49 protein-coding genes, 1 tRNA gene and 1 pseudogene (1 of these 51 running past the window's edge) are annotated in these 57671 nt (G+C 71.9%); 14 read left to right on the plus strand and 37 right to left on the minus strand.

The window, feature by feature from the left end:
* The 3 genes from ACNAW0_RS18375 to ACNAW0_RS18385 all read right to left on the minus strand — a co-directional run.
* On the minus strand, positions 1 to 377 hold a 377-nt coding region (locus tag ACNAW0_RS18375; RefSeq protein WP_416289175.1), incomplete at its 3' end, for a DUF742 domain-containing protein.
* A 100-nt stretch (positions 378 to 477) separates the two neighbouring features.
* On the minus strand, positions 478 to 882 hold the full coding sequence (locus ACNAW0_RS18380) for a roadblock/LC7 domain-containing protein (RefSeq protein WP_416289127.1): 405 nt from the start codon (positions 880 to 882) through the stop codon (positions 478 to 480).
* Positions 879 to 4310: a nitrate- and nitrite sensing domain-containing protein gene (locus ACNAW0_RS18385; RefSeq protein ID WP_416289128.1), complete on the minus strand. Its 3432-nt coding sequence runs from the start codon at positions 4308 to 4310 to the stop codon at positions 879 to 881. The genes ACNAW0_RS18380 and ACNAW0_RS18385 overlap by 4 nt, the downstream gene beginning before the upstream one ends.
* A 193-nt stretch (positions 4311 to 4503) precedes the next feature.
* Between ACNAW0_RS18385 and ACNAW0_RS18390 the strand changes: the two genes are divergently transcribed.
* Positions 4504 to 5112, plus strand: a complete 609-nt coding sequence (locus ACNAW0_RS18390) for a uridine kinase family protein (protein ID WP_416289129.1) — start codon at positions 4504 to 4506, stop codon at positions 5110 to 5112.
* Here the strand turns inward: ACNAW0_RS18390 and ACNAW0_RS18395 are convergent, their stop codons facing one another.
* The gene (locus tag ACNAW0_RS18395) at positions 5113 to 6189 is read right to left on the minus strand and encodes an adenosine deaminase (protein WP_416289130.1); all 1077 of its coding nucleotides are present in this window, start codon (positions 6187 to 6189) and stop codon (positions 5113 to 5115) included.
* A 118-nt stretch (positions 6190 to 6307) separates the two neighbouring features.
* Here ACNAW0_RS18395 and ACNAW0_RS18400 point away from each other — a divergent pair, with 118 nt between their 5' ends.
* Positions 6308 to 7222 carry a putative RNA methyltransferase gene (locus ACNAW0_RS18400; protein ID WP_416289131.1) on the plus strand — a complete coding sequence of 305 codons (915 nt, stop codon included), beginning with the start codon at positions 6308 to 6310 and terminating at the stop codon, positions 7220 to 7222.
* 28 nt (positions 7223 to 7250) lie between these two features.
* Here the strand turns inward: ACNAW0_RS18400 and ACNAW0_RS18405 are convergent, their stop codons facing one another.
* The 12 genes from ACNAW0_RS18405 to ACNAW0_RS18460 form a co-directional block, all read right to left on the minus strand.
* Complete coding sequence (locus ACNAW0_RS18405) at positions 7251 to 7931, minus strand: DUF4272 domain-containing protein (protein WP_416289132.1); 681 nt, start codon at positions 7929 to 7931, stop codon at positions 7251 to 7253.
* 110 nt (positions 7932 to 8041) lie between these two features.
* Positions 8042 to 9322 carry a thymidine phosphorylase gene (locus ACNAW0_RS18410; RefSeq protein WP_416289133.1) on the minus strand — a complete coding sequence of 427 codons (1281 nt, stop codon included), beginning with the start codon at positions 9320 to 9322 and terminating at the stop codon, positions 8042 to 8044.
* A gap of 20 nt (positions 9323 to 9342) precedes the next feature.
* A complete protein-coding gene (locus tag ACNAW0_RS18415; protein WP_416289134.1) occupies positions 9343 to 10050 on the minus strand; it encodes a cytidine deaminase in 708 nt (235 codons plus the stop codon).
* Positions 10051 to 10183: 133 nt separating this feature from the next.
* A complete protein-coding gene (locus tag ACNAW0_RS18420) occupies positions 10184 to 11464 on the minus strand; it encodes an ABC transporter permease (protein WP_416289135.1) in 1281 nt (426 codons plus the stop codon).
* Between the two features lie 3 nt (positions 11465 to 11467).
* Positions 11468 to 12811 carry an ABC transporter permease gene (locus ACNAW0_RS18425; RefSeq protein ID WP_416289136.1) on the minus strand — a complete coding sequence of 448 codons (1344 nt, stop codon included), beginning with the start codon at positions 12809 to 12811 and terminating at the stop codon, positions 11468 to 11470.
* Entirely contained in the window at positions 12808 to 14565 is a 1758-nt protein-coding gene (locus ACNAW0_RS18430; RefSeq protein WP_416289137.1) for an ABC transporter ATP-binding protein, read from the minus strand. The genes ACNAW0_RS18425 and ACNAW0_RS18430 overlap by 4 nt, the downstream gene beginning before the upstream one ends.
* The gene (locus ACNAW0_RS18435) at positions 14562 to 15635 is read right to left on the minus strand and encodes a BMP family lipoprotein (protein ID WP_416289176.1); all 1074 of its coding nucleotides are present in this window, start codon (positions 15633 to 15635) and stop codon (positions 14562 to 14564) included. The genes ACNAW0_RS18430 and ACNAW0_RS18435 overlap by 4 nt, the downstream gene beginning before the upstream one ends.
* A 275-nt stretch (positions 15636 to 15910) precedes the next feature.
* On the minus strand, positions 15911 to 16252 hold the full coding sequence (locus tag ACNAW0_RS18440; protein ID WP_416289139.1) for a hypothetical protein: 342 nt from the start codon (positions 16250 to 16252) through the stop codon (positions 15911 to 15913).
* Between the two features lie 161 nt (positions 16253 to 16413).
* Positions 16414 to 18222: a glycoside hydrolase family 13 protein gene (locus ACNAW0_RS18445; RefSeq protein ID WP_416289140.1), complete on the minus strand. Its 1809-nt coding sequence runs from the start codon at positions 18220 to 18222 to the stop codon at positions 16414 to 16416.
* Positions 18223 to 18224: 2 nt separating this feature from the next.
* Positions 18225 to 19136, minus strand: a complete 912-nt coding sequence (locus ACNAW0_RS18450) for a sugar ABC transporter permease (RefSeq protein WP_416289141.1) — start codon at positions 19134 to 19136, stop codon at positions 18225 to 18227.
* Positions 19133 to 20770, minus strand: a complete 1638-nt coding sequence (locus tag ACNAW0_RS18455; RefSeq protein ID WP_416289142.1) for an ABC transporter permease subunit — start codon at positions 20768 to 20770, stop codon at positions 19133 to 19135. The genes ACNAW0_RS18450 and ACNAW0_RS18455 overlap by 4 nt, the downstream gene beginning before the upstream one ends.
* Positions 20770 to 22020: a sugar ABC transporter substrate-binding protein gene (locus tag ACNAW0_RS18460; RefSeq protein WP_416289143.1), complete on the minus strand. Its 1251-nt coding sequence runs from the start codon at positions 22018 to 22020 to the stop codon at positions 20770 to 20772. Before ACNAW0_RS18460 ends, ACNAW0_RS18455 begins: the two co-directional genes overlap by 1 nt.
* 198 nt (positions 22021 to 22218) lie before the next feature.
* On the opposite strand from ACNAW0_RS18460, the gene ACNAW0_RS18465 reads away from it, so the two are divergent.
* Positions 22219 to 23274 (plus strand): LacI family DNA-binding transcriptional regulator, encoded by a 1056-nt coding sequence (locus ACNAW0_RS18465; protein WP_416289144.1) that lies wholly within the window; start codon positions 22219 to 22221, stop codon positions 23272 to 23274.
* Between the two features lie 100 nt (positions 23275 to 23374).
* Positions 23375 to 25009, plus strand: coding sequence for a glycoside hydrolase family 13 protein (locus ACNAW0_RS18470; RefSeq protein ID WP_416289145.1), 1635 nt, complete (start codon positions 23375 to 23377; stop codon positions 25007 to 25009).
* Between the two features lie 152 nt (positions 25010 to 25161).
* Here the strand turns inward: ACNAW0_RS18470 and ACNAW0_RS18475 are convergent, their stop codons facing one another.
* Genes ACNAW0_RS18475 through ACNAW0_RS18495 form a run of 5 tightly spaced genes read right to left on the minus strand, consistent with a single transcriptional unit; the run spans position 25162 to position 29338 of the window.
* The gene (locus tag ACNAW0_RS18475; protein WP_416289146.1) at positions 25162 to 25605 is read right to left on the minus strand and encodes a hypothetical protein; all 444 of its coding nucleotides are present in this window, start codon (positions 25603 to 25605) and stop codon (positions 25162 to 25164) included.
* A gap of 47 nt (positions 25606 to 25652) precedes the next feature.
* Positions 25653 to 26588 (minus strand): YhjD/YihY/BrkB family envelope integrity protein, encoded by a 936-nt coding sequence (locus ACNAW0_RS18480; protein WP_416289147.1) that lies wholly within the window; start codon positions 26586 to 26588, stop codon positions 25653 to 25655.
* Positions 26589 to 26645: 57 nt separating this feature from the next.
* Complete coding sequence (locus ACNAW0_RS18485; RefSeq protein WP_416289148.1) at positions 26646 to 27215, minus strand: 2'-5' RNA ligase family protein; 570 nt, start codon at positions 27213 to 27215, stop codon at positions 26646 to 26648.
* 38 nt (positions 27216 to 27253) lie between these two features.
* The gene (trpS, locus tag ACNAW0_RS18490) at positions 27254 to 28279 is read right to left on the minus strand and encodes a tryptophan--tRNA ligase (RefSeq protein ID WP_416289149.1); all 1026 of its coding nucleotides are present in this window, start codon (positions 28277 to 28279) and stop codon (positions 27254 to 27256) included.
* A gap of 33 nt (positions 28280 to 28312) precedes the next feature.
* Positions 28313 to 29338, minus strand: a complete 1026-nt coding sequence (locus tag ACNAW0_RS18495; RefSeq protein ID WP_416289150.1) for a hemolysin family protein — start codon at positions 29336 to 29338, stop codon at positions 28313 to 28315.
* A gap of 175 nt (positions 29339 to 29513) precedes the next feature.
* On the opposite strand from ACNAW0_RS18495, the gene galE reads away from it, so the two are divergent.
* Both galE and galK read left to right on the plus strand, forming a co-directional pair.
* Positions 29514 to 30497 carry a UDP-glucose 4-epimerase GalE gene (gene galE, locus ACNAW0_RS18500; protein ID WP_416289151.1) on the plus strand — a complete coding sequence of 328 codons (984 nt, stop codon included), beginning with the start codon at positions 29514 to 29516 and terminating at the stop codon, positions 30495 to 30497.
* Positions 30494 to 31687: a galactokinase gene (galK, locus tag ACNAW0_RS18505; protein WP_416289152.1), complete on the plus strand. Its 1194-nt coding sequence runs from the start codon at positions 30494 to 30496 to the stop codon at positions 31685 to 31687. The genes galE and galK overlap by 4 nt, the downstream gene beginning before the upstream one ends.
* A gap of 89 nt (positions 31688 to 31776) precedes the next feature.
* Here the strand turns inward: galK and cysN are convergent, their stop codons facing one another.
* From cysN to ACNAW0_RS18545, 8 genes and pseudogenes are all read right to left on the minus strand, one after another.
* Positions 31777 to 33087, minus strand: a complete 1311-nt coding sequence (gene cysN, locus ACNAW0_RS18510) for a sulfate adenylyltransferase subunit CysN (protein WP_416289153.1) — start codon at positions 33085 to 33087, stop codon at positions 31777 to 31779.
* Positions 33087 to 33998 carry a sulfate adenylyltransferase subunit CysD gene (cysD, locus tag ACNAW0_RS18515; protein ID WP_416289154.1) on the minus strand — a complete coding sequence of 304 codons (912 nt, stop codon included), beginning with the start codon at positions 33996 to 33998 and terminating at the stop codon, positions 33087 to 33089. Before cysD ends, cysN begins: the two co-directional genes overlap by 1 nt.
* Positions 33999 to 34074: 76 nt before the next feature.
* Positions 34075 to 34908 carry a 3'(2'),5'-bisphosphate nucleotidase CysQ gene (locus ACNAW0_RS18520; protein ID WP_416289155.1) on the minus strand — a complete coding sequence of 278 codons (834 nt, stop codon included), beginning with the start codon at positions 34906 to 34908 and terminating at the stop codon, positions 34075 to 34077.
* 96 nt (positions 34909 to 35004) lie between these two features.
* A complete protein-coding gene (gene pth / locus ACNAW0_RS18525) occupies positions 35005 to 35595 on the minus strand; it encodes an aminoacyl-tRNA hydrolase (protein ID WP_416289156.1) in 591 nt (196 codons plus the stop codon).
* A gap of 137 nt (positions 35596 to 35732) precedes the next feature.
* Entirely contained in the window at positions 35733 to 36437 is a 705-nt protein-coding gene (locus tag ACNAW0_RS18530) for a 50S ribosomal protein L25/general stress protein Ctc (protein WP_416289157.1), read from the minus strand.
* A 281-nt stretch (positions 36438 to 36718) separates the two neighbouring features.
* Positions 36719 to 37699: a ribose-phosphate diphosphokinase gene (locus ACNAW0_RS18535; RefSeq protein ID WP_416289158.1), complete on the minus strand. Its 981-nt coding sequence runs from the start codon at positions 37697 to 37699 to the stop codon at positions 36719 to 36721.
* A gap of 52 nt (positions 37700 to 37751) precedes the next feature.
* Positions 37752 to 39290, minus strand: a pseudogene (gene glmU / locus ACNAW0_RS18540) (bifunctional UDP-N-acetylglucosamine diphosphorylase/glucosamine-1-phosphate N-acetyltransferase GlmU).
* 101 nt (positions 39291 to 39391) lie between these two features.
* Positions 39392 to 39463 (minus strand) — tRNA-Gln (locus ACNAW0_RS18545).
* A gap of 159 nt (positions 39464 to 39622) precedes the next feature.
* On the opposite strand from ACNAW0_RS18545, the gene ACNAW0_RS18550 reads away from it, so the two are divergent.
* Together ACNAW0_RS18550 and ACNAW0_RS18555 are read left to right on the plus strand one after the other, a co-directional pair.
* Positions 39623 to 40603, plus strand: a complete 981-nt coding sequence (locus ACNAW0_RS18550) for an acyl-CoA desaturase (RefSeq protein WP_416289159.1) — start codon at positions 39623 to 39625, stop codon at positions 40601 to 40603.
* A gap of 186 nt (positions 40604 to 40789) precedes the next feature.
* Entirely contained in the window at positions 40790 to 41476 is a 687-nt protein-coding gene (locus ACNAW0_RS18555) for a TetR family transcriptional regulator (RefSeq protein WP_416289177.1), read from the plus strand.
* Between the two features lie 63 nt (positions 41477 to 41539).
* Here ACNAW0_RS18555 and ACNAW0_RS18560 read toward each other — a convergent pair whose 3' ends face one another.
* The 6 genes from ACNAW0_RS18560 to ACNAW0_RS18585 all read right to left on the minus strand — a co-directional run bounded on the left by ACNAW0_RS18560 (position 41540) and on the right by ACNAW0_RS18585 (position 47646).
* Positions 41540 to 42010, minus strand: coding sequence for a DUF4383 domain-containing protein (locus tag ACNAW0_RS18560; RefSeq protein ID WP_416289160.1), 471 nt, complete (start codon positions 42008 to 42010; stop codon positions 41540 to 41542).
* A gap of 114 nt (positions 42011 to 42124) precedes the next feature.
* Positions 42125 to 42583, minus strand: coding sequence for a DUF4383 domain-containing protein (locus tag ACNAW0_RS18565; protein WP_416289161.1), 459 nt, complete (start codon positions 42581 to 42583; stop codon positions 42125 to 42127).
* Positions 42584 to 42677: 94 nt separating this feature from the next.
* Positions 42678 to 44483 carry an ABC-F family ATP-binding cassette domain-containing protein gene (locus ACNAW0_RS18570; protein ID WP_416289162.1) on the minus strand — a complete coding sequence of 602 codons (1806 nt, stop codon included), beginning with the start codon at positions 44481 to 44483 and terminating at the stop codon, positions 42678 to 42680.
* A gap of 268 nt (positions 44484 to 44751) precedes the next feature.
* The gene (locus ACNAW0_RS18575; protein WP_416289163.1) at positions 44752 to 45705 is read right to left on the minus strand and encodes a 4-(cytidine 5'-diphospho)-2-C-methyl-D-erythritol kinase; all 954 of its coding nucleotides are present in this window, start codon (positions 45703 to 45705) and stop codon (positions 44752 to 44754) included.
* Positions 45706 to 45790: 85 nt separating this feature from the next.
* The gene (gene rsmA / locus ACNAW0_RS18580) at positions 45791 to 46660 is read right to left on the minus strand and encodes a 16S rRNA (adenine(1518)-N(6)/adenine(1519)-N(6))-dimethyltransferase RsmA (RefSeq protein WP_416289164.1); all 870 of its coding nucleotides are present in this window, start codon (positions 46658 to 46660) and stop codon (positions 45791 to 45793) included.
* Between the two features lie 38 nt (positions 46661 to 46698).
* On the minus strand, positions 46699 to 47646 hold the full coding sequence (locus ACNAW0_RS18585) for a TatD family hydrolase (RefSeq protein ID WP_416289165.1): 948 nt from the start codon (positions 47644 to 47646) through the stop codon (positions 46699 to 46701).
* Between the two features lie 82 nt (positions 47647 to 47728).
* On the opposite strand from ACNAW0_RS18585, the gene ACNAW0_RS18590 reads away from it, so the two are divergent.
* Positions 47729 to 48952 (plus strand): hypothetical protein, encoded by a 1224-nt coding sequence (locus tag ACNAW0_RS18590; protein WP_416289166.1) that lies wholly within the window; start codon positions 47729 to 47731, stop codon positions 48950 to 48952.
* 63 nt (positions 48953 to 49015) lie between these two features.
* Positions 49016 to 49867: an alpha/beta fold hydrolase gene (locus ACNAW0_RS18595; protein WP_416289167.1), complete on the plus strand. Its 852-nt coding sequence runs from the start codon at positions 49016 to 49018 to the stop codon at positions 49865 to 49867.
* 66 nt (positions 49868 to 49933) lie between these two features.
* On the opposite strand, the gene metG is transcribed toward ACNAW0_RS18595, so the two are convergent.
* Entirely contained in the window at positions 49934 to 51736 is a 1803-nt protein-coding gene (metG, locus tag ACNAW0_RS18600; RefSeq protein WP_416289168.1) for a methionine--tRNA ligase, read from the minus strand.
* 147 nt (positions 51737 to 51883) lie between these two features.
* On the opposite strand from metG, the gene ACNAW0_RS18605 reads away from it, so the two are divergent.
* Complete coding sequence (locus ACNAW0_RS18605) at positions 51884 to 52651, plus strand: hypothetical protein (protein ID WP_416289169.1); 768 nt, start codon at positions 51884 to 51886, stop codon at positions 52649 to 52651.
* 64 nt (positions 52652 to 52715) lie between these two features.
* On the opposite strand, the gene rsmI is transcribed toward ACNAW0_RS18605, so the two are convergent.
* Entirely contained in the window at positions 52716 to 53582 is an 867-nt protein-coding gene (gene rsmI, locus ACNAW0_RS18610) for a 16S rRNA (cytidine(1402)-2'-O)-methyltransferase (protein ID WP_416289170.1), read from the minus strand.
* Between the two features lie 66 nt (positions 53583 to 53648).
* On the opposite strand from rsmI, the gene ACNAW0_RS18615 reads away from it, so the two are divergent.
* From ACNAW0_RS18615 to ACNAW0_RS18625, 3 genes are all read left to right on the plus strand, one after another.
* Positions 53649 to 55340, plus strand: coding sequence for a dolichyl-phosphate-mannose--protein mannosyltransferase (locus ACNAW0_RS18615; RefSeq protein WP_416289171.1), 1692 nt, complete (start codon positions 53649 to 53651; stop codon positions 55338 to 55340).
* A 486-nt stretch (positions 55341 to 55826) separates the two neighbouring features.
* The gene (locus tag ACNAW0_RS18620) at positions 55827 to 57101 is read left to right on the plus strand and encodes a VWA domain-containing protein (protein WP_416289172.1); all 1275 of its coding nucleotides are present in this window, start codon (positions 55827 to 55829) and stop codon (positions 57099 to 57101) included.
* A gap of 2 nt (positions 57102 to 57103) precedes the next feature.
* Positions 57104 to 57671 carry the 5' portion of a peptidase gene (locus ACNAW0_RS18625; protein ID WP_416289173.1) on the plus strand. The gene runs 206 nt beyond the window's last position, so the window shows 568 of its 774 coding nt (coding positions 1–568); its start codon is at positions 57104 to 57106; its stop codon lies off the right edge, out of view.

Raw genomic sequence — 57671 nt, forward strand, 5'->3', positions numbered from 1 at the left:
CAGAGCCTGCGAAGTCCACTCAGCACCCTCTCCAGCAGTTCAGTGCCCACCGCGTCGTCGGAGTCGTCCAAAATGGTTGGCTCGTGGACCGCGACCAGGCCGTCCGTCGCCATGTCGGCGATGAGCACCCGGGCCACGCCGAGCGGCAGCTGCATCCGCGCCGCGATCTCGGCGAGCGACTGCACACGTCCGTCACACAGCGCGGCGATGTACTGGTGCTCGCGGCTCTGGCCGCCATTGCCACTGGCAATGGCCCGGCCGCGCACCGTCGTCTCGACGAGCGCCTCCAGGGCGATCTCGAGCCGGGGGCGGGTACGACCGCGGGTCACGGCGTATGGCCGGACCAACGCGCCAGTCGGCTCGTCACGATCGACCATGTCGCCGCTCACCTCCTTCGTACCCGGTACCGGCTCTTCCCGGTGACACCCATCGTTGTCTTAGTTGTTGCCGCTCCTGACCCACCGGTCAGCGCGTCGATCAGCCCATCATCCCGGCAGTCGTACGCGGCTGCGGCGTCAGGGCGTCGCCCACCCGGTCGACGAGCAACGCCATCTCGTAACCGACCTGGCCGACATCGCAGCTGCGCGCGGCGAGGACCGCGAACGACGAACCGTCCGAAATGGACATCAGGAAAAGGAAACCGTTGTCCATCTCGACCACGGTCTGCAGCACCGCCCCGCCCTCGAAGCAACGGGCCGCGCCCTGGGTCAGGCTGACCAGGCCGGACGCGATTGCCGCGAGCTGGTCCGCGCGGTCCCGCGGAAGGTCACGGGACGAAGCGAGGAGCAGGCCGTCGGCGGAGACCGCGACCGCGTGCGCCACACCGGGTACCCGGTCGGCGAAGTTGGCTAGCAGCCATCCGAGATCCTGCGTAGTAGTCATCCTTGTTGCTCCTTCTGCCCGCTCCCGGTCACCGGGCCCGAGCCAGACTGCGAGGACTGCGGCCCACCCGGAGTGTCCTCCGGGCCGGCCGGGTTGCTGTCGGACGGGAGGTCACGGCCCCGCTGCACTCCCCGATGGTAGGCCGAGAGCAGACCCCGTACGCCTTCCGGCGTCCGGCGCTGCACCGACGTACTCGGCTTCTCGACGCCACCTGGGACGAGCTGCGCCATCGGTACCCGCTTGGGCAGACCCTTCTGGGTGGTCTCGGCAACCGGCACCTCGGTGGCCGCCGAGGCGGCCCGCCAGCCGTCGTCGGCTGCGGTCTGCCAGCCCGGGGACTGCTGCGGCACCTGCCGACTCGGCAGTGCCTCGGCGAAACCGGGGCGGGCGCCCCCGGTGGCCGGTCCGTTGTCGTGCGGCGCTCCGTCGGCCGTTGGAGTGTTTGCCATCGGCGTGTTACCTGTCGTCCCGGGTGTTCTCTGCTGGACGGCCCGGCCAGCGACGTCGACCTTGGCGAACTGCTGGGTCGGCGCACTGTTCGCCGCCGTGGCCGCCGCTCCGGCCGTCTCCTCCGGCCCCGGCCGCCGGGTGCGGAACCAGGCCGACTCGAGCTCGCGGAAGATCGGCAGCTCCATCGTCTCGTCCGCGTACCGCTGGCGGTTGGCCGCCTGCTGCGCGGGCGCCGGCCGGGGTACCGGCCGGCTGACGGCCGGCGGCATCTGCGGACGGGGGACCTGGGGTAGCTCGGTGGTCATGTCGAGGCCGGCGGCGAGTCGCTCCGGCACCGGCGGGGCAGCGGCCGGGTCGGACGCGGCGACCGGCGGCCAGGCCGGCGGCGCGCCGACGGTCGGCGTGGGGGTCGGCGGGGCCGGACGCGGCGACACCTGGCTGATCGGCGGCACGGAGACCGGCTGGCCCGAGACCGGCGAGGCCGAGACGGGCACGCCGGAGATCGGCGGCAGCGGCGGCCCGGAGACCGGCGGCAGCGGCGGGGCGGACGCTGGCGGCGGGCTGTACGGCCATGCCTCGGGGCTGCTCGGCAACTGCCGCGGGATGGGCGGCTGCTGACCGGTGTGGGTCGGGTCGCCCTCGGCCGGGCTGCGCCGGTGCGGCAGCGGATCGACCGGCTGGCCGTTGGGGGTCCGCGGGGTGAAGGCCTCGCCGCCGGCGAGCCCGGTGGCACCGGTGAGGTCGGACCATGCCGGCATCGACCGAGTCCCGCCGGGCATGGCCGGGGCGCCGGAGCCGTTGGGCGGCGCCGGATCGAAGGGCCGGCCGCCGAGCGTCACCTGGTTGCCGGATGCGCCGGGGCGCGGGGCCGGCGGGGTGCTCGGCCCGCTGCCGAAGGCGGCCAGGGCACCGAACGCGGGGGCCGGAGCGCCCTGCTGCGGACCGCTCGGCTGCGGGCCGGCCGGGAGCGCCGGCTGGCCCCGGCCGGAGAGGGCACGCGGCACCAGGACCGTGGTGGGCAGGGTGACGTCCGCGACCATGCCCCGGTCGGCACCGGGCCGGAGCTCGACCTTGACGCCGTGCCGGGACGCCAGTCGTGCCACCACGACCAGGCCCATCATCCGGGATACCGCGACGTCCACCTGCGGCGGAGTGGCGAGTCGCTCGTTCAGCTCCTGCAACTGCTCGGGGCCGATGCCGATGCCCCGGTCCTCGACGTAGAGCGAGGCGCGGTCGCCCACCCGCCGAGCCTCCACCATGACGTGCGAGTCGGGCGGGGAGAAGGCCGTGGCGTTGTCGAACAGCTCGGCGACCAGGTGCACCATGTCGTTGACCGCGTGCGATGCGACCTCGATGTCCCGGTCGATCACGCCGAACTCGATCCGCGTGTAGTGCTCGACCTCGGACTGGGCGGCGCGGAGCACGTCGATGAGGGCGGCCGGCTCGCGCTGCACGCGGGTGGAGTCCGCGCCGGCGAGGACCAGCAGGTTCTCGTCGTTGCGGCGCATCCGGGTGGCCAGGTGGTCGAGCTGGAACAGCTCGGCCAGCCGGTCCGGGTCCTCCTCGCCGCGCTCCAGCCGGTCGAGGTGGCCGATCAACCGGTCGACCAGGATCTGGGACCGGCGGGCCAGGTTGACGAACATCGTCGCGACGGACGCCCGGAGGGCGGCCTGCTCGGCGGCGGTCCGGACGGCCTCCAGGTGGACGGCGTTGAACGCCTCGGTCACCTGGCCGAACTCGTCCTTGCTTCGGACCGGCAGCGGCTCGGCGATCTGGTTGGCCAGCTGCACCGGGGAGAGCTGGCCGGTGACCTGCGGGTCCCGCAGGCGGGCCACCGCATGCGGGAGGCCGTACTGGGCCACCGACAGGGCGCCCTGCCGCAGCTCGCGCAGCGATCGCGCCATCGAGCGGGCGACCAGGTACGCGAAGACGATGGCCAGCACCAGCATGACGAGCAGCAGGCCGGTCTCCAGGAGCACCTGGCGCTGCGTGTCCGAGCGGAGCTGCTCGGCCTGCCGGACCACGTTGTCGTCGAGCTTCACCTCGACCGTCCGGATCAGCCGGCCGTTGGCCACCATGGCGGCGTCCCACTGGTCCGGCCCGAACGGCACGACCAGTTTGTCGTCGCGGCTGTGGCTGTCGTTGACGAGGGAAATGTACTTGGTCGCCTCGCGCAGGTCGGACCCGGAGACGGTCTGGTCGTAGAACTCGGAATCGTCCTGGGTGGCGACCGCCCTGAAGTTCTGCAACGCCTGCGCCTGACCGGTGCCGCTGGCGATGAACTGCTCCCGCAGCATCGGGGGGAGGCTCTTGTTCACCAGGGCCTGGTGGACGACCACCCGGCGCTGGGACAGGTATTCCCGCTGCCGGGCGACCGCGGCGGCGGCGCGCATGTGGTCGCTCAGGTCGTTGTCACCGGCCAACTGGGTGGCCGAGTCACGGATCGCGAGCAGGTCGTTGATCAGGACCTCGTACGACTTCTCCGCGGCGTCGATGGTCAGCTTGCCGTTGTAGACCTGGCTGCGGGTGGCCGGAAGGTCGGCGAGGCTCCCGTCGATCCGGACGAGCAGTGCCTCGAAGGTCTTCGGCAGGTTGTCGATCGCGCCCCGCTGCCGGGAGTAGGGCCCCTTGCGTTGGTCGACCCGGGAGTTGGCCCGGTTGTAGGCCTCCTGGTACTGGGCCCTGGTCTGAACCTGGTTCGAGCCGAGGAAGAGCACGGCGGAGACCCGCTCGTCCTGCAGGGTGTCGACCAGGTCACCCGAGTAGCCGATCAGGTTGGCCAGGTCACCGGCCCGGTTGGCAGCATTGAGCGTGCCCAGGTGGCCGACCAGGCTGTTGGTGCCCACCAGGATCGTGGCGATAGTCGGCACGATCATGATCAGACCGAGCTTGGACCAGATCGGCATGTCGCGGAGCCGGCTCGCCGGCCGGCGTAGACGCGACAGGAAGGAGCCCGCCGTCTTTGGTCGTTTGCTCACGTCACCGCCCTCGCATTACCGCGTCCGAACGTCACCCGTGGGCAACGCCGAGCGACCGACCCGGCGGGTCGGACCTCCGAGATTCCATCACGCCGCTCCCCAAAGAGAAAGCCCAGGTTGTCCCTCGCCGGAGGTGTGATGAGATGTTGATGCAATTTGATAGCAATCCGTCTGGCCGGAGTTACTCACAGTAATGGAATACCCTCACCGCGTCGTCCTCCTCGCCGGCCCCTCCGGCTCAGGAAAGTCGTACATCGCGCAGCGAACCGGACTTCCCGTGCTCTGCTTGGACGACTTCTACAAGGACGGCGACGACCCTACGTTGCCGCGCCCGAACGGACAGGTGGACTGGGAGTCGCCGTCGTCCTGGGATGCGGGCGCGGCGGTGGACACCATTGCCCGACTGGCCCAGGACGGCAAGGCCGAAGTGCCGGTTTATGCGATCGGCGCGGACCGGAAGGTGACGACCCGGCCATTCGACGTCGCCGGATCGCCACTGTTCGTCGCCGAAGGGATCTTTGCCGCCGAGATCGTCGAGGAGTGCCGCCGCCGCGGCCTGCTCGCCGGGGCGTACGCGTTGCGCCGGCCGCGCGGGGCGACCTTCGTCCGCCGGCTCGCCCGCGACCTGTCCGAGCAGCGCAAGGCGCCCCGGGTGCTGATCCGGCGCGGGATCACGCTGCTGCGCACCGAGCCGGCAGTGCTGCGCCGGCAGACCGGGCTCGGCGCAGAGGCGGCGCGGGCCCGGGAGGTGCTGCGCCGGGTGGCCGGCCTGCTCGCCGGCCACCCGCACGCGCACCCGTGATCAGCCGATCAGCTTGGCGTACGCCGGCTTGATCACCTCGTCGATGATCTTCAGTCGTTCGTCGAACGGGATGAACGCGCTCTTCATCGCGTTGATGGTGAACCACTGGAGTTCCTTCCAGCCGTAGCCGAAGGCCTCCACCAGCAGCGCCATCTCCCGCGACATCGAGGTGCCGCTCATCAGCCGGTTGTCGGTGTTGACGGTCACCCGGAAGCGCAGATCGCGCAGCAGCCCGATGGGGTGCTCGGCGATCGACGGCGCCGCCCCGGTCTGCACGTTCGACGACGGGCACAGCTCCAGCGGGATCCGCTTGTCCCGGACGTACGCGGCCAGCCGGCCCAGCACCGGCGGCGGACCCGGGGTGATGTCGTCGACGATCCGCACGCCGTGGCCGAGCCGGTCCGCGCCGCACCACTGGATGGCCTGCCAGATCGACGGCAACCCGAACGCCTCGCCGGCATGGATGGTGAAGTGGAAATTCTCCCGCTGGAGGTACTCGAAGGCGTCCAGGTGCCGGGTCGGCGGGAAGCCCGCCTCGGCGCCGGCGATGTCGAAGCCGACCACCCCGGTGTCCCGGTGCCGGACGGCCAGCTCGGCGATCTCCTGCGAGCGGGCCGCGTGCCGCATCGCGGTGAGCAGCGTGCCGACCCGGATCGGGGTGCCCGCCTCGGCGGCCAGGGCGCTGCCCTCCGCGAAGCCGGCCACCACGGACTCGACCACCTCGTCGAGGGTCAGATTCTGCTCCAGGTGCTGCTCGGGGGCGAACCGGACCTCCGCGTAGACCACGCCGTCGGCGGCCAGGTCGAGGGCGCACTCGCGGGCGACCCGGCGCAGCGCGGGTGCGGTCTGCATGACCGCCACGGTGTGCGCGAACGTCTCCAGGTAGCGCTCCAGCGAGCCCGAGTTCGCCGACTCGACGAACCAGCGGCCGAGCGACTCCGGGTCGGTGGCGGGCAGCTCGTGGCCGACCTCGGCGGCCAGCTCGACGATCGTCGCAGGCCGCAGACCCCCGTCGAGGTGATCGTGCAGCAGCGCCTTCGGGACCTTGACGATGTCCTCGTACCGGATTGCGACCATGCTCAGACACTATCCACCGGCGACCCCGACACGGGACCGGCCCCGAGCAGGGGTCGGACCACCCGAGCCGGCAAACTGATGGCCATGCCATCGACCGTAGGGCCGCCGGAGGTCTGACGTGGACGCCCGGATCCTCGACCGGCTGCGCTGCCCGGTCTGCGCCGAGCCGCTGGCCGAGACCACCGCCGGCACCGCCCGCGCGCTGCGCTGCCCGCGCCGGCACAGCTTCGACATCGCCCGCCAGGGCTACGTCAACCTGCTCGCCGGCCGCGCCCCGCACACCGGGGACAGCGCCGAGATGGTCGCCGCCCGCGCCGACTTCCTCGCCGCCGGCCACTACGACACCGTCGCCGGCGCGCTCACCGCCACCGCCACCGAGGTGGTCGACCGGGTACGCGGCACCGCACACCCCGCCCGCCCGGCGGCCACGGACGCGACGCAGGGGAGGGCAGCGGCTGCGTACCCCCTGGTGGTGGACGCCGGGGCCGGGACCGGCTGGTACCTCGCGGCGGTGCTGGCGGCGCTGCCGGACGCCGTCGGCCTGGCCCTGGACGTGGCCAAGCCGGCGCTGCGCCGGGCGGCCCGGGCGCACCCGCGCGCGGCGGCGGCGCTCGCCGACACCTGGCAGCGGCTGCCGCTGGCCGACCGCTCCGCCGCCCTGCTGCTGAACGTCTTCGCGCCGCGCAACGGGCCGGAGTTCCACCGGGTGCTCGACCCGACCGGCGCGTTGCTGGTGGTCACCCCGGCCGCGGACCACCTCGCCGAGCTGATCGACGCGCTCGACCTGCTAAGGGTGGATCCGGCCAAGGCGGACCGGGTCGCCGGCAGCCTGGGCGCGCACTTCACGGAGGAGTCGGCCACCGAGCACCGGGCCCGGCTGGCCCTGCGCCGCGCCGAGGTGGCCACCCTGGTCGGGATGGGGCCGAGCGCCTGGCACACCGACCCGGCCCGGCTCGCCGAGCGGATCGCCGCGCTGCCCGAGCCGGTGTCGGTGACCCTCGCCGTCCGGCTCGGCGTACACCGGCCGCGGTGACGCGCCCCGGACGCCGGCGGCGACCCTCTCAGGTGGAGAGGTCGACCTCTTCCCAGCCCGGCGGCTCGTCGTGGTACGGCCCGCGCAGCACCACCGCCCACTCCAGCGCCCACCGGCGCTGCCCGATCGCGTTGGCGTCCACCAGCCCGGGCAGCGCCCGGCCGGTGTGCTCCGACTCCAGATAGGCCCAGTCCAGGCAGTAGTGCAGGTCGAGCAGGGCGGCCGTGTCGGCCGGATGCTGCGGCGCGGCCAGGATCCGGGCCCGCCACTGCGGAAAGGTCTCCCCGCCGACGAGGTTCGGCATCCGCTCGACCAGCCGCGGGTCGACCGGCACCGTCGGGTCCAGTTCCTTGGCCAGCCCCAGTACCCAGGCCAGCGAGAAGAGCGCGTCGTGGTGCAGCACGAACGAGCGGTGGTCGCCCTTGCCGCCCACGACGAACTGCCACTCCGGCGGGGTCACCGTGTCGACCAGGTGCGAATCCTGCAGCCAGCCCATCGCCGCCTGCGCGGGCATCCCGAAGCAACGGGCCAGGATCACGTGCAGCACCGCGATCCGCGCCTCGATCTCGGCGGTGGGACGCAGCTCGAGCTCGTCCCCCGGCTCCCACACCAGCGGGAACTGCGGCGGCGGCTGTGGAAGGCCCAGCCGGGACAGCTCGTCGAGGCTCGCCTCACGGACGGCCCGCGGATCGGGGGCGGGTACACGCACTGCTCAGTTCCCTGTCTGCTCGCATCGGCTCATCGCCGATCAAATCCCCTGGCCAGGCAGGATAGCGACTGGACGGTGCCCGCACCACGGCCCAAGCGGCGACCGACCGATCAGCCGATCCGGTCGATCACCAGCGGCGCCGCGGCCGGCGCGGCCGGCGCGATCCGGACCGCCCGCTGCGCCTCGGCCAGCGCGGCCGGGATCCGCTCCGCGTGCTCGGCGCGCAGTTCGTACAGGGGCTCGCCGGCGCGTACCGGATCGCCGGGGCGCTTGTGCAGCACCACGCCGGCCGGAATGCTCACCGGGTCCTCCTTGCGCGCCCGGCCGGCACCGAGCCGCCAGGCGGCCACCCCCATGGCGTACGCGTCGATCCCGGCGACGTAGCCGTCCTCGTCGGCGCGAACCACCTCGACCTCGTCGGCCGTCGGCATCGGCGCGTCCGGGTCGCCGCCCTGCGCCCGGATCATCGTCCGCCAGGCGTCCATCGCCCGGCCGTCGCGCAGCGCCGCCTCCGGGTCGGCGTCCGGCAGGCCGGCCGCGTCGAGCATCTCCCGGGCCAGCGCCAGGGTCAGCTCCACCACGTCGGCCGGACCGCCGGCGGCGAGCACCTCGACCGACTCGGTCACCTCGACGGCGTTGCCGATCGCCAGGCCGAGCGGGGTGGACATGTCGGTGAGCAGGGCGACCGTCCGCACCCCGTGCGCCTTGCCCAGCTCGACCATGGTCCGGGCCAGCTCGCGGGCGTCGTCGGCGGTCTTCATGAACGCGCCCGAGCCCACCTTCACGTCGAGCACCAGCGCGCCGGTCCCCTCGGCGATCTTCTTGCTCATGATCGAGCTGGCGATCAGCGGGATCGCCTCCACCGTGGCGGTGACGTCGCGCAGCGCGTACAGCTTGCGGTCGGCCGGGGCCAGCCCGTCGCCGGCCGCGCAGATCACGGCGCCGACGTCGCGGAGCTGGGTGATGAACTCCGCGTTGGTCAGCGCGGCCCGCCAGCCGGGGATCGACTCCAGCTTGTCCAGCGTGCCGCCGGTGTGGCCGAGTCCCCGGCCGCTCAGCTGCGGCACCGCCGCACCGCAGGCGGCGACGAGCGGGGTGAGTGGCAGGGTGATCTTGTCGCCGACGCCGCCGGTGGAGTGCTTGTCCGCGGTCGGCCGGGTCACCGGCGAGAGGTCCAACCGCTCGCCACTGGCGATCATCGCGGCGGTCCACCGGGCGATCTCCGGCCCGGTCATGCCACGCAGCAGGATCGCCATGGCCAGCGCCGACATCTGCTCGTCGGCCACCAGCCCCTTGGTGTACGCGTCGACGACCCAGTCGATCTGCCCGTCGCTCAGCACACCCCCGTCCCGCTTGGCCCGGATGACATCAACCGCCGTAAAAGCACTCATCAGTTGTTCCTTCTCCAAACTCAAGCGCCGGCCCAGCGAACCGGGATTTCCAGAGGCGGCTCGCCCTCGCCGGCCCAGAAGATCGTGCCCGACGCGTCCACCACGACGACGCGCGGCGTCCGGGCCAGCCCCCAGGTGATCGCCTCGGCCGGGTCGTCCCAGGTCGGGCCCTCCTCCAGCACGCCGGTCTCGGCGCCCTCGGTGTCCCCGGCCGACCGCTCCCAGTACGCCGTCCAGACCTGCTGCCCGGCGGAGAGGTCCGGGTGCACGAAGACGGTGCCCCGCCCCCGCCAGGCGGCGAGCCGGTCCGGCACCACCGGCACCGGGTGCTCGCCGATCACCGCGTCGAGGTCGGCCACGTCGAAGGCGTGCGGCAGCAGCTCGGCCATCCGCAGCGGGCCGCCGCTGGCCTCGATCAGGCACTCCGGGCCGCCCTGCTCCCACAGCAGCTGGCGGCACCGGCCGCAGGGCATCAGCGGCTCACCGGTGGCGTCGACGCAGGAGAGGGCGACGATCCGGCCACCGCCGGTGGCGTGCAGCGAGGAGACCACCCCGCACTCGGCGCAGAGGACCACGCCGTACGCGGCGTTCTCCACGTTGCAGCCGACCACCACCCGGCCGTCGTCGACCAGGGCTGCCGCCCCGACCGGGAACTTCGAGTACGGCACGTACGCGTGCCGCATCACCTCGGTGGCGGCGGCCCGCAGCCGCTCCCAGTCGATCTCCATCACATCTCCCATTCTGCCCAAATCCCGCTGGTCAGGCCCGGCGCGGGGCGCGCACGGTGGTCGCGGCCACCCGAGCCCGGAGACGGGCGTGCCCGGCGGGGCGCCCCGCCGGGCACGCTGCGTCGCGGAACGGTCAGCCCTTGACGTACGGCTTGCCGTCGGCCGCCGGGGCCCGGACCCTGCCGACCAGCCCGGCCACGGCCAGGATCGTCGCCAGGTACGGCAGCATCGCCAGGAACTGGCTGGGGATGCTGCTGCCGATCGCGCCCAGGTACGTGGCGAGCTGGTCGGCGAAGCCGAAGAAGAGCGCCGCGAGCAGCGCCCCGGTGGGGCTCCACCGGCCGAAGATCAGCGCGGCGAGGGCGATGAAGCCCTTACCGCCGATCATGTTCTTGGTGAACGAGTACAGCGCCAGGGTGTACGAGGCACCGCCCACGCCGGCCACCAGCCCCGCCATGATCACGTTGCGGTAGCGCAGCCGCAGCACCTTCACGCCCAGGGTGTCCGCGGCGGTGGGGTGCTCCCCGACCGAGCGGGTCCGCAGCCCCCACCGGGTACGGAACAGCGCGATGTGGATCACCAGCACCAGCAGCAGCCCGAGGTAGAGGAAGATGTTGCCCCGGAACAGCGCCGGACCGATCAGCGGGATGTCCTTGAGCAGCGGGATCTCCCAGTTGCTGAACCGGGGGGCGCTGTTGTACTTCGTCGCGTCCGTCTGCATCAGCCGCTCGTAGAGGAAGCCGGTGACGCCGACCGCCAGCAGGTTGAGCACGATGCCCATGACCACCTGGTCAACCAGGTAGCGGATGGCGAACACGGCGAGCAGGAGCGAGATGAACGCACCGCCGATCGCGGCGGCGACCAGTCCCACCCAGACGTTGCCGGAGATGCTGCCGAACAGCGCGCCGGAGAACGCCCCCATCAGCAGTTGGCCCTCGATCGCCACGTTGACGACGCCGGACCGCTCGCAGAGCACGCCGGCCAGCGCGCCGAAGATCAGCGGCAGGGCCAGCAGGAAGGTGCCTCGGACGACGTTGACCAGCGGCATGAAGTTGCGACCGTCGGGTGCGGCGGAGACCTGCCAACAGAGGAAGCTCACCACGAAGGCGACCAGCCCGACGCCGAGCACCAGGGTGAACCAGCGCTTCGGCACCCCGGCGAGCAGGGCTGCGCCGGCCGCGGCGGCGATGATCCCGAACAGGATCGCACCGGTCGTGCCCTGGATCGCCAGGGCGGCACCACCCTCGGTCTCGCTGAGCGTGAACCGGGCCTCCTGGCCGGTGGCGAGCGCCCCGAAGAGCACCGCCGCGAGCGCGCCGAGCGCGAGCAGGACCAGTCCGATCTTGCGGGTACGCGTCCAGAAACCCTCGTCGACCGTGGTGACGGCGACCTCGGGAACAGTCATGGTGGACATGCCTCACCAGCCCTTCGCGAGGCTCGTCTGCAGCCGGGCCGCGCGGGCCGCCCGAAGCTGGAAGATCGCCTTCACCAGGGCCGGCGCGGCGATGAAGATGACGATGAGCGCCTGGAGCACGGTGACCAGCTCCAGGGAGATCCCTGAGTACGACTGCATCCGGTTGCCGCCGGCCTGCAGCGCGCCGAAGAGCAGCGCGGCCATCAGCACGCCCCACGGCTTCACCCGGCCGAGCAGCGCGACCAGGATGCCGTCGAAGCCGATCTGCGCGACCACCTGCGGGGTGAGCGCGTCCGCGGTCGAGCCGAGCACCATGTTCGAGCCACCGAGGCCGGACAGCACGCCGGCGATCACCATGACCAGCACGTACGTCTTCGTGACGCTGATGCCCGCGGTGCGCGCGGCGTCCGGGTTGGCGCCGACCGCGCGCAGCTCGAAGCCGAGCGTCGAGCGGTTGAGCAGCCAGGCCACGAACCAGGTGGCCAGCACCGCGAGCAGGATGCCGGCGTGCACCCGCAGGTTGTCGCCGAGCAGCCGGGGCAGCTGGGCGGAGGCCTCGACCGGCTTGCTGATCGCGTCGGAGCGCCTCGGGTTCTGCACCCATTCCTGGATGATGATCCAGGACAGGAAGTAGACCGCGACGTAGTTGAGCATGATCGTGTTGATCACCTCGTGGGCACCGGTCCGCGCCTTGAGGATGCCCGGGATGAAGCCCCAGATGGCACCGCCGGCCGCGCCGGCGATCAGCGCGACGACCAGGTGCACGCCCGGCGGCAGCGGCAGCGCGAAGCCCGCCACGGCGGCCAGGATGACGCCGATGGTCGCCTGGCCCTGGGCGCCGATGTTGAACAGACCGCCGCGGAAGGCGAGCGCCACCGCCAGGCCGGTGAAGACCAGGGGCGCGGTGTAGGTGAGCGTCTCCGAGATCGGGCTCAGCGCGGCGGTGAAGCCGGTCGCGTCCGGGTCGAAGATGGCGCCCTTGAACAGGTTCGCGTACGCCTCGCTGACCACGGCCCAGCTCGAGTTGAGCGCGTCCGACGGCCGGGCGGTGATGTAGCCGTAGGTGGACAGCACGTCCGGGTCGGAGATGATGATCAGCACCGCGCCGACCAGCATCGCCAGCAGTACGGCCAGCACGGTCACGGTGACCGTGTTCGCCGCCCAGAGGTTGTCCAGGAACAGCCGGCCCAGCGAGGGGCGGGGCTCGGCGGCGGGCTCCTTGGTCGCGGTGGCGGTCGCCGTGCGCTCGTGGTCGCCGGCGCGCGGGGTCGGGACCGCCCGCTCTTCCTGCGTCTCGGTCGCCAACTCCTGGTCCGGAGAGCCCGACATGGAATTCGGGTTGCTCATGCCTTTTCCTCGTTGCCAGGGCCATCGGGGGTCGCCGTGGCGGTGTCCGGGGTGATGCCGGCCATCAGCAGGCCGATCTCCTCACGCGGGGTGTCCGGGCCGACCACGCCGATGATCCGGCCGCGGTACATCACCGCGATCCGGTCGGCCAGGCCGATCACCTCGTCCAGCTCGCTGGAGACCACCATGACGGCGGTGCCGATGTCCCGCTCGCGGATGACCCGGCTGTGGATGAACTCGATCGAGCCGACGTCGACGCCCCGGGTGGGCTGCGCGGCGATGAAGAGCTTCAGCGGCCGGGACAGCTCCCGGGCCACGATCACCTTCTGCTGGTTACCACCGGAGAGGGTGCCCACCGGTGCGTCCGCCGAGGAGGTACGGACGTCGAACTGCTCGATCCGCTCCTTCGCCGACTTCGCGATGGCGTCCGGCTTGAGTGACAGGCCCTTGCCGAAGGGCGGCTGGTCGTAGATGTCCAGCACCAGGTTCTCGGCGACGGAGAACTCCTTGACCAGGCCGTCGACGCTGCGGTCCTCCGGCACGTAGCCGACGCCGGCGCGGAGCACCTTCTTGGTCGGCCAGCCGTGCACGCCCTCGCCGGCGAGCGTGACGGTGCCGGCGAGCGCGGGCCGCAGGCCCATGATCGCCTCGATCAGCTCGGTCTGGCCGTTGCCCTGCACGCCCGCGATGCCGAGCACCTCACCGGCGTGCACGGTCAGGTCGACGCCGTCGACCGCGCGGATCTGCCGGTCGTCGTCGACGACCAGGCCGGCCACCTCGAGGATCGGCTTGCCGGGGTTGGCCGGCTGCTTGTCGACGGTCAGCCGGACGCTGCGGCCCACCATCAGCGCGGCCAGCTCGTCCCGGCTGGCGCTCGGCGAGGCGGTGCCGATCGTCTTGCCGCGCCGGATCACCGTGATCCGGTCCGCGATGGCCTTCACCTCGCCCAGCTTGTGGGTGATGAAGACGATCGACTTGCCGGCCTCCTTGAGCGACCGCATGACCGTGAGCAGTTCCTCGGTCTCCTGCGGGGTGAGCACCGCGGTGGGCTCGTCGAGGATCAGCAGGTCGACGTCGCGGGTGAGCGCCTTGACGATCTCCACCCGCTGCTGGATGCCGACCGGCAGGTCCTCGATCACCGCGTCGGGGTCGACCCGGAGGTTGTACCGCTCGGAGACCTCGGCGACCTCGCGCCGGGCGCGCCGGCGGTCGAGGAAGCCGGAGAGGCCGCCCTTGACGTGCTCGGCGCCGAGCATGACGTTCTCGGCCACGGTGAACACCGGCACCAGCATGAAGTGCTGGTGCACCATGCCGATCCCGGCCGCGATGGCGTCCGACGGGCCCTTCAGCTTCAGCGGCTCTCCGTTGACCAGGATCTCGCCCTCGTCCGGCTGGTAGAGCCCGTAGAGCACGTTCATCAGGGTCGACTTGCCGGCGCCGTTCTCGCCGAGCAGGGCGTGGATCTCTCCAGGCTCCACCGTCAGATCGATGTGGTCGTTGGCGACCAGATCACCGAACCGCTTGGTGATGCCGCGCAGTTCGAGTCTCAGCGCAACCTCCGGGAGTGCGAGCGATGGTGCAGCGTAGCTGCTGCCGCGCCGGCCATCGAGCCGGATCGGTTCTTGTGGGTAAGGGGACCGGCCGCCCCGGTGCCGCGGGTCTCTGCCCGCGTACGTCGAGGCGGCCGGTCGTCGTGCCTGGTGCCCGCCGGCCGCGCGGCCGATGATCTCCGCGGCGGCTGGCGGATCGGTCACTCCGTGGTCGGCTGGGCCTTGGAGGTGACCTTGATGGTGCCGGCGGCGATGTCCGCCTTGATCTTGTCGAGCTCGGCCTTCAGGTCCGCCGGGACCTTGCTGTCGAACTCGTGGTACGGGGCGAGCGACACGCCGTTGTTGGCCAGGGTGCCGACGAAGCCCGGCTTGGCCTCAAGCTTCTCGCCGCTGGCGGCCTTGAGCACGGCGTCCTTCACGGCGTCCGGGATGTTCTTGACGACCGTGGTCATCAGCGCCGGGCAGTTCGGGGTGCTCTCGCAGCCGTCGACGTCGACCCAGATGACCGAGTACTTGCCACCGGAGGCCTGGGCGGCGGCGGTGGTGCCGAGGCCGGAGCCACCGGCGACCGGCATGATGATGTCCGCGCCCTGGGCGACCAGCGTGTCAGAGACCTTCTTGCCCTCGTCCTGCTTGACGAAGTCGTTGGTGAAGGAGCCCTTCTGGGTGGCCTTGTTCCAGCCGAGGACCTGGACGTTCTTGCCCTTGGCCTGGTTGTAGTACGCCACGCCGTCGGCGAAGCCGTCCATGAAGATGGTCACCGGCGCGATCGGCAGACCGCCGTAGGTGCCGACCTTGCCGGTCTTGGTCATGCCCGCGGCCAGGTAACCGGCCTGGAAGGCGGCCTGCGCGGTGTCGAACTGCATCGGGTAGACGTTGTCCACACCCGGGTTGGCGTCCACGATGCCGAACTGCTGGTTCGGGTTCGCCGCAGCGGCCTTCTTGGTCGCGTCCATCATCAGGCCACCGACGGCGAGGATGAAGTCGCACTTCTGGTTGACGAACCCGGTCAGGTTGACCTCGTAGTCCGCCTCGGCCTTCGACTGGACGTTCTTGGTGACGATGTTGTCGTTCTCCTTCTTCGCCTCCTCAAGGCCCTTCCAGGCGGAGGTGTTGAAGGACTTGTCGTCGATGCCGCCGACGTCGGTCACCATGCAGGCGGTGTACTTCTTGCCGCCGGTAGCACCGGCGTTGTTGTCCTTGGGGGCCTCACCACATGCGGCGGCACCAAGCACGAGGCCACCCGCCACGAAGGCGGAGGCGACCGTCCGCATCCCACGCACAGAGCGCAAGACGTCTCCTTCCCATTGCACACCGCGTCGTGCGCGGTGGCAGCCCTTGCGCCGGCCTGCGGTGTGCCGCCGGCGTCCCAGTTACGGACGGGAGCGTACGCCCGCGCCCACCCACCGGCCGACAATCGTGCACGACTGTTGAACGTCCGTTACCCCTACGTAACCCGGGCGTGCGGGAAATCACTTTTACGGCCGATAGGCTTCCGACAGGGTGTCCTGAAAGTCCGTTTCCCGCCCCGTTTCCGCTGCCCGCGGGGCTACCGCCAGAAGACCGCCACCGCCGCGTTGACCAGGGTCAACCCGATGATGGCGAGGAAGTGACCACGGTTGACCGACTCCCGCTTACGGGAGAAGAAGACCATGACGAAGATCAGCAGCGCGAGCACCAACTTGGTAACAAGTTTTGCCGGTGCCGGCTCGTGCCCGTCGCGCAGCGGCGCGGCCAGACCGATCCCGGTCAGCAGCCCGATCACCGAGCCCCAGAGCATGGCCGCGTTGATCCGCAACCGGCCGCTGACGTACTGGGCGATCGAGCCGCCGAGCAGCATCGCGAACCCGATCAGATGAACGTAGAGGAGTACCAGGCGAAGAGCTTCCACATCGCCTATCCTCCCTCATCAACGACGGCCTGTAGTAGCCGGCCGCTGAGCTGCCGTCATATCGTGATCTCGGCGGATCGACCCGGGTCACACAAGGGCGTCACGGAGCACGGCCACCCTCCCGCCCAGGCGGGAGGTCCGACGTACGTTCGGGCCCCTCCTTACATCCGCCAGAGCTGGAAGGTGGGGCCGTCGGCGGGGAGGGTCACCGTGCCGTCGGGGGCGGGGCGGAGGGCCGGGGCGCCGCCGTACACGTTCTCGCCGGCGGGGAGGCCGGCGAGGCGGACCGGAGTGCCGGGCGCGCGACGGGCCAGCACCAGCACCGTGCCGGTCGGCGCCTCGCGCAGGAAGACCAGGGTGTCCGCGTCCGCGTACAGCCAGCGCAGGCCGCCGTGCCGCAGCGCCGGCTCGCCGCGGCGCAGCGCCAGCAGCGACCGGTACGCGTCGAACGTGCGCCGGTCCCAGCGCTCCGGCCGGTGCCACGGCATCGGGGTACGCGAGCCCTCGCCGTTCGTGCCGGTCAGCCCCAGCTCGTCACCGGCGAAGATCACCGGGGTGCCCGGCATGGTGGCGAGCAGACCGGCGGCCACCTCCTGCCGGGCCGCGTCGCCGACCACGGTCCGGATCCGGGCCGAGTCGTGCGAGCCGAGCAGCTGCCACGAGTGCACGTACGACCGCCAGGAGATCAGCGACCGGTAGGTGTTCATGGTGGCGAGCGCCGCGTACGCGTCCCGCCGGCGTACCCCGCCCGGGGTGCCGAGGAAGTTGGGCAGTGGCTCGTCGCCGTGGCGCAGCCAGGACCAGACCGGGTCGGTGAAGCCCACGTAGTTCATCGTGCCGTGCCAGCCGTCCCGGTCCAGGTCGCCGGTGTGGTCGTGACCGTGCTCGGCGAGCAGCAGCGCGTCGGCGCGGGTCTCAGCCACCACCCGGCGCAGCAGGCGCGCCACCTCATGGGTGTACGCGTCGGCGCCCCGCCGGCCGGTCATGTTCGCCACGTCCACCCGCCAGCCGTCCAGCGCGTACGGCGGCCGCAGCCAGCGGCGCAGCAGCGAGTCCTCGGCGGTGGCGAAGCGCCGGCGCAACTCGGCGCTGCCCCAGTTGAGCTTCGGCAGCGACTTGACCCCGTTCCACGACTCGTAGTCTCCGGTCGCCTCGTCGACGTAGTACAGCTCCCGCTCCGGTGCGTGGACGTCGGAGGCGGCGGCGGTGAACCACCGGTGGGCGTCGCCGGTGTGGTTGCTGGTGATGTCGCCGAGCAGCCGCCAACCCCGGACGTGCACCGCGTCGGCCAGCCGGGACAGGGCGGCGTCCCCGCCGAGCAGCGGGTCGACGGTGTCGAAGCTGGACGCGTCGTACCGGTGGTTGGAGCGGGCCGGGAAGACCGGGGTTAGGTAGACGGTGTTGACCCCGAGCCGGTCCAGGTGGTCCAGGTGCTCGGTGACGCCGTCCAGGTCGCCGCCGTAGAACTGGTACGGCGTCTCCGGGCCGCGCCCGATGACGGGCGTGTCCCAGTCGCAGGGGATGGCCCAGTCCGGCACGGTCCGGCCGTCGGCGGCGGCGGCGGAGCGGGCGAACCGGTCCGGGAAGATCTGGTAGATGACCGCGTCCCGGGCCCAGGCCGGCGGCGGGGCGTAGCTGACCAGCTTGAAGTCGCCGTTGTCGGGCACGTCGTGGTCGACCAGGCCGGCGGCGTTGAGCCAGCGGTAGCCCCGGGAACCTTCGAGCAGGAAACGGTAGTTGCTGACCGGGTTGCGCACCTCCACCTCGGCCCGCCACCACACGTCACCACCCTCGGTACGGTCGACCACGGCCTCGGCGAAGCGCGGCTCACTGTCGCCGGTGGTGCGCACGTGCACCTGGCGTACGTCGACGCCGGCCGGCACCCGGACGAAGACCGGGACCCGCTGCCCGAGCGCGGGCTCCTGCTCGGGCACGTAGGTGGCGGACCCGTCGTGGTGCGGCTGCGGCATGGTCATCCCTTGACGGCTCCGGCGGTGAGGCCGGAGACGATGTACCGCTGGAGGTACTGGAACACCAGCACCGTGGGGATCGCGGTGAGCAGGGTCGCCGCCGCGAAGATGCCGAAGTTGACGTTGCGCTCGTTGCCCTGGAGCATGCCGTACATCCCGACGGCGAGGGTCTTCGAGTTCGTGCTGGTCAGGAACACGTTCGCCATCAGGAACTCGTTGATCGCGCTGATGAACGCCAGCAGGCCCGTCACCGCCAGGATCGGCGCCACCAGCGGCAGCATGATCCGGAAGAACACCTGGGCGTGGCTGGCACCGTCCATGGTGGCCGACTCGTCCAGTTCCCGGGGAAGCGTGTCGAAGAAGCCCTTCGTCAGCCAGGTGTTCACGCCCAGCGCGCCCCCCATGTAGAGCAGCAACAGGCCCCACGGGGTGTTGAAACCGATCCCGGGCCACAACTCGGTGATCGTGCCGAAGATCAGGAAGATCGCCACGATCGCCAGGAACTGCGGGAACATCTGGATCAGCAGCAGCGAGAGCAGCCCGACCCGCCGGCTCCGGAAACGCATCCGGGAGAAGGCGTACGCGGCCAGCGCGGAGAGGAAGACCGACGCGAAGGACGCGACCCCGGCGACCAGCAGCGAGTTGAGGAACCAGCGCGCGAACGCGGTGCGCTGGAACAACTCGCCGAAGTTGTCGAACGTCACCCCTCCGGTCGGCACCAGCTCGGTGGACGACAGCGTGCCCAGCGGGTTGAGCGCCGCGGAGAGCACGAACACGATCGGGAAGAGGCTGAACAGCACCCCGAGTACGCCGACGAGGTGCCGCCAGCCGACCTGGGCCAGCCAGCGGTTGCGCCGCCGCCGGGCGGCGACGGCCGGAGTCCCCGTGGCCGGGACGGTGGTGGACGTGGTCACGAGTACACCTCCTCCTGCTTACGGGTGCGCCGGAAGCTCACCGCGGACACCACCGCGACGATGGTGAAGATGAACAGCGAGATCGCCGCGGCGAACCCGAACTCCGCGCCCTGCGCGCCGAACGCCAACCGGTACGTGTACGTGATCAGCAGGTCGGTGGCGCCGTTCGTCGAGTTGTCCGCCGGGAACGGCGCGCCCTCGGTGGTCAGGTAGATCGCGTTGAAGTTGTTGAAGTTGTACGCGAACGACGAGATCAGCAGCGGGGAGAGGGCGACCAGCAGCAGCGGCAGGGTCACCGCGCGGAATGACTGCCATCCGGACGCGCCGTCGACCGCGGTCGCCTCCGTCAGCTCGCGGGGGATCGCCTGCAGCGCCCCGGTGGCGACCAGGAACATGTACGGGTAGCCGAGCCAGAGCTGCACCAGGATCACCGCGAAGCGGGCTGTCCAGTTCCCGCCGAACCAGTCGACGCCCAGCCCGAACAGGTTGTTGAGCAGGCCGAACTCGGTGTTGAACATGTCCCGCCAGACCATCAGCATCGCGAACGACGGCATGGCGTACGGCAGGATCAGCAGCACCCGGTAGAGGTTGGTGCCGCGTACCCGGGGTGAGTGCAGGGCCAGCGCGATGAACAGGCCGAGGATGAAGGTGCCGCCGGTGGAGCCGATCGCGAAGGCGAAGTTCCAGACCAGCGTGCCGAAGAACGGGCCGGAGATGTCGGGGTCGGTCAGCACCCGGGTGAAGTTCTTCAACCCCACGTTGACCTTCCAGCCCTGGGCCAGCCGCTCGCCGTCGGCGGCCACGAAGGAGCCGGTCGCCTCGTCGGCGGTCCAGGTCTTGCCCGTCTCGCTGTCCTTGACGCAGTCGCAGCCCGTGTCGTACGCCCGGACGGCCTTGCCCTCGTAGGCGCGGGACAGGCCGTTGGACCGGACCGCGCCGCCGGAGGTGGGCACGATCAGGTCGGTGATCTCCTTGCTTCGGACGCTGGCCTGGCCGAAGTTGAGCACCGTGTAGCCGTCGGCGGCGGTGACCTTGCCGGTCGGGCTGACGGTGACCTGGCCGGCGTCGAGCTTGCGCAGCCCGGCCGCGTCACCGACCGAGGCCTCCCTGGTCTTCGGGTCGGTCAGCAGGAAGACCAGCGGGTCGGTGGCCGGGTCGCCCTTGGTGGCGATGGAGAGGGAGTACTCGGTAGAACCGGGAACCTGCTGCACCGAGGCGGTCTGGATGGCGACGATCGCGTCGTCCTTGCTGCCGCGGTGGCCGTCGCCGAAGTTCGTGAACGCGGTGCTCGCGGTGTAGAGCACCGGAAAGACCTGGAAGGCGATCAGGAAGAGCGTGCCGGGGACCAGGTACTTGGCCGGGATGTGCCGGCGGCCGAGGTAGAGGTAGAACAGACCTGCGGTGGTGGCCGCCAGGATCGCCAGCCCGATCCAGTGCTCGGCCTCGATGAGCGGGAACGCCGCCCAGATCGCGATCCCGGCCACCAGGCCGAGCAGGACCACCTTGACGAGCAGGCCGGTCGCGGTGATCGGCGCGTGGTTCCGCGCGGTGCGGGAGCGCGGGAGCCCGCGGCGAACGGGCTCCCGGCCCGGAGCCTGCGTGGCAGGCTCCGGGCCGGACAGCGACGTGCTCATTACTTGATCTGACCCGCGATGGTCTTGCCGGCGGCGGTGACCGTCGTGGCCGGGTCGGCGCCACCGATGACGGCGGCCTCCGCCTTGGCGAACGGGTCCCAGATCGCGGCCATCGCCGGGATCGCGGGGAGCACCTGGCCGTTCTTGCCGGCCTCCTGGAACTTGGCCAGGTCCGGGTCGGTGCCCTTGACCTGGTCGAGCGCCGCGGTCAGCGCCGGCGGGCGCGGCTCGGCGTTGTACAGGGCCACGGCCAGCTCGGGCTTGGTCACGTAGTTGGTGACGAACTCCTGGGCCAGCGCCTTGTTCTTGCCCTTGGCGGCGACGTAGAACGCCTGGACGCCCACGAACGGCTGGGCCTCCTTGCCACCGGCGAAGCCGGGGACCGGGGTGATGTCGTACTTGATGCCGGCCTTCTTCACGTCGGCCGTCGCCCACGGGCCGGAGATCAGGTAGGCGCACTTCTTGCCGGTGAAGGTGGCGATCGAGTTGGTGTCGGCGATGGAGCGCTTCAACACGCCCTCGCCCTTCTCACCGAGCTTCGCGATCTTCTGGAAGGCCGCGATCGACTCCGGCTTGCCCACGCCCAGGTCCTTCGGGTCGTAGTCGCCGTTGGCCGTGGTGCCGAACAGGTAACCACCGCCCGAGGTGTACAGCGGGTAGATGTGGTACGCGTCGCCGTTCTGGCCGACCTGGAGGCAGAGGACCTCGCTGACCTTCTTCTGGGTCTTGAGGTTCTTGCCGGCGGTGACCAGGTCCTCGATCGTCTTCGGGGCCTCGGGGGCCAGCTCGGTGTTACGGATCAGCGCCAGGTTCTCCTGGGCGTACGGCACGCCGTAGAGCTGGCCGTTGAAGGTGACGGCCTTGACGGCGACCTCGCTGAATCCGCCCTTCTGGTCGGCCGGGAGCTGCACCGGGTCGATGGCCCCGTTCTGGACCATGTTGCCGATCCAGTCGTGGGCACCGACCACGACGTCCGGGCCGCTGCCCTGCTGCGAGGCGGTGACGAAGTTGGTCTGCAGGTCCTTGGAGACGGCGTTGACCTCGACCGTGACGCCGTTCTCCTTGCCGAACTCCTCGGCGAACGGCTTGAGGGCCGCAGTCCGCTTGTCGTCGGCCCAGATGACCAGCTTGCCGCCCGCCGCCTTGGCGGACTCCTTGGCGGCCGGCTTGTCGCTGTCGCTGCCACCGCAGCCGGAGGCGGCGAGCGCCAGGCCGAGGACGGCGACCACACCCGCGGTACGGATGCGCATCGGTACTCCTGTCGTCATGGCGGCCCGCCGGGGGAAGGACGGCCCACCAGTGGAACCTCTGTAATTTTCTTGCTGACCGGCGCGGAGGTGTCGCGCCGCTGCTCTCGCGTGTTGCGGGGACGCTAGCAAGACGTTGCAGAGAATGGAAGGTATTGCAGGAGTGTACGCAAGAACTTTCCGGTGAGCTAAAGTGCCGCCATGCGCGCTCGTCTGTCCGACATCGCCCAACAGGCCGAAGTCAGCGAGGCCACGGTGTCGCGGGTGCTCAACGACCGCCCCGGGGTGGCTCCCGAGACCCGGCAGGCCGTCCTCACCGCCCTCGACGTGCTCGGATACGAGCGCCCCGCCCGGCTGCGCAAGCGCAGCGCCGGGCTGGTCGGCCTGGTGGTGCCGGAGCTGGACAACCCGATCTTCCCGGCCTTCGCGCAGGTCATCGAGTCCACTCTGGCGCAGAGCGGCTTCACCCCGGTGCTGTGCACCCAGACCCCCGGCGGGGTCACCGAGGACGAGTACGTCGAGATGCTGCTGGACTGGCAGGTCTCCGGGATCGTCTTCGTCTCCGGCCTGCACGCCGACACCGCCGCCAACCACGACCGGTACCGGGCGCTGATCTCCCGGCCGCTGCCGGTCGTCATGATCAACGGATACGTCACCGGCATCGCCGCGCCCTTCGTCTCCTGCGACGACCGGGATTCGGCAGAGCTGGCCGTGGCCCACCTGGTGGCGCTCGGGCACCGCCGGATCGGCCTGATCACCGGGCCGGACCGGTTCGTGCCGGTGCAGCGCAAGGTGGCCGGCTGGAAGTCCGCGATGACCAGGCTGGCCGGGCTCACCGAGGACGAACTGGACGGCCTGGCCGAGCTGACGCTCTTCGGCGTCGAGGGCGGTGAGGCCGCCGCCGGCCGGCTGATCGAGCGCGGGGTCACCGGCATCGTCTGCGGCTCCGACCTGATGGCGCTCGGCGCGATCCGGGCCGCCCGCCAACGCGGCCTCGCCGTCCCCGGCGACGTCTCCGTGGTCGGGTACGACGACTCCCCGCTGATGGCCTTCACCGACCCACCGCTGACCACCATGCGCCAGCCGGTCATCGCCATGGCCGTGGCCGCGGTGCGGGCCCTGGTCGACGAGATCAACGGCCACCCCGCCCCGCACTCCGAGTATCTGTTCCGCCCCGAACTGGTGGTCCGCGGTTCCACCGCCGTGGCCAACCCCACGTCGGCGGCTGCTGTCATTTCTTGCGCAAGGAATGCTTGACTCTTGCAAGGCTGAGCCGGCATCCTGCTCAGACACCCGCGCGGTCACCCACACCGTGCGGGTGCCGCCGACCTGCGCCAGAGAACGGGGATCGCCACCGATGACCGCCGCCACCCAACCCACGCCGCCGACCTCCGACGACGACTGGTGGCGATCCGCGGTCGTCTACCAGGTCTACGTCCGCAGCTTCGCCGACGCCAACGGTGACGGTGTCGGTGACCTCCAGGGCATCCGGGAGCGCCTGCCCTACCTGCGCGACCTCGGCGTGGACGCCCTCTGGCTGACCCCCTTCTACACCTCGCCCCAGGTCGACGCCGGTTACGACGTCACCGACCACCGGGACGTCGACCCGCTCTTCGGCGACCTCGCCGACTTCGACGCGATGATCGCTGACGCGCACGCCCTGGGCCTACGCATCATCGTGGACCTGGTGCCCAACCACACGTCCAGCCAGCACCCCTGGTTCGAGACGGCGCTCGCCGCCGGCCCCGGCTCACCCGAGCGCGAGCGCTACCTGTTCGCCGACGGCAAGGGCGACCAGGGCGAGCTGCCGCCGAACGACTGGGAGAGCATCTTCGGCGGCCCCGCCTGGACCCGGGTCGCCGACGGCCAGTGGTACCTGCACCTGTTCGACCCGGCCCAGCCCGACCTGAACTGGCGCCACCCGCAGGTACGCGCCGAGTTCGAGGACATCCTGCGGTTCTGGCTCGACCGGGGCGTGGACGGTTTCCGGATCGACGTGGCGCACGGGATGATCAAGGCCGAGGGGCTGCCCGACGTCGGCTTCAACTCGATGACCACCGGCCAGCGCCAGTCCGAGCTGCTGGGCAGGGGCCGGCTGCCGTACTTCGACCAGGACGAGGTACACGACATCTACCGCGCCTGGCGGCCGATCCTGGACCGCTACCCCGGCGGCCGGATGGCGGTGGCCGAGGCGTGGGCGGAGACCCCGCAGCGGCTGGCCCGCTACATCGGCCCGGACGAGCTGCACCAGGCGTTCAGCTTCGACTTCCTCGGCGCCACCTGGTCGGCCGACTCGTTCCGCAAGGTGATCGACACCGCGCTCGCCGAGTCGACCATCGTCGGTGCCCCGACCACCTGGGTGCTCTCCAACCACGACCGGCAGCGGCACGTCACCCGGTACGGCGACGGTGAGATCGGCCTGCGCCGCGCCCGCGCCGCCGCCCTGCTGATGCTCGCCCTGCCCGGCTGCGCGTACGTCTATCAGGGCGAGGAACTGGGCCTGCCGGAGGTGCTGGACCTGCCCGACGAGCTGCGCCAGGACCCGGCGTTCCTGCGCACCGGCGAGAGCCGGGACGGCTGCCGGGTGCCGATCCCGTGGAGCGGCGAGCTGGCCCCGTACGGCTTCGGGCCGGCCGGCAGCGAGCTGAGCTGGCTGCCGGCCCCGGCGACCTGGCGCACCCTCTCGGTGGCCGCCCAGGCCGGCGTGCCCGGCTCGACGCTGGAGCTCTACCGGACCGCCCTGCGGATCCGGCGCGAGCACCCGGCGCTGGCCGGCCTCGACGGCATCACCTGGCTGGAGACCGAGCCCGGGGTGCTGGCGGCCCGCCGCACCGGCGGGGACGCCGAGCTGACGTGCGTGGTCAACCTCAGCGGCGCCGAGGTCACGGCCGCCGGTTACGGCCGGCCGATCGCCGCCAGCGCCGACCTCACCGAGCGGGGCGACGGGCACGTCCTGCCGGTGGACTCAGCCGCGTGGTTCGAACGGCGGTGAGCCGGGTAAACCGCCATTGACCTGGTCGTCCGTTGTGCTCCGCGCCGACGGGCGGCTGGGCAACCGACCCCTTGTGGTGGGGGGTGAGGTGGCGCCGGCGCCTCGGGGAATCCGCTCCCCGAGGCGCCGACGTCCAGCTGGGACGCCAGCCCTCAGTCGCCCCGTCGGGTGAGCAGTTCGGCGATCCGGGCGAAGCCGGCTTGCACCTCGTCCCGGCTCGGCGCGGTCGTCGGCTCCGGCACCGGCTCCCGCTCGGCGGCCAGCTCCAGCTCCTCGTCGATGGTGTCCTCGAAGTCGCCGTAGAGGTCCGCCTGGTCGACCTGCGCCGCCTCGTCCTCGGCGGCGAGCTGCGCCGCGGCGATCTCGCCGCGGATCTCCTCCGGCGTCAGCGCCGGCAGCAGCGGCTCGACCACCGCCATCAGCTGCTCCTCGGCCACCACCGCCTCGGCCAGGGCGAGCGCGTGCGGCCGCTCGTACGGCCCGCAGACCACCGGCTCCCACTCGTCGGCGTCGCCGAGCGGGCCGAAGGTGATGATCCACGGCAGGCCGAGCATCGGCGAATCGTCCGGCAGGTCCAGAGTCACAAGCGCGCCCACCCGCTCATCATGGTCGTTCCCGCCGCGTGCGCGCCCAGGAATGCTGGTCATCCCGCGCCTCCGGGGGTGCCTGGTTCGGGCACCTCGTCGGCCTCCACGTCCACCTCCCGGGCCGCGCGGCCCTCGGCCAGGTCCACCACCCGGCCGTACCGGCTGGTCGCGGCCAGCGCCGCCCCGAACAGCAGCAGCTGGTTCAGCAGGTAGAGGTAGAGCAGCAACCCCACCGCGGTGGCGACCACCGTGTACGCCGGGTTCCGCTCGGTGCGCCCCACGTAGTAGCGCCCGACCGTGTTGAGCAGGGTGATGCCGATCGCGACCATGAGCACCACCGGACGCAGCCGGCGGCGGCTCATCCGCAGCCGGGGCACCGCCACCAGCAGCGCCACGGCCAGTACCGCGTTGACCAGCACGCTGAGCACGGCGCTGAGCGTGGTCAGGCCGATCGACCCGGTGCTGCGCAGCAGGAAGCGCAACAGCGACTCCAGCGCGTCGACGGCGGCCACCGAGACGCCGAGCAGCACGAAGACCGCGACCAGCACCCCGAGGTCGACCAGGCGGCGCACCACCAGGTTGCCGGGCTGCTGGTTGAGGCCGTACATCAGCCGCTGCGAGGAGCGGATCGCCTCCACCCAGCCGATCCCGGTGAAGACCAGGATGACCAGGCCGACCACCCCGACGGTCCTGCTGCTCTGCGCGATCTGCGCCGTGTCGAGGAAGGGCACGTTCTTCTCGAGGAAGTGGGCCGCCGCCCGGCTGACCTCGTCGTTGTCCTTCAGGATCGCGCCGAAGACCGCGTACCCGAGCAGGGTGAGCGCGAAGACGGCGAAGAAGCCGTAGTAGGCGATCGCCGCCGCGAGCCGGCCGGCGAGCACGCCGGCGTAGAGCGTCCCGGCCCGCCACAGGTGGTCGAAGGCCGCCGACCGGTCACGCGCCACGTCGATCCGGCGACCGAGGGCGGACTCGATCCGGCCGAACACGTTCACCACGTCATCCTCGCCAATCCCCCGCCGCGACGGTGAACGGCCGGCCGGGCGCTCAGCTCAACCGCCCAACCGGAAGTCACGGCGCGGCTGCCACCGGGCCGCGCCGCTGTGCGAGAAGAGGGTGAAGCCCTCCACCTCGAACAGCGCCGAGAAGTCGGCCAGGTCCTCGTACGCCTTGTCGAGCACCTCGGACGGGACGTCCTGGGCCACCGTGACGTGCGGGTGGTACGGGAAGCGGGCCTCCCGGTGCAGCTCGGGTGCCGAGTTGATCGCGGCGGCGAGCAGCTCGCACTCGCTGATCCCGGCCGCCACCGCCACGAAGACCACCTGGGTGACCGGGCGGAAGGTGCCGGTGCCGCGCAGGTGCAGGGTGAACGGCAGGTGGGTGGCGGCCACCCGGGCCAGGTGCGCCTCGACGGCGGGCAGCGCCCGCGCCGGGATTTCGGTGGGCCCGAGCAGGGTGACGTGCGCCGGGACGACCTGCGGATCATTGGCCTCGGCCCGGCGGCGGGTGAGGATCCCGCCCCACGGCTCGGGGATGTCCACCGCGATCCCGATCTCGATGGTGCCGCCGGTATCCGGCACCCCGTCCCTGCGATCCACGCTCCCCGCCACCCCTCCGGCCACCGACTGCGTCCACCCGTTCCCGTCGTGCCTCGGGGCGGCTACTCGGACCGGACCGGCGGGAAGAAGCCGATCCGGTCGTACACGGTCCGCAGCGTCACCGCGGCGACCGCCCGGGCCTTCTCCGCGCCGTGCGCGAGCAGCTTGTCGAGCTGGGCCGGGTCCTCCAGGTAGGTGCGGGTGCGCTCCTGGATCGGGGTGACGAACTCCCGGATCACCTCGCCGAGGTCCTTCTTCAGGTCGCCGTAGCCCCTGCCGTCGTACGCGGCGACCAGGTCGTCGATGCTCCGGCCGGAGAGCGCCGAGTAGATGCTCAGCAGGTTGGCGATGCCCGGCTTGCCCTCGGCGTCGAAGACGATCTCGCGCCCGGTGTCGGTGACCGCGGAGCGGATCTTCTTGGCCGAGCGGGCCGGGTCCTCCAGCAGATCGATGATGCCGGCCGGCGAGGACGACGACTTCGACATCTTGGCCGTCGGGTCCTGCAGGTCGGTGATCTTCGCGGTGTCCTTCACGATGTGCGGCGCGGGCACCGTGAAGGTCGGCCCGAACAGCGAGTTGAACCGCTGGGCCAGATCGCGGGAGAGCTCCAGGTGCTGGCGCTGGTCCTCGCCGACCGGCACCGCGTGGGCCTGGTAGAGCAAAATGTCGGCGGCCTGCAGGATCGGGTACGTGAAGAGGCCGACGCTGGCCCGCTCACTGCCCTGCTTCAGCGACTTGTCCTTGAACTGGGTCATCCGGCTGGCCTCGCCGAAGCCGGTGATGCAACCGAGCACCCAGGCCAGCTGGGAGTGCTCGGGCACCTGGGACTGGACGAAGAGGGTGCTGCGCTCCGGGTCGATGCCCAGCGCGAACAGCTGCGCGGCGGCCACCCGGCTGCGCTGCTTGAGCACCTTCGGGTCGTGCCCGGCCGTGATCGCGTGCAGGTCCACCACACAGTAGAAGGCGTCGTGGCTGTCCTGGAGGGCCACCCAGTGCCGCAGCGCGCCCAGATAGTTGCCGAGATGGAACGAGTCGGCCGTCGGCTGGATGCCGGAGAAGACGCGGGGGCGGGCGGGTACGTCGGACATGCCGGCAATTCTGTCAGCACACCCCCCGACACGTCATGACGGGCCGGCGGATCGACTCTCGACGGACGTGACCCGGGCCGTGACCTCGCGTCGCTGCTCGGGCAGGCGCGCGGCGGAGACCGCCAGCCGGGACACCCGCCGCCCCTCCAGCGCGAGCACCCGCAGCAGCCAGCCGCCCGGCGGGTCGTCCGGGTCGGGTCCGCCCAGGCCGTCCGGGGCGGGAGTCACCGGCACCTCGTCGCCGGCGACCGGGAGCCGGCCCAGGGCGGCCATCACGAAGCCGCCGACCGTCTCGTACGGCCCGGCGGGCAGCGGCACCCCGGTGCGTTCGGCGAAGTCGGCCAGGTTGAGCCGGCCGTCGACGACGGCGGGCAGGCCGGCGTGCGCCGGGTCGGGCGGGTCGTCGTACTCGTCGTGGATCTCCCCGACCAGTTCCTCGACCAGGTCCTCGCAGGTGACGATGCCGGCCGTGCCGCCGTACTCGTCCACCACCACCGCCAGGTGGTGCCCCTCCCGGCGCATCTCGGTGAGCGCGGCCAGCACCCGCTTGCTGCCGGGCAGCCGCTTCACCTCGCGGGTCAGCTCCCAGACACTGACACCGCTTTCGCGTTCGGGCCGGAGCAGCACGTCCCGCAGGTGGACGAAACCGACCACATCGTCGTGGGTGCCGTCGACCACCGGATAGCGGGTGTGCGTCTCGACGCGGACCAGCCGCTCTGCCTCGGCGACGGTGAGCGCTGCGGAGAGGAACACCACCTCGGTACGCGGCACCATCACCTCGCGGACCAGGCGCGCCCCGGCCACCAGCACCTCGTCGATGATCCGCCGCTCGTCGGGGTCGAGCACGGTGTTGGCGGCGACGAGGTCCCGCAGTTCGGCTTCGCTGATCCGCTCCCGGCCGGCCGCCGGGCTGGCGCCGAGCAGATCGGTGACCAGCCGGGTGGCGCCGTCGGCGGCGCGGACCACGAGCCGGGCCACGGCCCGGGCGAGGGGGCCTGGTTCGCGTCGCGGCCGCCCCGGCGGTCGTCGCCGGGGCCCGGGACCGCCTGCCTCCCGCATGACAAGGATCGTAGACAGCGGGCACCGGGGCGGCGGGTCCATGTTCGGATCTGTTCAATCATGGCTGACCGTGATGGAATCGCAGGCAGCCATGCGCAGCCGCGGACCAGCCGGCGGCCGTAGGGTGATCACGGACGGCCGCCACGGGACGCGGCCCAGGCAGGAGGAACCCGACGTGAAACTGCTCGTCACCGGCGGCGCCGGCTACATCGGCAGCGTGGTGACCCGGATGCTGCTGGACCACGGCCACGAGGTGACCGTCCTCGACGACCTGCGCACCGGCCACCGGGCGGCCCTCGCCCCCGAGGCGACCCACGTCGACCTGCCGGTGCACGAGGCCGCCCGGGTGCTCACCCCCGACGCCGGCTTCGACGGCGTGCTGCACTTCGCCGCGCTGATCGCCGCCGGCGAGTCGATGGTCAAGCCGGAGCTCTACTGGCAGAACAACACCGTCGGCTCGCTCGCCCTGATCGACGCGGTACGCGCCGCCCGGGTACCCCGGCTGGTCTTCTCCTCCACCGCCGCTGTCTACGGCAACCCGAGCGAGGTGCCGATCCCGGAGACCGCCGTCAAGGCCCCCACCAACACGTACGGGGCGACCAAGCTGGCCGTCGACATGGCGCTCACCTCCGAGGCGATCGCCCACGACCTGGCCGCCGTCTCGCTGCGCTACTTCAACGTCGCCGGGGCGTACCTGCACGAGGGGCGGGCCATCGGCGAACGGCACGACCCGGAGACCCACCTCATCCCGCTCGCCCTCGACGTGGCGGCCGGCCGTCGCGAGAAGCTCCAACTCTTCGGCGACGACTACCCCACCGTCGACGGCACCTGCATCCGCGACTACATCCACGTCGCGGACCTGGCCCGGGCGCACCTGCTGGCACTCGACGCCGCGGTCACCGGCCGGCACCGCATCTACAACCTCGGCAACGGCAACGGCTTCACCAACCGCCAGGTGATCGAGGTGGTCCGCGAGGTCACCGGCCACCCCGTACCGGTCGAGGTGGCCCCCCGTCGCGAGGGCGACCCGGCCGAGCTGGTCGCCTCGTCCGCGCTGGCCCGCGAGGAACTGGGCTGGGTGCCGCAGCAGCCCACCCTGCACGACATGGTCGGCGACGCCTGGGCCTTCTACCGGGCACACATCCTGGAGCAGCAGTGACAACCACGACCGCCACCACCCCCACCACGCCGTCCGGCGACGTCGTCGCCCGCGCCGCCGCCGGCTTCCGACAGCGGTACGGCGCGGAGCCAGCCGGCCGCTGGGCGGCTCCCGGCCGGGTCAACCTGATCGGCGAGCACACTGACTACAACGACGGCTTCGTGCTCCCCTTCGCGCTGCCGCTGCGTACCGTGGTCGCCGCGGCGCCCCGGGACGACGAACGCTGGACGGTCTGGTCGGAGCTCTCGGCCGACCCGGTCGAGTTCGGCCCGGCCGACGTCGACGAGCCCGGCCGGGTCACCGGCTGGACCGCGTACGTGGCCGGAGTGGTCTGGGCGCTGCGCGCCGCCGGGCACGCCGTGCCCGGCGCGCGGCTGGCCATCGCCTCCGACGTGCCGGTCGGCTCCGGGCTCTCCTCCTCGGCGGCCATCGAGGCGGCGGTGCTCGCCGCCCTGGTCGACCTGGGCGGGCTGGACCTGCCCGCCGACCGCTGGCCCCGGCTCGCCCAGCGCGCCGAGAACGAATACGTCGGCGCCCCCACCGGAATCATGGACCAGTCCGCGGTGATCCGCGGCCGGCCCGGGCACGCCCTCTTCCTCGACTGCCGCACCGAGGAGATCGAGCAGATCCCGTTCGACCTGGACGCCGCCGGGCTGGCCATGCTGGTGATCGACAGCCGCGCCCCGCACCGGCACGCCGACGGGGAGTACGCCTCCCGCCGCAAGTCCTGCGAACGGGCCGCGGCGCGGCTCGGTGTGCCGGCGCTGCGGGACGTCCCCGCCGACGGCCTCGACGCCGCGCTGGCCCGCCTCGACGACGACGAGACCCGCCGCCGGGTCCGGCACGTGGTCACCGAGGACCAGCGGGTGCTCGACACGGTCGCGCTGCTGCGCGCCGGCCGGGTACGCGCCCTCGGCCCGCTGCTGACCGCCTCGCACGCCTCGATGCGGGACGACTTCGAAATCACCGTGCCGGAGATCGACACCGCGGTCGAGGCGGCCCTCGCCGCCGGGGCGTACGGGGCCCGGATGACCGGCGGTGGCTTCGGCGGCTGCGTGCTCGCCCTGGTCGAGGCGCCCACCGCCGACGCCGTGGCGGCCGCCGTGGCCAGCGCGTACGCCGAGCGCGGCTTCGCCGCCCCCGGCGCGGTCACCGTCCTCCCGGCCGGCGGCGTCACCCGCGTGGACTGAGCATCCACCCGCCCTCATTCACGGAAAAGGTGTGGCCACCTACGCCCGGATGGCCACACCTTTCCGTGAATCTGCGCCCGGAGAACCCGTCAGGCGGCCTCGACGATCATCCCGGCGCCGACGGTGCGGTTGGTGGTCTCGTCGATGATGACGAAGCCGCCGGTGGTGCGGTTACGCCGGTATTCGTCGGCGAGCAGCGGGATCGTGGTACGCAGCCGGACCCGGCCGATCTCGTTCAGCCTCAGCTCGCCGGCCGTCTCGTCCCGGTGCAGCGAGTTGATGTCCAGCCGGTAGTGCAGGCCGCGCACGATCATCCGGGCCGAGCGGGTGGTGTGCTTGATGGCGTACTTGCCGCCGACCTGCAACGGGCGGGTCTCGTCCATCCAGCAGACCATCGCCTCGATGTCCTGGGCGACCGCCGGGGCGTTGTTCGGCCGGCAGATCATGTCGCCGCGCGAGATGTCGATCTCGTCGGTCAGCCGGACCGTCACCGCCATCGGCGGGAACGCCTCGTCCACCGGGCCGTCGGCCGTCTCCACCGAGGCGATCCGGCTGGTGAAGCCCGACGGCAACACCATCACCTCGTCACCCGGCTTGAGCACGCCCGAGGCCACCTGGCCGGCGTAGCCCCGGTAGTCGGTGACGGTGGTGGACTGCGGCCGGATCACGTACTGCACCGGGAAGCGCACGTCGACCAGATTGCGGTCCGAGGCGATGTGCACCCGCTCCAGGTGGTGCAGCAGCGACGGGCCCTCGTACCAGGGCATGTTCGCCGAACGGGAGACGATGTTGTCGCCCTTGAGCGCGGAGATCGGCACCACGGCCAGGTCCGGCACGTCGAGCTTCGCGGCGAACGCGGTGAACTCGTCGGCGATCCGCTCGAACACCTCCTGCGACCAGTCGACCAGGTCCATCTTGTTGACGCAGAGGACCAGGTGCGGCACCCGCAGCAGCGAGCAGAGGAATGCGTGCCGGCGGGACTGCTCCACCAGGCCCTTACGCGCGTCCACCAGGATTAGCGCCAGGTCCGCCGTCGACGCGCCGGTGACCATGTTCCGGGTGTACTGGATGTGCCCGGGGGTGTCGGCGATGATGAACTTCCGCCGGGGCGTGGCGAAGTAGCGGTATGCCACGTCGATGGTGATGCCCTGCTCCCGCTCGGCCCGCAGGCCGTCGGTGAGCAGCGCCAGGTTGGTGTATTCGTCGCCCCGGGCCGCGCTGACCGCCTCGACCGCGGCGAGCTGGTCGGTGAAGAGCGACTTCGTGTCGTACAGCAGCCGGCCGATCAGGGTGGACTTGCCGTCGTCGACGCTGCCCGCGGTGGCGAACCGCAGCAGGTCCATCGGCCGGCCCTCGGGCAGCGCGGAGTCGGCGGCCGGGGCCACGGTGTCGACGCTCATCAGAAGTAACCCTCCCGCTTACGGTCCTCCATGGCGGCCTCGCTGACCCGGTCGTCGCCGCGGGTCGCACCGCGCTCGGTGATCCGGGTGGCGGCCACCTCCTCGATCACCTTCTCCACGCTGTCGGCCGACGAGCGGACCGCAGCGGTGCAGGAGGCGTCGCCCACGGTCCGGTACCGCACCTGCGCCTTGAACGGCTGCTCGCCGGCGCGAACCCGGAGGAACTCGTTGACCGCGTACAGCATGCCGTCCCGCTCGACCACCTCACGCTCGTGCGCGTAGTAGATCGACGGCAGCGGGATCCGCTCCCGGGCGATGTAGTGCCAGACGTCCAACTCGGTCCAGTTGGACAGCGGGAACACCCGGATCGACTCGCCCGGGTGATGCCGGCCGTTGTAGAGCGCCCACAGCTCCGGGCGCTGGTTCTTCGGATCCCACTGGCCGAACTCGTCCCGGAAGCTGAACACGCGCTCCTTGGCCCGGGCCTTCTCCTCGTCCCGGCGCGCGCCGCCGAAGAGCGCGTCGAAGCGGTGCCGCTCCACCGCGTCGAGCAGCACCGGCGTCTGGATCCGGTTGCGCATCCCGTCCGCCGACTCACGGACGAGGCCCTTGGCCAGGGCCTCCGGAACGCTGGCCACGATGAGCTGCAGGCCGAGTTCGGCGACCCGCCCGTCGCGGTATTCCAGGACCTCGGGGAAGTTGTGCCCGGTGTCGACGTGCATCACCGGGAAGGGGATGTTGGCCGGGGCGAACGCCTTCTGGGCCAGCCGGAGCATCACGATGGAGTCCTTACCGCCGGAGAAGAGGAGCACCGGACGCTCCATCTCGGCGACGACCTCACGCATCACGAAGATGCTCTCCGCCTCCAGTGCGTCGAGGTGGGAGACCTGGTACGCGGCGGGGGACGTCATGACACGAACTCGATTCGCTCGGATCCGCACATCGGGATTCCAGGCCTTTCCGGTCGGATTCGTGAAGAGCCTAAGGCTACCCGGAATGCCGCTGTAGCGCTGCAAGCAACCGACTGGCGAGATCCTTGCGGCAAACCAGTAGGTCGGGCAGACGCGGGTCCGCCTCGTTGTATCTCAGCGCTGACCCGTCGATCCGGGACGCGTGCAGCCCGGTTGCCGTCGCCACCGCGACCGGAGCGGCCGAGTCCCACTCGTACTGGCCGCCGGCGTGGATGTACGCGTCGACCTCCCCGGTGACCACCGCGGCGATCTTCGCGCCCGCCGAGCCCATCGGAACCAGATGAGCGCCCACGTCCGCGGCCAGATCGGTCACGAAGACGGGCGGACGGCTACGGCTCGCGGCCAACCGGATGGTCCGCCCGCCACCCGAGGTCGCCGCCTCCAACGTCATCGGCGGGTACGCCGGCGGATAGTCCGTCGCCAGCACCCGGTGCTGCGCCGGCAGGCCCACCGCGCCCGCCACCAGGCCGTGCGGCGTCGGCGCGTTCCGCGCCCAGAGCGCCACGTGCACCGCCCAGTCCGACCGGCCGTCCTCGGCGAACTCCCGAGTGCCGTCCAACGGGTCGACGACCCACACCCGGTCGGCGGTCAGCCGGGACACCGCGTCGGGGCTCACCTCAGCCGTCCACGCCAGCCGGGAACCCTCGTCCTCCTCCGACAGCACCGCGTCCGCCGGGCGCCACCTCGCCAACTCGGTACGGATCAGGTCGTGCGAGACCTTGTCCCCGGCCGACTTCAACGCGCCCGGATCCGCGAAGCCCAGCTCCGCACGCAGGTTCATCAGCGCCTGCCCGGCCCGCGCCGCCAACCACCGGGCGAACGCGCCGTCGATCATCGGAGGACTGCCCATGCCGTCCGCTCCCGTCGCCCGCCGTCGCCGGCTCCGTACGTCAGAAGGGGCAGACTACCGGCCCGGACCAGCCGGACCTGGCACATCGTGCGGAACTCACCCGCCGTGGTACAGGTTCTGCGTCGGCTCCACCCCGCGGGTGACCACCGACTCCACCACGTCCGCCGCCCGGTCGACCAGGAACTCCAGCTCCTTGCGCTCCACGGAGGAGAAGTCCGACAGCACGAAGTCCGCCGGATCCTGCCGGCCCGGCGGCCGGCCGATGCCGAACCGCACCCGCACGTAGTCCTTCGTGCCCAGCGACTTCGACATCGAGCGCAAGCCGTTGTGGCCCCCCTCGCCGCCGCCGCACTTCACCCGCACCTGCCCGTACGGAACGTCCAGCTCGTCGTGCATGGCGATCACCCGCCCCGGCTGGATCTTGTGGAACTGCGCCAGCCCGGCCACCGGACCGCCGGAAAGGTTCATGTACGTCAACGGCTTCGCCAGCACCAGCTTCGGGCCGCCGAACCCGAGCCGCCCCTCGGCGACCTCCGCCACCGCCCGTTTGTGCCGGCCGAACTTCGCGCCCACCCGCCCAGCCAGCAGGTCGGCCACCATGAAGCCGACGTTGTGCCGGTTACCCGCGTACTCCCGGCCGGGGTTGCCCAGGCCCACCACCAGCCACGGCCCCGCCTCGTCCGTCACGCCACGCCCCTTCCGCTCTCCTATCGACAACTCCAGCTCGGCGCGTCTACCGCCGCGCCACGACCTGAAGCCGTCGCTGATACGCCGACAGGCGCCCCCGGAAACCGGGGACGCCTGTCGCACAGCCAGCGGACCGATCAGGCCTCGGTCTTCGCCTCGGCGCTCTCCTCGCCGCCAGCGGCGGCCGGAGCGCCAGCCTCGGCGCCCTCGGAGGACACGGTCTCCTCGCCGACCCCGGCCTCGATCTCCTCCACGGCCTCCTCGACCTCGGGGAGAGTGGCCTCGAGCTGCTCGGCGGTCGGGGCGGCGGTCACCGTGGCGACCGGCAGCTCCGGGTCGGCGGCCAGCTCGACACCGGCCGGCAACGCAACGTCGCCGGCGGTGATCTGGACGCCCGCCTCGGCGCCCTCGATCGAGGCCTCCAGGTGGTCCGGCACCTTGGTGGCGTCGGCGGTCACGGAGAGGGTGTCGTGGTCGTGCACGATCAGGGTGTCCTTCGCGGCCGCACCGGTCAGCTCGACCGGGACCTCGACGGTGACCTTCTCGCCCCGGCGGACCAGCAGCAGGTCGATGTGCTCGAAGGTGTCCTTGATCGGGTCACGCTGGATCGCCTTCGGCAGCGCCAGCACCTGGGTGCCGTCGCTGACCTCGATCGCGAAGAGCTGGTTCGCCCCGCCCTTACGGATCGCCGCGGCGAACTCACGCGCCGGAAGCGCGATGTGCTTGGGCTTCTCGCCGTGGCCGTACAGCACGGCGGGCACCTTGCCGGCCCGGCGGGTACGACGGGCACCACCCTTGCCGAACTCGGTACGGGGCTCGGCGCTGATCTTTACCTCGGACACGGGGAAACTCCTGATGCTTCGCTGCTGGCGGCTTGTCGTCTGGCGGTGCTGGGCGAGGGGCTCGCTGGGGGCTCATGGTCGAGACTGCCCGGAGCACCGCGTCGATGACGGCACCTCCGTGCGGCGCTTCTTCAGCGGCCCGCAGGGCACCCTCGCCGTGGCAACCGCACCAGTCTACCGGAGCGATTTCCGAGCCTTCCGGCAGTCCCCGTATCACCGTTCGGGGCGGTCCGCAGGACAACGCTCCGGTCGCCGGCGAGCACCGGCGACCGGAGCGCGCGTCAGCTCAGGCCGCCGAACAGGGTGGTCACCGAACCGTCGTCGAAGACCTCCCGGATCGCCCGGGCCAGCAGCGGCGCGATCGACAGCACGGTGATCTTGTCGAGCTGCTTCTCCGGCGGCAGCGGCAGCGTGTTGGTCACCACGACCTCGCTGATCGAGCTGTTCTTCAGCCGCTCGGTCGCCGGATCCGACAGCAACGCGTGAGTGGACGCGACCACGATCTCCGCGGCACCGGAGCCCTTCAGGATGTCGGCGGCCTTGGTGATCGTGCCACCGGTGTCGATCATGTCGTCGACGATCAGGCAGACCCGGCCCTCCACCTCGCCGACCACCCGGTTCGCCACCACCTGGTTCGGCTTCAGCGGGTCCCGGGTCTTGTGGATGAAGGCCAGCGGGCAGCCGCCCAGCCGGTCCGTCCAGCGCTCCGCCACCCGCACCCGGCCCGAGTCCGGCGCCACCACCGTCATCGGGCGGCCCGCGTACCGGTGCTCCACGTACTCGGCGAGCACGTCCATCGCGAAGAGGTGGTCCACCGGACCGTCGAAGAAACCCTGGATCTGCGCGGTGTGCAGGTCCACCGTCAGGATCCGGTTCGCGCCCGCGGTCTTCAACAGGTCGGCCACCAGTCGCGCCGAGATCGGCTCCCGGCCCCGGTGCTTCTTGTCCTGCCGCGAATACGGGTAGTACGGCAGGACCACGGTGATCCGCTTGGCCGAGCCGCGCTTCAGCGCGTCGACCATGATCAGGGTCTCCATGACCCAGGTGTTGACCCCGTGCGTCACGGACTGCACCACGAAGGCGTCCGAGCCGCGCACCGAGTCCTTGTACCGTACGAAGAGCTCGCCGTTGGCGAACTCGTACGAGTCGGTGGGCGTCGGCGCGACGCCGAGCACCTCACCGATCTCCTTGGCCAGCTCCGGAAAGCCACGTCCGGAGAAGAGCATCAGGCTTTTGCGGTTTTCGGCGACGATGCTGCCCATGGGCCCGTCTGCTCCCGTTTGTCGGTGGTTCCCGGCGGCGGTGGGCCGGGGACTATTCGGTTGCAGTATCCCTCGTGTTCATCGGCATGCTCAGGGACTCGGCACCCTCGTGGATTCAGTCACCTTCGCTTGCGGCCTCGGCCCCACCCGGCGCACCCTCACCGGCCCGCTGGGCCCGCTCCGCCGCCTCGGCCGAGGCCGTGCCGGGCCGCTTACGGGCCACCCAACCGTCGATGCTGCGCTGCGGTGCCCGAGTCATCCCGAGCGCCCCCGGCGGCACGTCCTGGCTGATCGCGCTGCCCGCCGCGATGTACGCCCCGGCACCCACCTCGACCGGCGCGATCAGGCTGGTGTCGCACCCGACGAAGGCGCCCTCGCCGACCGTGGTGTGGTGCTTGTTCACCCCGTCGTAGTTCACGAAGATCGTCGCCGCGCCGATGTTCGCCTTCGCCCCGATCGTCGCGTCCCCCACGTACGACAGGTGCGGCACCTTGGCGCCCGCCCCCACCTCGGAGTTCTTCACCTCGACGAACGTGCCCACCTTGGCCTTCTCGGCGAGCCGCGCCGCCGGCCGCAGGTACGCGAACGGCCCCACGGTGGCTCGCGGGCCCACCTCGGCGCCCACCGCGTGGCTGCGCAGCACGCTGGCACCCGCGCCGATCGTGGTGTCGATCAGCGTGCTGTCCGGCCCGACCACCGCACCCGCGCCGACCACCGTCGCGCCCTGGAGCTGGGTGTTCTGGTCGATCACCGCGTCCCGCTCGACGGTCACCGTCACGTCGATCCAGGTGGTGTGCGGATCGAGGATGCTCACCCCGGTACGCATCCAGCCCTCGTTCACCCGGTCCCGCAGCAGCCGGCGCAGCCCGGCCAGCTCGACCCGGTCGTTGCAGCCCAGCGTCTCCACGTGGTCGGCGGCGCAGTGCACGGCCACCGGCTCCCCGGCGTCCCGCAGCAGCCCGAAGACGTCGGTCAGGTACTCCTCGCCCTGTTCGTTGTCGGTGGAGAGCTTGCCCAGCGCCTCCCGCAGCCGCGCCACGTCGAACGCGTAGATGCCCGCGTTGATCTCCCGCAGCCCGCGCTGCTCGGGAGTGGCATCGCGCTCCTCGACGATCTGCTCCAGGCGGCCCTCGGCGTCGCGCACGATCCGGCCCAGGCCGGTCGGGTCGGGCACCTCGGCGGCGAGCACGGTCGCCGCCGCGCCGTCGCTCTCGTGCGCCTCGACCAGGGCCGCCACGGTCTCCGGTCGCAGCAGCGGCACATCGCCGTTGATCACCACCACGGTGCCGATGCCGTCCGGCACCGCGTCGAGCGCGATCCGGACCGCGTGCCCGGTGCCGAGCTGCCGCTCCTGGAGCACCGGGGTCGTCTCCGGGGCGATCTCGGCCAGGTGCGCCCGCACCTGGTCGGCGCCGTGTCCGACCACCACCACCGTGCGCTCCGCACCGAGCGGCGCGGCCGCGGCCAGCACGTGTCCGAGGAGGGTACGACCGAGCAGCGGGTGCAGCACCTTGGGCAGGGCTGACTTCATCCGCTTGCCCTCACCGGCGGCGAGCACGACGACGGTGCGGAGGCGGGTCTGGGCCACGATGTGGCTCCCATCGGGACGACGACAGTCTCGCGGCCATGCTAACCAGACCGCGGTGGAAGCCGTCGAATACCCCGAGAAGGGGCATCCGCACCAGAAAGCTGCTCGGCCGCCAGGATTCGAACCTGAAACACAAGAACCAAAATCTTGGGTGTTGCCAGTTACACCACGGCCGAAGGGTCGTCGACAGCTTAGCGCGTCCCGTCCGATCCGAGGTTGCCCGCATCCGGCCGCCGCGCTGCCGCCAGGCCATTCACGATTCAGACTGTCCAGTGCGGCCCGGCCGGCCGCTGGTTACGGTGACGTAGGCGTAACCCATCCTCCTGGGAGGTGCCATGTCGACCGCCCTGACCGACCCGAACACCGGACCCAAGCCATTGACCCAGGGACACCAGTCCCGAGGCATCCTGATCGCCCTCTGGGCCTTCGTGGTCATCCCGTTTCTCGCCCTGCTCGCCGCCGTCCCCGTGGCCTGGGGCGGTTGGCTGGGTTGGAGCGACGTCGCCGTGGCCGCCTTCTGGTACCTGCTCTCCGGCCTCGGCGTCACCGTCGGCTACCACCGGTACTTCACGCACGGCTCGTTCAAGGCGAAGCCGTGGCTGCGGGTGGCGCTCGCGGTGGCCGGTTCGTTCGCGGTGCAGGGCGAGATCATCCAGTGGGTGGCCGACCACCGCCGGCACCATGCGTTCTCCGACCTGGAGGGCGACCCGCACTCGCCGTGGCGGTTCGGCGAGAGCGTCGGCGGGCTGGCCCGCGGGCTGTTCCACGCGCACATCGGCTGGCTGTTCAAACGGGAGCTGTCCAACCGCGAGCGGTTCGCCCCGGACCTGCTCGCCGATCCGGCCACCCGCCGGGTCGACCGGCTCTTCCCGCTGCTGGTGGCGACCTCGATGCTCGGGCCGGCGGCGATGGGCGGGCTGCTCACCGCATCGTGGCAGGGCGCGCTGACGGCGTTCTTCTGGGGCGGACTGGTCCGGGTCGCGCTGCTGCACCACGTCACCTGGGCGATCAACTCGGTCTGCCACGTCTACGGGGAGCGCCCGTTCGCCATGCGGCAGGGGGACCGGGCCGCGAACTTCTGGCCGCTGGCGCTGCTGTCGTTCGGGGAGAGCTGGCACAACCTGCACCACGCCGAGCCGACCAGCGCGCGGCACGGGGTGCTGCGAGGTCAGCTCGACCCGTCGGCGCGGGTGATCTGGCTGCTGGAGAAGACCGGCTCGGCGTGGGCGGTCCGGTGGCCGAAACCGGAGCGCCTAACCGCGAAGCTGGTGGGACCGGAGCCGACCCCGGCCCGGCCGACGAAGCCGGATCGGTGATCGGTCGGGCGACGGCGCGGCGGTGATCGGGCGGCCAAGGGAGCGACGGCCTGGCAGGATGTCCGGGATGACCGAGCTTCAGCGCCGCCCGGTCGGCGATCCGGCCGGGCCACGGATCGGCGAGGCGCCCCGATGAGCAGGCAGATCCCACGGCAGGACGGCAGCGAGCGCCGGCGGGGTGACGAGATGACCGAGGTTGCGGGCGACGACGCCGGCACCGCCCGGCGGCGGGTGGTCCCGGCGGCGAAGCCGTCTTCTCGGGTACGGATGTCCGCGGCGCAGCGCCGCGAGCAGCTGATCTCGATCGCCCGGCAGATCTTTGCCGAGCGCGGGTTCGACGCCACCTCGATAGAGGAGGTGGCCGCCCGGGCCAAGGTCTCCAAGCCGGTGGTCTACGAGCACTTCGGCGGCAAGGAGGGGCTGTACGCGGTGGTGGTGGACCGGGAGGTCCGCTCGCTGCTGGACCGGATCACCACCGCGTTGACCGCGGGCCACCCCCGGGAGCTGCTGGAGCAGGCGGCGTTGACGCTGCTGACGTACATCGAGGAGGAGACCAGCGGGTTCCGGGTGTTGGTCCGGGAGTCGCCGCTGATGGCGGCGGCGGGCAACTTCAGCAGCGTGATGAACGATGTGGCGCACCAGGTGGAGCACATTCTGGGCGCGGAGTTCTCCAACCGGGGGTACGACCCGAAGCTGGCTGAGCTGTACGCGCAGGCGCTGGTGGGCATGGTGGCGTTGACCGGGCGCTGGTGGCTGGAGGTGCGCAAGCCGCGCAAGGAGACGGTCGCGGCGCATCTGGTGAACCTGGCCTGGAACGGCCTGTCGCACCTGGAGGCGAAGCCGGGCCTGAGCACGTCCCGCAAGCCGGGCTGAGGCGCTGACGGGTCGGAGTCTGAGCTGCCGACGGGCGGGGGCTGAGCGGTCGGCGGCCCGCGGTCAACGATGGCGCTCGGCGACCGGATGGCGGCGGCGCTCGCGCTCCACGTCGGCGTGTTCTGGGGGACCGACCTTGTCGTAGAGGCCGGTGCCGAGCAGGACCAACCCGAACAGCAGCGACACGATGACGGTGGACATCGAGAAGTTGAGGAAGTTCGCCGTCTGGAGCAGGCCCATCATGAGCAGGGCGGTGAACAGGAAGACCACCCCGGCGGTCAGGTTCATGTAGTGGCCGAGGTTGCCGCGGCGGGACGCCCCGATCAGCAGGAACGCGCCGAATATGACCGACACGATGGAGAAGGCCAGGTTGGTCCGGAGTCCGAGCGACCAGTCGCTGCCCCGGCCGAAGAGACCCCTGTTCCAGGTGAGGACGACCCCGTAGACCCCAAACGCCAGGATGTAGACCCCGATGAGCCCGGCGAGGACCCGGTAGAACGGCCGTGCGGGATGGTTCACCGGGAGATGCACCATGGGGACCCTCCAGAACAGGTGGCCGTTTCGTGGAGATTGTCGCCCATGCCGCCCAGATCCGTCTCCGGAACGCCGAAGGCCCGGCGGGAGCCGGGCCTTCGAACAGGGCTTCGGTCAGAGCACGAGCCGGGCCTTCTGCCAGGCTTCCTTCTCCTCGTCGGTGCCGACCTTGCTGTACATCCCGGCCATCAGGAGCGCCGTGGAGAGGGTCATTACCACGATCACGGTCATGATCGAGAAATTGAGGATGTTGGCGTCGGTCCGCAGGAACGCCAGCTGGGCCAGGCAGATGACCATCAGCGCGTACGCGAGCCACTGGTTGATGGCGACGTCGAGGTTGCGGCCGATCGCGATGCCGGCCAGGATCAGGGCCCCGAACACGACCGAGAGCAGCGAGAAGCCGAAGTTGGCGCCCTGGCCGAGGACCTTGAGGGTGTCGTCCTGGGCGAGCATCTCGTTGCCGGAGGTCGTGATGACGCCGATCACGCCGAAGACGACGAAGTACAGACCAACGAGCCCGCCGATCGCCCGGTAGACCGGCCGCGCGGGGTGGTTGACGGGGGTATGGGCCATCTCTGCGTCTCCAAGACCGAACGGAATAGGGATCGCCAGCGATTGTCCCGTACGACGGGTTGTGACGCCGCACACCCCCCACCACCGGTCGAGGTCAGCCGGCCGGCAGCTCCTCGGCTAGGGCCAGCCAGGCCTCCTCGGTGCGCTCCCGTTCGGCCCGCAGCTCCTTCAGCTGGGCGTCCAGCTCGGCGACCTTGGCGTAGTCGGTGGCGTGCGTGGCGAGCCGGTCGAGCAGGTCCGCCTCCTTCTGCTCCAGCTTGGCGATCTGCCGTTCCAGCTTGCCGAGTTCCTTCTTCGCGGTGCGTACCTCGGCGGCGGACATGCCCTCCCGGGCCGGGGCGGCCGCGGTCGCGGCCGGGGTGAGGTCGGCAGGCGCCGGACCGCGGCCGGCGGCGGCCCGGGCCAGGTACTCGTCGACCCCGCCGGGCAGGTGCACCAGCCGCCCGTCACCGAACATCCCGTACGCCACGTCGGTGACCCGCTCGATCAGGTAGCGGTCGTGGCTGGCCACGACGATGGTGCCGGGCCAGGAGTCGAGCAGGTCCTCCAACGCCGCGAGGGTGTCGGTGTCCAGGTCGTTGGTGGGCTCGTCGAAGAGGAGCACGTTGGGCTCGCCGGCGAGCAGGCGGAGCATCTGGAGCCGGCGGCGCTCACCGCCGGAGAGGTCGCTGACCGGGGTCCAGAGCCGTCGGTCGTCGAAGCCGAAGATCTCGGCGAGCTGGGCGGCGCTGATCTCCCGGTCGCCGAACTGGACCCGCCGGGCCACCTCCTCGACGGCTTCCAGGACGCGCAGGTGGCCGGGGAGTTCGGCGAGTTCCTGGGAGAGGAACGCGGGCCGCACGGTCTGCCCGGTGGTGAAGCGCCCGCCGTCGGGGCGGGTGACGCCGGCGAGCATGCGCAGCAGGGTGGTCTTGCCGGCGCCGTTGCGGCCGAGGATGGCGACCCGGTCGCCGGGGCCGACCTGCCAGGTGACGTCGTGCAGGATCTCCTTCGGGCCGGCGTGCAGGGTGACCTGGTCCAGGTCGTACACCTGCTTGCCGAGCCGGGCGGTGGCGAGCCGCTGCAGCGACATGGTGTCGCGCGGCTCTGGGACGTCGGCGATGAGCGCGTTGGCCGCGTCGATGCGGAACTTCGGCTTGGAGGTACGGGCGGGCGCGCCGCGGCGCAGCCAGGCGATCTCCTTGCGGAGCAGGTTCTGCCGGCGCGCCTCGGTGGCGGCGGCGACCCGCTGCCGCTCGGCGCGGGCGAGGGTCCAGGCGGCGAAGCCGCCCTCGTACGCCCGGACGGTCTGGTCGGCGACCTCCCAGGTGGTGGTGCAGACGGCGTCGAGGAACCACCGGTCGTGGGTGACCACGACGAGCGCGCCCTTGCGGGTGACCAGGTGCTTCGCCAGCCAGTCGACGCCGCCGACGTCGAGGTGGTTCGTGGGCTCGTCGAGGATGAGCAGGTCGGCGTCGCGGACCAGCAGCGCGGCCAGCGCCACCCGGCGGCGCTCGCCGCCTGACATCGGCCCGACGGGTGCCTCCAGGCCGAGGTGGGGCATGCCGAGGCCGTCGAGGATGGCCCGGACACCGGCGTCGCCGGCCCACTCGTGCTCGGCGCCCATGCTCTCGCCGAGCCAGGCGGTGCCGAGGACGACGTCACGGACGGTGGCCTCAGGGGCGAGGTTCAGACTCTGCGGCAGCCAGGACACGCGCAGGTCGCGGCGGTGGGTGACCCGGCCGTCGTCGGGTTCCTCGATGCGGGTGAGCAGCCGCAGCAGGGTGGACTTGCCGGCGCCGTTGAGGCCGACCACACCGACCCGGTCGGCGTCGTCGAGGCCGAGTGAGACGTCGGTGAGCAGCGGCCCGGCGGCGCCGTACCCCTTGGACACCCGGTCCAGGTTGACGATGTTGGCCACTTACCCACCTTTCATGATCAAGGCGTCCCGGTGCCGCGGTCGGCACCTCGGGACGCCCGCCTCTCAGGGTACGCGGCCCCGCGCCCCATGCCGCCCCCGCCGGCCAGGGCCCAGTGATCAACTCCGGTTGCGGCAAAGGGTGGTCTCGTCGTCGGATTTGACCACACCTTGCCGCAAACCGTGTCGATCATGCTGTCCGGGGCGAGCAGCGGCTGGCCCAGGCGCGGACGCGGCGCGGACGCGGCCGGGCGGGGCGTCGAGACGCGAGTCAGACGACGCGGGCGCCGGCGACCGGGCCGTGGGCGACGCGGGCCTCCCGGCACACCCCGGCGGCCTCCAGTTCGGCGGCGATCCGCCGGGCGGCCGCCTCGTCGGTGGCGAGGAAGACGCAGGTCGGGCCGGAGCCGGAGACGATTCCGGCGAGCGCGCCGGCCGTCTCCCCCGCCTTGAGGGTTTCGGCCAGTGCCGGGCGCATGGTCAGCGCGGCGTCCTGCAGGTCGTTGCCGAGCGTGGGGGCGAGCACTCGCGGGTCGCGCTGGCGCAGCGCGGCGAGCAGCGCGTCGGTGCTGCCCAGCGGCTCCCCGGCGGTGCCGGCCTCGCGGAGCCGGTCCAGCTCACGGTAGGCGGCCGGGGTGGAGAGGCCGCCCTCAGCGACCGCCACCACCCAGTGCCACGACGTCGGCCGGGCCAGCACCGGGCTGACCGCCTCGCCCCGGCCGGTGCCGAGCGCGGTGCCGCCGTGGATCAGGAACGGCACGTCGGAGCCGAGGTCGGCGGCGATGCCGGCCAGTTCGTCGCGAGACAGTCCGGTGCCCCAGAGCGCGTCGCAGGCGACCAGGGTTGCGGCGGCGTCGGCGCTGCCGCCGGCCAGTCCGCCCGCCAAAGGGATCTGCTTGCGCAGGTGCAGTCGGGCGTGGGGCAGCACGCCCGCGTAGCCGGCGAGGGCGTGGGCGGCCCGGATCACCAGGTTGGAGTCGTCAAGGGCCAGCTCGCCGGTGCCCTCGCCCTCCATGGTGAGGGTGAGGGTGTCGCCGCGGCGGGCGGTCAGCTCGTCGTAGATGGAGATCGCGTGGTAGACGGTGTTCAGCTCGTGGTAGCCGTCTCGGCGCAGCGGCCCCACCCCGAGGTGCAGGTTGACCTTGGCCGGCACCCGGACCTTGACCGGCCCGCCGGCCCCGCGCCGCTGCTCGTCCTCGTCGTCCGGTCGCCAGGCCTCGGTCACGAGGCGATGCCCCGGATCGGCAGGCGGATGTCGAACGGCATCTCCACGATGAACTCCTCGGCGGGGTCGGGCAACGGCGCCCAGCCTACTGGGCCGCGGACGGCGCGGCCGGGGCCGACGCGGCGATGGCGGCGAACTGCTCCACGGTCAGCGACTCGCCGCGGGCGCCCGGGTCGACGCCGGCGGTGGTGAGCGCCGCGGCGGCCCGGTCGGCACCGCCGGCCCAGCCCGCCAAGGCGGCGCGCAGGGTCTTGCGGCGCTGCGCGAACGCGGCGTCGACCACGGCGAAGACGGCCTCCCGGCGGACGTCGGCGCGGGGCGGCTCGCGGCGGGTGAAGGCGACCAGCCCGGAGTCGACGTTCGGCACCGGCCAGAACACGTTGGGCGGGACCTTGCCGGCGGCCCGGGCGCGGGCGTACCAGGCGAGCTTGACCGACGGGATGCCGTACACCTTGGAGCCGGGACCGGCGACGAGCCGGTCGGCGACCTCCTTCTGCACCATCACCAGGCCATGACGCAGGGTGGGCAGTTCGGCGAGGAGGTGCAGCACCACCGGCACGGCGACGTTGTACGGCAGGTTCGCCACCAGCGCGGTGGGGGCGGGTTCGCCCAGATCGGCGGCGGTGATCCGCAGCGCGTCGGCGGGGTGCACGGTGAGCCCGGCGGCGTCCGGGCCGGCGAACCGGGCGGCGGTCTCCGGCAGCGCGGCGGCCAGCGCCGGGTCGAGCTCCACGGCGTGCACGTGCGCGGCGACCGGGAGCAGGGCGAGGGTGAGCGAACCGAGCCCGGGACCGACCTCCAGCGCCACGTCGTCGGGGGCGAGCCCGGCGGTGGTGACGATCCGGCGGACCGTGTTCGGGTCGTGCACGAAGTTCTGGCCGAGCTTCTTGGTCGGCGTCACACCGAGACGCGCGGCGAGCTCCCGGATCTCCGCCGGGCCGAGAAGACCGGTCATGGAACCAGAGCCTACGGCCAGCGGCCCCGGTGCTTCTTTCACCACGGGCCGAAGGCGCGGTTGCCGGTGGCGGAGATGGCGGCGCAGAGCTCGTCGAGGTCGGTCCCGGTGGTCGCGGCCAGGAACCGGACGGTCAGCGGGATCAGGTACGACGCGTTCGGCCGCCCCCGGTGCGGCATCGGGGTCAGGTACGGGGCGTCGGTCTCCACCAGCAGCTGGTCGACCGGGGTCACCGTGGCGGCCTCGCGGAGCGCTCCGGCACTGCCGAAGGTGACCGTGCCGGCGAAGCTGAGCAGGTAGCCCCGACGTACGCACTCGCGGGCGAAGTCGGCGTCGCCGGAGAAGCAGTGCATGACGACGGTGTCGGGTGCGCCCTCGTCGTCAAGGATGCGCAGCACCTCGGCGTGGGCGTCCCGGTCGTGGATGACGAGTGCCTTCCCGTACCGCTTGGCGATGGCGATGTGCGCCCGGAAGCTCTTCTCCTGCGCGGCCCGCCCCTCGTCCCCGGTACGGAAGAAGTCCATCCCGGTCTCGCCGACGCCGCGTACCCGGTCGCGGGCGGCGAGGGATTCGATCTCGCGCAGCGCCTCGTCCAGGTCGGCCAGGCGGGGCGCCTCGTTCGGGTGCAGCGCCACGGTGGCCAGCACCGCGCCGTAGCGCTCGGCGACGTCGGCGCCCCAGCGGGACGACTCGACGTCCACGCCGACCTGGACCAGCCGGTCCACGCCGACGCCGGCGGCCACCCCGATCGCCGCGCCGACCGGGTCGTCGGCGGGCCCGCCGCTTGAGCCGCCATTCGCTCGCGACCCCGGCTCGCTTTCCGCGCTGACCTGAGGGACGCCGTACTCGCTGACGGTGATGTCCAGGTGGGTGTGGCTGTCCAGCACGGGGACGGGCAGCGCCTCGGGGGCGGGCGGGAACTCCCCGGCCCGGCGGGCGGCCCGCTGCTTGCGGGTTTCGGTCTGCTCGGTCATCGCGGCCAGCATCACACACCGCAGGTGGCCGGTGTTCCCGGGCCGTCATCGCGGGTTCACACACTCAACATCTGTCGCGCTTACCGTGCGAATCGTGATCGTCACTCCTCAGGGCAGCGCGACCGGGCTGCGCGTGACGTACGACGGCCGGATCCACCCTGCGGAGGAGATCGCCCGGGGTGCGGCGTACGAGTTGTTCAGCGCCGAGGAGGTGCCCGGCTTCGAGTGGGCGCCCCGGCCGGGCGTGGCGTATCCGTGGCGGAAGTTCGTGCACGTCACCGAGGTGAGCGTGGTGCACGGCGGGACGCCGCCGACCGAGGAGGCGGACGCGCCGCTGCTGATGCCGGTGCACCGGGAGCGCGGTTGGTCGTACCTGCACCAGCTCAGCCAGCAGCCGGCCGCGGCCGGCGACCCGACGCTCGCCGCGGTGCGCGCCTCAGCGGTGATCCGGCCGGGCACCCGGCTGGTGAAGGTGCTCTCCGCCCGCCAGTTCGCCGGCTACGTGCGGGGCTGGCTGCCGCACGGCTTCTGCTATCGCGAGCACGACGTGGCGCACCTGCGTACGCCGACGGGGCTGGCGGTGCTGCGCGGCGACGGCGAGGGCGGCGATGTGGCGTACGCGCTGCGCTGGCGGGCCTCCGGCCCGACCGACTACGACGTGCCGGGCGGCCCGGCGCACCAGGGACTGGTCGCGCTGCCGCCCCGGGACCGGCTCGGACCGCCGGTGCTGGGTACCGGGTTCGTGCCGAGCAACGCCCAGCTGATCCCGGAGTTCATCACCCGGGACTTCGCCGATCTGCCAATGCCGGCCAACGCCGCCCTGGTCGCCTACCCGGCGGAGGGGGTGGAGGTGGTGCTCTACGCCTACCAGGCGGAACAGCGGGGCTGGCTGCGGATGGTCGGACCGCAGTGGCGGCACCTGCTGTCCGCAGTGCCCGGGCTCTCCCCCGACCAGGAGTACGTGTCGACCGGCGACGCGTTCCGCTCCACCCGGCTCGTCGGCGCCTACGGCGACAGCGAGTACGAGGCGGTGGCGGACCTACCCGGCGGGTTCCGGGTGCTGGCGATGACCCGGGCGGCCCGGTACCCGGTGGAGTCGGCGGCCCGGCGGCTGCGCTACGCCACCTGGCGCGGGGTGCCCTGCCTGGTGCTGCGGGAGGAGTCGGGCTGGCTGCGGCTGCGGCTGCGCCGGCCGGACCCGGACGCGGTGGCCACGACGGGGGCGCAGTGTCACGAGCGGGGCGTCTACGAGACCTGGGCGCCGGCGGCCGAGGTGACCGCCGACCAGGTGGTGGACCTGCCGTACCTGCGGGCATAACGGGCGGCGGCGGGGGAATTCGCCGGGGTCCGACAAGGCATCCCAGCGCTCAGGAGACCCGACATGCCCTTCGTCACCGTCGGCACGGAGAACTCCGCGCCCATCGACCTGTATTACGAGGACCACGGCTCCGGGCAGCCGGTGGTGCTGATCCACGGCTTCCCGTTCAACGGGGCGAGCTGGGAGAAGGTGACCATCGCGCTGCTGCAGGCCGGGTACCGGACGATCACGTACGACCGGCGCGGCTTCGGCTCCTCCGCCCAACCGGCCATGGGGTACGACTACGACACCTTCGCGGCCGACCTGGACGTGTTGATGACCGAGCTGGATCTGCGCAACGCGATCCTGATCGGGCATTCGATGGGCACCGGCGAGGTGACCCGCTACCTGGGCACGTACGGGTCGAACCGGGTGGATCGGGCGGTGCTGCTCGCCCCGCTGGCGCCGTTCCTGCTGAAGACGCCGGACAACCCGGAGGGCATCGACAAGGGCCTCTTCGACGGCTTCCAGCAGGCCATCCGCAACGACCGCTTCGCCTACCTGACCCAGTTCTGCCAGAACTTCTTCAACTATGACGAGAACATGGGCAAGCGGGTCAGCGAGGAGGCGTTCCGGGCGCATTGGGAGATCGGCACCCGGGCGTCGGCCAAGGGCACCCACGACTCTGTGGACGCCTGGCTGACGGACTTCCGCAACGACCTGCCCCGGATCGACGTACCCGTGCTGATCGTCCAGGGCGACAAGGACGCCGTGCTGCCCTTCCCGGTGACCGGCCAGCGGTTGGCGCCGATGCTGCCCAACGCGAAGCTGATCACCCTGAAGGGCGCCCCGCACGGCACCCCGTGGACCCACGCCAACGAGATCAACCAGGCGATCATGGAGTTCATCGGCGCGTCACGGATGGCGCGCGCCTGAGCCCGCGCGCCTGAGCGTGCCGGCGGCGTGGCCCGGTTGCTCCGGGCCGCGCCGCCGCGCGTACGGTCAGCCGGCCAGCCGGGCCAGTTCCTCGTCGACGATCGACGGGTCGAGCTTGCGGAACACCGGCTTCGGCGCCGCGAGCGGCCGGCCCACCTCCAGGGGTACGGGCTCCCAGCGCGCGCCGACGGTGTAGTCGCCGGTCAGCACCGGGTACGCCGGCCCGCCGTCGAGGTCCTCGACCTCCTCGATCACCGGCATCGGCGCGTGGACGCCGGTGCCGCCGAGCAGCTCGTGGATCTTCTGCGCGGAGTGCGGCAGGAACGGGGTGAGCAGCGTGTTGGCGTCGCTGACCACCTGCAGGGCGACGTGCAGGATGGTGCCCATCCGCGGCTTGTCGTCCTCGCCCTTGAGCTTCCAGGGGGCCTGCTCCGACAGGTATTTGTTGGCCTCGGCGACCACCCGCATCGCCTCGCCGATGGCCTGCTTCTGCCGGTGCCTGGCGATCAGGTCACCGACTACCGCGAAGCCGGCCTTCGCGGTGGCGAGCAGCGCCTGGTCGGCCTCGGTGAGCCCGGCCGGGTCGATCGGTGGGATCGCGCCGAAGTTCTTCGCCGCCATCGAGATCGACCGGTTGACCAGGTTGCCCCAGCCGGCGACCAGCTCGTCGTTGTTGCGGCGGAGGAACTCGGCCCAGGTGAAGTCGGTGTCGTTGCTCTCCGGGCCGGCGACCGCGATGAAGTAGCGCAGCGCGTCGGCGTCGTACCGCTCCAGGAAGTCCCGGACGTAGATGACCACCTTGCGGGACGAGGAGAACTTGCGCCCCTCCATGGTCAGGTATTCGCTGGAGACGACCTCGGTGGGCAGGTTGAGCCGGCCCAGCTCGCCCGGCTCGCCGTCACGGGAGCCCTCCCCGGAGTAGCCGTCGAGCAGGGACGGCCAGATCACCGAGTGGAAGACGATGTTGTCCTTGCCCATGAAGTAGTAGCCGCGGGCACCCTTCCCCTCGGCGTCGGCGGACCACCACTTCCGCCAGGCCTCGGGGTCGCCGGTGCGGCGGGCCCACTCGATGGAGGCGGACAGGTAGCCGATCACCGCGTCGAACCAGACGTAGATCCGCTTGTCCGTCCGGTCGCGCCAGCCGTCCAGCGGGATCGGCACGCCCCACTCCAGGTCACGGGTGATGGCCCGGGGCTGGAGGTCGTCCAGCAGATTCTTCGAGAACCGCAGCACGTTGGGCCGCCACCCCTCCCGGGTGTCCAGCCACTGCCGCAGCGCGTCGGCCAGGGCCGGCAGGTCCAGGAAGAAGTGCTCGGTCTCGACGAACTCCGGCGTCTCGCCGTTGATCTTCGACTTGGGGTTGATCAGGTCGATCGGGTCGAGCTGGTTGCCGCAGTTGTCACACTGGTCGCCGCGGGCGCTGTCGTAGCCGCAGATCGGGCAGGTGCCCTCGATGTAGCGGTCGGGCAGGGTCCGGCCGGTGGACGGGGAGATCGCCCCGGTGGTGACCTTCGGGACGATGTAGCCGTTGCGGTGCAGCCCGAGGAACAACTCCTGCACCACGGCGTAGTGGTTGCGGGTGGTGGTGCGGGTGAACAGGTCGTACGACAATCCGAGCGCCCGCAGGTCCTCGGCGATCACCCGGTTGTACCGGTCGGCCAGCTCACGTGGGGTGACCCCCTCGGCGTCGGCCTGCACCTGGATCGGGGTGCCGTGCTCGTCCGTGCCGGAGACCATGAGCACGTCGTGACCCGCCATGCGCATGTACCGGGCGAAGACGTCGGAGGGAACCCCGAATCCGGATACGTGGCCGATGTGGCGCGGGCCGTTGGCGTAGGGCCAGGCGACCGCGGCGAGAACGTGACTCATGAGCAGCAAGCGTAGTGATTACCTCCGGTCGACCGCGAACCAATAGGGCGCGTCCCACCGCGCGGCCCCGACACCCCGTCCGATTTGTCGCCGACACGCGGGCTGAGCTGCCCGGCCGCCCCCGCGTACCGGTGTCAAATGAACGGCGTGACCAGCAGACCAGCGGCGCCGGCCGACCCGCCGGTGGAGGTGGAACCGACCACCGGGGCGCCGGTGGGCGCGGTGCCACGCCGGGTGCCGATCCGGCAGGCGCGCTGGCGGCGGCCCTCGCCGGGCGGTCCGCCGGACGGCGAGGTCTGCTGGGCGCCGATCGAGGAGGTGCACTGGGACGGCACGCCGCTGCGGACGGAGCCACCCCGGCGGGTGGACCGGCCGTCCACCCACCCCCCGCTGCACCGACAGCGCCGCTCCCGGCCGTCCCGCCCGCTCGACCCGCTGCCGGCGATGGCGGCGCTGGTCGCGTTGAGCCTGCTCGCGGCGTTCTTCGCTTGGGTCAGCGCCCAGCCCTTCTGGTTGGCGACGGGGCACGCCGCGAACGGAACCGTGGTGATCACCGACTGCACGGGCGGCGGCCTGACGCAGCGCTGCCGGGGGTTCTTCCTGGCCGACGGCGGGCGGTTCGTCGGCCATGGGGTACGGGTCAGCGGCGTGCCGGCCGAGCGCAGCGCCACCGGCAGCGCCCTGCCCGCCCGGATGACCGGGCCAGGCGGGACCACGGCGTACGCGGACGCCGGGGCCGGCCGGCACCTGCGCTGGCTGCTCGGGCTGCTGCTGGTGCTGGGCTGCGCCGCCGGGATCGCCCGGTGGACCGGGGCCACCCGGCTGCCGCACCGGCGTCAGCGCCGCTGGGCGGTGGCGGCCACCCTGGCCGGCCCGGCGCTGATCGCCGCCGGCTTCCTCGCCGCCGCGTGGTGAGCCGCCGGCGATGTCAGGTGGGGCCCCCTCCGGTACCGCAGGCGTTAACCGGGTGCCCCTCCTTTCACGTGTGCACGATGGTGTAGACCTCGCGGCGGCGCAGGCCGTACGCGGTGGCGACCTCGGTGATCGCGTCGCGCCGGGACAGCCCGGCCGCCTCCCGCTCGGCCACCGCGGCGCGCAGCGTGTCGTCGTCCGGCCGGGCCGCGGGGACCGGCGGCGCGCCCGCCACGACCAGGGTGATCTCGCCGCGCGGCTCGCCCGCCGCGGCCCACTCGGCCAGCTCGCCCAGCGGCCGGCGGACCACCTCCTCGTACGTCTTGGTCAGCTCCCGGCAGAGCGCGGCGGGCCGGTCCGGGCCGAAGGCCGCGGCCAGGTCGGCCAGGGCGCCGGCGATCCGGTGCGGCGCCTCGAAGAGCACCAGGGTGCGTTCCTCGGTGGCGAGGGCACGTAGCCGGGACCGGCGGCCGGCGGGCGTGCGGGGCAGGAAGCCCTCGAAGCAGAACCGGTCGCAGGGCAGCCCGGACAGGGCCAGCGCGGTGGTCACCGCGCTGGGTCCGGGGGCGGCGGTGACCGGGAAGCCGGCGTCGATGGCGGCCCGGACCAGCCGGTAGCCGGGGTCGGAGACGCTGGGCATGCCACCGTCGGTGACCAGGGCGATCGTGTAGCCGGCGGCGAGCACCTCGACCAGCTCGGGCGTACGCCGCTCCTCGTTGCCCTCGAAGTAGGAGACGATCCGGCCGGGCACGGTCACGTCGAGGTCGCGGGCCAGCCGGGTGAGCCGGCGGGTGTCCTCGGCGGCGACCACGTCGGCGGTGGCGAGCACCTCGCGGAACCGGGCCGAGGCGTCGGCCGGGTTGCCCAGCGGCGCGCCGAGCAACACCAGGCGTCCCATCTCGGACATTTCACCCACTCCAGTGCACTCCTTCATCGACGGCTGTTCTAATCTCGGGGACGACAGGCGCCACCGGGCACGTTCGCAGCCTACGATCGCCGGGTGACGAGTGCGTCGACTGCACAGAGCGCAAGCGGGTCCATCGCCGAGCGGACGGACGCCGGCCGGGCCGACGGGTCCGCGACGACGGGCGGGGGCGGGATCCCGGCCGTCGTCCGGCGACGGCTCGCCACCGTCGACGCCCGCCTCGACGGGTACGCCTGGTTGGCCACCTCGGTGGTCGTGGCGATCGCGGCGATCCTGCGCTTCGTCGGCCTCAGCGGCCCCAAGGGCAAAATTTTCGACGAGACCTACTACGCCAAGGACGCGTACGGGTTGATCGACCGGGGCGTCGAGTGGAGCTACAAGGACAACGGCCCCTCGTACGTGGTGCACCCGCCGCTGGGCAAGTGGCTGATCGGGCTCGGCGAGTGGGCCTTCGGCTACCAGGACCCGGAGACGAACATCTCCGTACCGGGGCACCTGATGACCACCGCCCCGGAGTTCGGCTGGCGGTTCGCGGCGGCCGTGGCCGGCACCCTGTCGGTGCTGCTGCTGGTGCGGATCGGCCGGCGGATGTTCCGCTCCACCGCCCTGGGCTGCACGGCCGGGCTGCTGCTCGCCCTGGACGGCTTCCACCTGGTGCTCTCCCGCACCGCGCTGCTCGACATCTTCCTGCTGCTGTTCGTGCTGGCCGCGTTCGGCGCCCTGGTGCTGGACCGGGACGCCCGGCGCCGCCGCTGGACCCGCGCGCTGGAGGCGGGGCTCGACCCGTCGCGACCCGGGCGGGCCGGCCGGCCGCCGTCGACCTGGCGGAACTGGCCGTGGTGGCGGCTGCTCGCCGGGGTGCTGCTCGGCTGCGCCTGCGCGGTGAAGTGGAGCGGCCTGTACTTCGTGCCGGCCTTCGCGCTGCTGGTGATCCTCTGGGAGGTCGGCGTCCGCCGGTCCGCCGGCGTACGCCACCCGTGGCGGGACGCCCTGCTGGACGAGCTGCCCTGGCTGCTGCTGGCCGGGGTGCTGTTGGTCGGGACGTACATCGCCACCTGGTCGGGCTGGCTGCTCAGCGACGACGGCTACTTCCGCCTGGCCAGCCGCTACCCGGGCGCGGGACTGAGCGACAGCCCGGTCGTCGGGCCGCTGATCAACCTGTGGAAATACCACCAGGCCGCGTACGGCTTCCACACCGGGCTCGAGGACCCGCACAAGTACCAGTCCTGGCCGTGGCAGTGGCTGCTGCTCGGCCGGCCGGTCGCCTTCTACTGGTCCGGCAACGGCAACTGCGGCGCGCCGAGCTGCGCGTCGGAGATCCTGCTGCTCGGCACCCCGCTGCTGTGGTGGTCGTTCCTGCCGGCGCTGGCGGCGCTGGCCTGGCTGGGGCTGGCCCGGCGGGACTGGCGGGCCGGGGCGATCCTGCTCAGCGTGGCCGCCGGCCTGCTGCCCTGGTTCTGGTTCGCCCTCGACAACCGGACGATGTTCTCCTTCTACACCGCCCCGGCGGTGCCGTTCCTGGTGCTCGCGGTGGTCTACGTGCTCGGCGCGATCGCCACACCGGCGCCGGCCGCCGCTTCGGCCACGGTGCCGCCACCGAGCGCGCAGGATGTCTCCGATCGCCGACTCGTGGGCGGGATCATCGCGGGCGCGTACGTGCTGCTGGTGGCCCTGTGCTTCGCCTACTTCTACCCGATCTTCGTGGGCCGGCTGATGACGTACGCGGACTGGTCCGCCCGGATATGGCTGGACGGCCGCTGGATCTGACCCGGAGCAGCCCGGTCGGAGCACGGCCGGGCGGCCCGGAGCGCGGCCAGCCACCCGGCGGGCCGGCGCCCAGCGGGGCGGCCTGGCACGGCGGGGCGGCCTGGCGAACAAAAAGACGCGCCCCGATCGCCTGCCACGGGGGAAGCGGGCGATTGGGGCGCGCAGAAGAAGCTTAACCATCCCTGCATCACCCGCACAACTGGTCGTGCCCGGTCAAGTTCCCGGCCGGTGCGTCCGGCGAGGGTGATCACACTCGACCAGGTCACCCACCGTCATCGCCCAGAGACATCACGAGAACCTTGCGGTCTCGCCCCCCGCCATCCGCAGAGTTTTGGCGCGGCCTATGGCGGGAAAGTGAAGATAGTCAGGTCTTGGGACCGTTTCTGGCGCTGGCCCGGATGTGCGAATGGCGAAATACCAAACTGGATGATCACCTGAGCGACACCCGAATGATCATCCGAAGTGGATATCACTACACTTCGGTCGGTGATCAACAAGAGAAGATCGCTGGCCGTCCTTCTCGGACTGCTGACGACGACCGCGCTGATCGGTCCGGTGCCCGCCAGGGCCGACGACCCCGAAACCCCCGCCGAGCCGCCCAAGGTCGAACTGGTCCTCGACGTCAGCGGCTCCATGCGGGCCCGCGACATCGACGGGCGCAGCCGGATCTCGGTCGCGCAGCAGGCGTTCAACGAGGTCGTGGACGCACTGCCGGACGAGACCCAGCTCGGCATCCGGGTACTCGGAGCCACCTACCGGGGCAAGGACAAGACGCAGGGCTGCCTTGACACCCAGCAGATCGTGCCGGTCGGCCCAGTGGACCGTACGCAGGCCAAGGCGGCCGTGGCCACGCTCCGGCCGACCGGTTTCACCCCTGTCGGTCTGGCGCTCCGCTCGGCCGCCCAGGACCTCGGCACCGGCAGCACCGCCCGCCGGATCGTGCTGATCACCGACGGCGAGGACACCTGCGCCCCGCCCGACCCCTGTGAGGTGGCCCGCGAGCTGGCCGCCCAGGGCACCAAGCTGATCGTCGACACCCTGGGCCTCGCCCCCGACGAGAAGGTACGCCGACAGCTGCTCTGCATCGCCGGGGCGACCGGCGGCACGTACACGGCGGCGCAGAGCGCCGACGAGCTGACCGGCCGGATCAAGCAGCTCGTGGACCGGGCCCGGGACACCTACACCGCCGCCCCGACCGTGGTCGGCGGGTCGGCCGAGTGCGACAAGGCACCACTGCTCGGCCCTGGCGTCTACACCGACCGGGAGGCGTTCTCCGAGCACCGCTGGTACCGGGTGCCGGTGCGACCCGGCCAGGAGCTGCGCGCCTCGGTCAGCGTGGCGCTGGACCGGCCGGTCAACCCCGACTACGGCGTACTGCTGCGGGCCACCGCGCAAGACGGGCGGGAGCTGGTCCGAGGCATCGACGCCGGCAGCGGGCGTACCGACGTGGTCTCCGCCGGCCTGCGCTGGTCCGCGGCCGAGGAGGACGGCCCCAGCCCGTCCCCGAGCGGCACCGTGACCGCGGAGCCGGTGTGCCTGGTGGTCAGCAACTCGTTCGCGCCCCGCCCCGGCACCGAGGCCACCCCGGGGATGCCCCTGGAACTGACCGTCGACGTGGTCGCCGCCTCCCCCGCCCCGGACGGGCCGGACCTCGGCCGCGGCTGGGCCCTGCTGCTCCTGCTCACCCTGGCCGGGCTGGTCACCGGGCTGGTCGCCGGGCTGCTCACCCGCTGGTGGGTCGCCACCTGGAGGGAGAACTGAGGATGCGTACGCTGATCCGGTCCGCGGCGGCGCTGGCCGTCGCCGGGCTGACCCTCGCCCCGGCCGCCGCCTCGGCCGCACCCACACCCTCGCCGGGCGCGGCCACGGTCACCAAGGCCGGCACCTCGTTCCTGACCGCCACCGCCATCGCCGCCGGCCAGCCCGTCGAGGTGGGTGCGTCGAGCGGCGACCACCTCTACTGGTCGTTCCGCACGGAGGCCGGGCAGACCCACGAGATCACCGCCACAATTTCCTTCCCGAAGGGCCGCACCGGCCGGTCCACCTGGACCGTCGACGTCTTCGACGGGCTGCGCCGCCGGCAGGCCTGCACGGCCGGGGCGCAGACCCCGACCATCGACGCGAAGGCGACCAGCGTCACCCTGGGCTGCACGCTGCGCCGGGTCCGGCCCTGGGCCGAGCCGTGGTCCGGTGACCCACTGCCCGGCACCTACTACGTCCGCCTCGCGGTGACCGACCTGCCCGAGCCGGACCTGGGCCTGCCGATCGACGTGGACCTGCTGGTCAGCGTGGACGGCGAGGGCGGCGCGTCCGGTGACGACGGAAAGCTCG

Source organism: Micromonospora sp. SL1-18, assembly GCF_047921505.1.
GTDB lineage: Bacteria > Actinomycetota > Actinomycetes > Mycobacteriales > Micromonosporaceae > Micromonospora.

Bases quoted from the DNA above. Each gene is read 5' to 3' on its own strand.
- ACNAW0_RS18380 (WP_416289127.1), bottom strand. From the start codon at position 882: ATGACTACTACGCAGGATCTCGGATGGCTGCTAGCCAACTTCGCCGAC.
- ACNAW0_RS18390 (WP_416289129.1), top strand. From the start codon at position 4,504: ATGGAATACCCTCACCGCGTCGTCCTCCTCGCCGGCCCCTCCGGCTCA.
- ACNAW0_RS18395 (WP_416289130.1), bottom strand. From the start codon at position 6,189: ATGGTCGCAATCCGGTACGAGGACATCGTCAAGGTCCCGAAGGCGCTG.
- ACNAW0_RS18410 (WP_416289133.1), bottom strand. From the start codon at position 9,322: ATGAGTGCTTTTACGGCGGTTGATGTCATCCGGGCCAAGCGGGACGGG.
- ACNAW0_RS18415 (WP_416289134.1), bottom strand. From the start codon at position 10,050: ATGGAGATCGACTGGGAGCGGCTGCGGGCCGCCGCCACCGAGGTGATG.
- ACNAW0_RS18420 (WP_416289135.1), bottom strand. From the start codon at position 11,464: ATGTCCACCATGACTGTTCCCGAGGTCGCCGTCACCACGGTCGACGAG.
- ACNAW0_RS18425 (WP_416289136.1), bottom strand. From the start codon at position 12,811: ATGAGCAACCCGAATTCCATGTCGGGCTCTCCGGACCAGGAGTTGGCG.
- ACNAW0_RS18435 (WP_416289176.1), bottom strand. From the start codon at position 15,635: ATGCGGACGGTCGCCTCCGCCTTCGTGGCGGGTGGCCTCGTGCTTGGT.
- ACNAW0_RS18445 (WP_416289140.1), bottom strand. From the start codon at position 18,222: ATGCCGCAGCCGCACCACGACGGGTCCGCCACCTACGTGCCCGAGCAG.
- ACNAW0_RS18455 (WP_416289142.1), bottom strand. From the start codon at position 20,770: ATGAGCACGTCGCTGTCCGGCCCGGAGCCTGCCACGCAGGCTCCGGGC.
- ACNAW0_RS18460 (WP_416289143.1), bottom strand. From the start codon at position 22,020: ATGCGCATCCGTACCGCGGGTGTGGTCGCCGTCCTCGGCCTGGCGCTC.
- ACNAW0_RS18465 (WP_416289144.1), top strand. From the start codon at position 22,219: ATGCGCGCTCGTCTGTCCGACATCGCCCAACAGGCCGAAGTCAGCGAG.
- ACNAW0_RS18470 (WP_416289145.1), top strand. From the start codon at position 23,375: ATGACCGCCGCCACCCAACCCACGCCGCCGACCTCCGACGACGACTGG.
- trpS (WP_416289149.1), bottom strand. From the start codon at position 28,279: ATGTCCGACGTACCCGCCCGCCCCCGCGTCTTCTCCGGCATCCAGCCG.
- ACNAW0_RS18495 (WP_416289150.1), bottom strand. From the start codon at position 29,338: ATGCGGGAGGCAGGCGGTCCCGGGCCCCGGCGACGACCGCCGGGGCGG.
- cysN (WP_416289153.1), bottom strand. From the start codon at position 33,087: ATGAGCGTCGACACCGTGGCCCCGGCCGCCGACTCCGCGCTGCCCGAG.
- cysD (WP_416289154.1), bottom strand. From the start codon at position 33,998: ATGACGTCCCCCGCCGCGTACCAGGTCTCCCACCTCGACGCACTGGAG.
- ACNAW0_RS18520 (WP_416289155.1), bottom strand. From the start codon at position 34,908: ATGGGCAGTCCTCCGATGATCGACGGCGCGTTCGCCCGGTGGTTGGCG.
- ACNAW0_RS18535 (WP_416289158.1), bottom strand. From the start codon at position 37,699: ATGGGCAGCATCGTCGCCGAAAACCGCAAAAGCCTGATGCTCTTCTCC.
- ACNAW0_RS18550 (WP_416289159.1), top strand. From the start codon at position 39,623: ATGTCGACCGCCCTGACCGACCCGAACACCGGACCCAAGCCATTGACC.
- ACNAW0_RS18555 (WP_416289177.1), top strand. From the start codon at position 40,790: ATGACCGAGGTTGCGGGCGACGACGCCGGCACCGCCCGGCGGCGGGTG.
- ACNAW0_RS18560 (WP_416289160.1), bottom strand. From the start codon at position 42,010: ATGGTGCATCTCCCGGTGAACCATCCCGCACGGCCGTTCTACCGGGTC.
- ACNAW0_RS18565 (WP_416289161.1), bottom strand. From the start codon at position 42,583: ATGGCCCATACCCCCGTCAACCACCCCGCGCGGCCGGTCTACCGGGCG.
- rsmA (WP_416289164.1), bottom strand. From the start codon at position 46,660: ATGACCGGTCTTCTCGGCCCGGCGGAGATCCGGGAGCTCGCCGCGCGT.
- ACNAW0_RS18585 (WP_416289165.1), bottom strand. From the start codon at position 47,646: ATGCTGGCCGCGATGACCGAGCAGACCGAAACCCGCAAGCAGCGGGCC.
- ACNAW0_RS18595 (WP_416289167.1), top strand. From the start codon at position 49,016: ATGCCCTTCGTCACCGTCGGCACGGAGAACTCCGCGCCCATCGACCTG.
- metG (WP_416289168.1), bottom strand. From the start codon at position 51,736: ATGAGTCACGTTCTCGCCGCGGTCGCCTGGCCCTACGCCAACGGCCCG.
- rsmI (WP_416289170.1), bottom strand. From the start codon at position 53,582: ATGAAGGAGTGCACTGGAGTGGGTGAAATGTCCGAGATGGGACGCCTG.